The 57671-nt window shown below is 49.0% G+C and carries 55 protein-coding genes, 2 tRNA genes, 2 rRNA genes and 1 pseudogene (2 of these 60 running past the window's edge); 34 read left to right on the forward strand and 26 right to left on the reverse strand.

Features of this window, described 5'->3' with window-relative positions:
• Nucleotides 1-1213: ribosomal RNA gene (locus Q9O24_02580) — 23S ribosomal RNA — on the forward strand; it begins 1693 nt to the left of the window's first position.
• A 130-nt stretch (nt 1214-1343) separates the two neighbouring features.
• Nucleotides 1344-1459, forward strand: a 5S ribosomal RNA gene (gene rrf / locus Q9O24_02585).
• A 77-nt stretch (nt 1460-1536) separates the two neighbouring features.
• On the opposite strand, the gene Q9O24_02590 is transcribed toward rrf, so the two are convergent.
• The gene (locus Q9O24_02590; GenBank protein MDQ7074044.1) at nt 1537-2154 is read right to left on the reverse strand and encodes a transglycosylase SLT domain-containing protein; all 618 of its coding nucleotides are present in this window, start codon (nt 2152-2154) and stop codon (nt 1537-1539) included.
• Nucleotides 2154-2732, reverse strand: a complete 579-nt coding sequence (locus tag Q9O24_02595; GenBank protein MDQ7074045.1) for a nitroreductase — start codon at nt 2730-2732, stop codon at nt 2154-2156. Before Q9O24_02595 ends, Q9O24_02590 begins: the two co-directional genes overlap by 1 nt.
• Nucleotides 2733-2826: 94 nt before the next feature.
• Here Q9O24_02595 and Q9O24_02600 point away from each other — a divergent pair, with 94 nt between their 5' ends.
• From Q9O24_02600 to Q9O24_02615, 4 genes are all read left to right on the forward strand, one after another.
• Nucleotides 2827-3621, forward strand: coding sequence for a biotin--[acetyl-CoA-carboxylase] ligase (locus Q9O24_02600; protein ID MDQ7074046.1), 795 nt, complete (start codon nt 2827-2829; stop codon nt 3619-3621).
• Complete coding sequence (locus Q9O24_02605) at nt 3618-4346, forward strand: type III pantothenate kinase (GenBank protein ID MDQ7074047.1); 729 nt, start codon at nt 3618-3620, stop codon at nt 4344-4346. The genes Q9O24_02600 and Q9O24_02605 overlap by 4 nt, the downstream gene beginning before the upstream one ends.
• A 4-nt stretch (nt 4347-4350) precedes the next feature.
• A complete protein-coding gene (locus Q9O24_02610; GenBank protein ID MDQ7074048.1) occupies nt 4351-5142 on the forward strand; it encodes an SPOR domain-containing protein in 792 nt (263 codons plus the stop codon).
• Between the two features lie 74 nt (nt 5143-5216).
• Nucleotides 5217-5292 (forward strand) — tRNA-Thr (locus Q9O24_02615).
• 117 nt (nt 5293-5409) lie between these two features.
• Here the strand turns inward: Q9O24_02615 and Q9O24_02620 are convergent.
• The 12 genes from Q9O24_02620 to Q9O24_02675 all read right to left on the reverse strand — a co-directional run bounded on the left by Q9O24_02620 (nt 5410) and on the right by Q9O24_02675 (nt 14318).
• On the reverse strand, nt 5410-5814 hold the full coding sequence (locus tag Q9O24_02620; GenBank protein MDQ7074049.1) for a hypothetical protein: 405 nt from the start codon (nt 5812-5814) through the stop codon (nt 5410-5412).
• A 298-nt stretch (nt 5815-6112) separates the two neighbouring features.
• Complete coding sequence (locus tag Q9O24_02625; protein ID MDQ7074050.1) at nt 6113-7633, reverse strand: phage/plasmid primase, P4 family; 1521 nt, start codon at nt 7631-7633, stop codon at nt 6113-6115.
• A 137-nt stretch (nt 7634-7770) separates the two neighbouring features.
• Nucleotides 7771-8844: a toprim domain-containing protein gene (locus Q9O24_02630; GenBank protein MDQ7074051.1), complete on the reverse strand. Its 1074-nt coding sequence runs from the start codon at nt 8842-8844 to the stop codon at nt 7771-7773.
• 2 nt (nt 8845-8846) lie between these two features.
• Nucleotides 8847-9155, reverse strand: a complete 309-nt coding sequence (locus Q9O24_02635; GenBank protein ID MDQ7074052.1) for a hypothetical protein — start codon at nt 9153-9155, stop codon at nt 8847-8849.
• Nucleotides 9152-9556: a hypothetical protein gene (locus Q9O24_02640; protein ID MDQ7074053.1), complete on the reverse strand. Its 405-nt coding sequence runs from the start codon at nt 9554-9556 to the stop codon at nt 9152-9154. Before Q9O24_02640 ends, Q9O24_02635 begins: the two co-directional genes overlap by 4 nt.
• A 2-nt stretch (nt 9557-9558) precedes the next feature.
• Entirely contained in the window at nt 9559-9771 is a 213-nt protein-coding gene (locus Q9O24_02645) for a hypothetical protein (protein MDQ7074054.1), read from the reverse strand.
• Between the two features lie 314 nt (nt 9772-10085).
• A complete protein-coding gene (locus Q9O24_02650) occupies nt 10086-10499 on the reverse strand; it encodes a Mor transcription activator family protein (protein ID MDQ7074055.1) in 414 nt (137 codons plus the stop codon).
• Entirely contained in the window at nt 10490-10708 is a 219-nt protein-coding gene (locus Q9O24_02655; protein MDQ7074056.1) for a helix-turn-helix domain-containing protein, read from the reverse strand. The genes Q9O24_02650 and Q9O24_02655 overlap by 10 nt, the downstream gene beginning before the upstream one ends.
• Nucleotides 10709-11229: 521 nt before the next feature.
• Nucleotides 11230-11745 carry a hypothetical protein gene (locus Q9O24_02660; GenBank protein ID MDQ7074057.1) on the reverse strand — a complete coding sequence of 172 codons (516 nt, stop codon included), beginning with the start codon at nt 11743-11745 and terminating at the stop codon, nt 11230-11232.
• A 24-nt stretch (nt 11746-11769) separates the two neighbouring features.
• Nucleotides 11770-12258, reverse strand: coding sequence for a hypothetical protein (locus Q9O24_02665; GenBank protein ID MDQ7074058.1), 489 nt, complete (start codon nt 12256-12258; stop codon nt 11770-11772).
• Between the two features lie 11 nt (nt 12259-12269).
• On the reverse strand, nt 12270-12398 hold the full coding sequence (locus Q9O24_02670; GenBank protein ID MDQ7074059.1) for a hypothetical protein: 129 nt from the start codon (nt 12396-12398) through the stop codon (nt 12270-12272).
• A gap of 660 nt (nt 12399-13058) precedes the next feature.
• Nucleotides 13059-14318: an integrase family protein gene (locus Q9O24_02675; protein ID MDQ7074060.1), complete on the reverse strand. Its 1260-nt coding sequence runs from the start codon at nt 14316-14318 to the stop codon at nt 13059-13061.
• Between the two features lie 330 nt (nt 14319-14648).
• Between Q9O24_02675 and Q9O24_02680 the strand changes: the two genes are divergently transcribed.
• Nucleotides 14649-15776 (forward strand): MOSC domain-containing protein, encoded by a 1128-nt coding sequence (locus Q9O24_02680; GenBank protein MDQ7074061.1) that lies wholly within the window; start codon nt 14649-14651, stop codon nt 15774-15776.
• A 39-nt stretch (nt 15777-15815) separates the two neighbouring features.
• Nucleotides 15816-16517, forward strand: coding sequence for a hypothetical protein (locus Q9O24_02685; GenBank protein ID MDQ7074062.1), 702 nt, complete (start codon nt 15816-15818; stop codon nt 16515-16517).
• A 16-nt stretch (nt 16518-16533) separates the two neighbouring features.
• Here the strand turns inward: Q9O24_02685 and Q9O24_02690 are convergent, their stop codons facing one another.
• The 3 genes from Q9O24_02690 to Q9O24_02700 all read right to left on the reverse strand — a co-directional run bounded on the left by Q9O24_02690 (nt 16534) and on the right by Q9O24_02700 (nt 21024).
• On the reverse strand, nt 16534-18021 hold the full coding sequence (locus Q9O24_02690) for a Ppx/GppA phosphatase family protein (GenBank protein MDQ7074063.1): 1488 nt from the start codon (nt 18019-18021) through the stop codon (nt 16534-16536).
• 80 nt (nt 18022-18101) lie between these two features.
• A complete protein-coding gene (locus tag Q9O24_02695) occupies nt 18102-19520 on the reverse strand; it encodes a multicopper oxidase domain-containing protein (GenBank protein ID MDQ7074064.1) in 1419 nt (472 codons plus the stop codon).
• A gap of 91 nt (nt 19521-19611) precedes the next feature.
• Nucleotides 19612-21024 carry a multicopper oxidase domain-containing protein gene (locus Q9O24_02700; protein MDQ7074065.1) on the reverse strand — a complete coding sequence of 471 codons (1413 nt, stop codon included), beginning with the start codon at nt 21022-21024 and terminating at the stop codon, nt 19612-19614.
• 203 nt (nt 21025-21227) lie between these two features.
• Between Q9O24_02700 and Q9O24_02705 the strand changes: the two genes are divergently transcribed.
• Nucleotides 21228-21836 carry a TetR/AcrR family transcriptional regulator gene (locus Q9O24_02705; protein ID MDQ7074066.1) on the forward strand — a complete coding sequence of 203 codons (609 nt, stop codon included), beginning with the start codon at nt 21228-21230 and terminating at the stop codon, nt 21834-21836.
• A 58-nt stretch (nt 21837-21894) separates the two neighbouring features.
• Entirely contained in the window at nt 21895-22137 is a 243-nt protein-coding gene (locus Q9O24_02710) for a sulfurtransferase TusA family protein (protein MDQ7074067.1), read from the forward strand.
• A 132-nt stretch (nt 22138-22269) separates the two neighbouring features.
• On the opposite strand, the gene Q9O24_02715 is transcribed toward Q9O24_02710, so the two are convergent.
• From Q9O24_02715 to crp, 8 genes are all read right to left on the reverse strand, one after another.
• Complete coding sequence (locus Q9O24_02715) at nt 22270-24927, reverse strand: multicopper oxidase family protein (protein MDQ7074068.1); 2658 nt, start codon at nt 24925-24927, stop codon at nt 22270-22272.
• A gap of 125 nt (nt 24928-25052) precedes the next feature.
• Complete coding sequence (locus Q9O24_02720) at nt 25053-26903, reverse strand: multiheme c-type cytochrome (protein ID MDQ7074069.1); 1851 nt, start codon at nt 26901-26903, stop codon at nt 25053-25055.
• A 138-nt stretch (nt 26904-27041) separates the two neighbouring features.
• Nucleotides 27042-27932, reverse strand: coding sequence for a hypothetical protein (locus tag Q9O24_02725; protein MDQ7074070.1), 891 nt, complete (start codon nt 27930-27932; stop codon nt 27042-27044).
• Entirely contained in the window at nt 27929-28537 is a 609-nt protein-coding gene (locus Q9O24_02730; GenBank protein ID MDQ7074071.1) for a DUF3106 domain-containing protein, read from the reverse strand. Before Q9O24_02730 ends, Q9O24_02725 begins: the two co-directional genes overlap by 4 nt.
• The gene (locus tag Q9O24_02735; protein MDQ7074072.1) at nt 28527-28733 is read right to left on the reverse strand and encodes a hypothetical protein; all 207 of its coding nucleotides are present in this window, start codon (nt 28731-28733) and stop codon (nt 28527-28529) included. Before Q9O24_02735 ends, Q9O24_02730 begins: the two co-directional genes overlap by 11 nt.
• A 27-nt stretch (nt 28734-28760) precedes the next feature.
• Entirely contained in the window at nt 28761-29108 is a 348-nt protein-coding gene (locus Q9O24_02740; protein MDQ7074073.1) for a hypothetical protein, read from the reverse strand.
• Nucleotides 29092-29628 (reverse strand): sigma-70 family RNA polymerase sigma factor, encoded by a 537-nt coding sequence (locus Q9O24_02745; protein ID MDQ7074074.1) that lies wholly within the window; start codon nt 29626-29628, stop codon nt 29092-29094. The genes Q9O24_02740 and Q9O24_02745 overlap by 17 nt, the downstream gene beginning before the upstream one ends.
• A 136-nt stretch (nt 29629-29764) precedes the next feature.
• Entirely contained in the window at nt 29765-30391 is a 627-nt protein-coding gene (gene crp / locus Q9O24_02750; protein ID MDQ7074075.1) for a cAMP-activated global transcriptional regulator CRP, read from the reverse strand.
• A 114-nt stretch (nt 30392-30505) separates the two neighbouring features.
• Between crp and Q9O24_02755 the strand changes: the two genes are divergently transcribed.
• Genes Q9O24_02755 through Q9O24_02765 form a run of 3 tightly spaced genes read left to right on the forward strand, consistent with a single transcriptional unit; the run spans nt 30506 to nt 33382 of the window.
• Complete coding sequence (locus Q9O24_02755) at nt 30506-30925, forward strand: OsmC family protein (protein ID MDQ7074076.1); 420 nt, start codon at nt 30506-30508, stop codon at nt 30923-30925.
• Nucleotides 30926-30963: 38 nt separating this feature from the next.
• Nucleotides 30964-32613: a DUF885 family protein gene (locus Q9O24_02760; GenBank protein ID MDQ7074077.1), complete on the forward strand. Its 1650-nt coding sequence runs from the start codon at nt 30964-30966 to the stop codon at nt 32611-32613.
• A complete protein-coding gene (locus tag Q9O24_02765) occupies nt 32606-33382 on the forward strand; it encodes an S-adenosylmethionine decarboxylase (protein MDQ7074078.1) in 777 nt (258 codons plus the stop codon). Before Q9O24_02760 ends, Q9O24_02765 begins: the two co-directional genes overlap by 8 nt.
• On the opposite strand, the gene coq7 is transcribed toward Q9O24_02765, so the two are convergent.
• On the reverse strand, nt 33354-33995 hold the full coding sequence (gene coq7, locus Q9O24_02770; protein ID MDQ7074079.1) for a 2-polyprenyl-3-methyl-6-methoxy-1,4-benzoquinone monooxygenase: 642 nt from the start codon (nt 33993-33995) through the stop codon (nt 33354-33356). The genes Q9O24_02765 and coq7 overlap by 29 nt on opposite strands.
• Nucleotides 33996-34321: 326 nt before the next feature.
• On the opposite strand from coq7, the gene rplM reads away from it, so the two are divergent.
• The 21 genes and pseudogenes from rplM to Q9O24_02875 all read left to right on the forward strand — a co-directional run.
• Nucleotides 34322-34750: a 50S ribosomal protein L13 gene (rplM, locus tag Q9O24_02775; GenBank protein ID MDQ7074080.1), complete on the forward strand. Its 429-nt coding sequence runs from the start codon at nt 34322-34324 to the stop codon at nt 34748-34750.
• 45 nt (nt 34751-34795) lie between these two features.
• A complete protein-coding gene (rpsI, locus tag Q9O24_02780) occupies nt 34796-35188 on the forward strand; it encodes a 30S ribosomal protein S9 (GenBank protein MDQ7074081.1) in 393 nt (130 codons plus the stop codon).
• A 76-nt stretch (nt 35189-35264) separates the two neighbouring features.
• A tRNA-Gln gene (locus tag Q9O24_02785) sits at nt 35265-35338 on the forward strand.
• Between the two features lie 122 nt (nt 35339-35460).
• Complete coding sequence (locus tag Q9O24_02790) at nt 35461-35853, forward strand: hypothetical protein (protein ID MDQ7074082.1); 393 nt, start codon at nt 35461-35463, stop codon at nt 35851-35853.
• 55 nt (nt 35854-35908) lie between these two features.
• Nucleotides 35909-36601, forward strand: a complete 693-nt coding sequence (locus Q9O24_02795) for a rhodanese-like domain-containing protein (protein MDQ7074083.1) — start codon at nt 35909-35911, stop codon at nt 36599-36601.
• 307 nt (nt 36602-36908) lie between these two features.
• A complete protein-coding gene (locus Q9O24_02800) occupies nt 36909-37928 on the forward strand; it encodes a porin (protein MDQ7074084.1) in 1020 nt (339 codons plus the stop codon).
• A gap of 146 nt (nt 37929-38074) precedes the next feature.
• Entirely contained in the window at nt 38075-41929 is a 3855-nt protein-coding gene (locus Q9O24_02805; protein ID MDQ7074085.1) for a DUF3683 domain-containing protein, read from the forward strand.
• Between the two features lie 74 nt (nt 41930-42003).
• Entirely contained in the window at nt 42004-43071 is a 1068-nt protein-coding gene (gene nadA / locus Q9O24_02810; GenBank protein MDQ7074086.1) for a quinolinate synthase NadA, read from the forward strand.
• A 68-nt stretch (nt 43072-43139) separates the two neighbouring features.
• Nucleotides 43140-45869 carry a class I SAM-dependent DNA methyltransferase gene (locus Q9O24_02815; GenBank protein ID MDQ7074087.1) on the forward strand — a complete coding sequence of 910 codons (2730 nt, stop codon included), beginning with the start codon at nt 43140-43142 and terminating at the stop codon, nt 45867-45869.
• Nucleotides 45862-46182: a hypothetical protein gene (locus Q9O24_02820; GenBank protein ID MDQ7074088.1), complete on the forward strand. Its 321-nt coding sequence runs from the start codon at nt 45862-45864 to the stop codon at nt 46180-46182. The genes Q9O24_02815 and Q9O24_02820 overlap by 8 nt, the downstream gene beginning before the upstream one ends.
• Nucleotides 46183-46383: 201 nt before the next feature.
• Entirely contained in the window at nt 46384-46746 is a 363-nt protein-coding gene (locus Q9O24_02825; protein MDQ7074089.1) for a hypothetical protein, read from the forward strand.
• Between the two features lie 12 nt (nt 46747-46758).
• The gene (locus Q9O24_02830) at nt 46759-47082 is read left to right on the forward strand and encodes a helix-turn-helix domain-containing protein (protein ID MDQ7074090.1); all 324 of its coding nucleotides are present in this window, start codon (nt 46759-46761) and stop codon (nt 47080-47082) included.
• 701 nt (nt 47083-47783) lie between these two features.
• Entirely contained in the window at nt 47784-48281 is a 498-nt protein-coding gene (locus tag Q9O24_02835; GenBank protein MDQ7074091.1) for a restriction endonuclease subunit S, read from the forward strand.
• 54 nt (nt 48282-48335) lie between these two features.
• The gene (locus tag Q9O24_02840; GenBank protein MDQ7074092.1) at nt 48336-48866 is read left to right on the forward strand and encodes a transposase; all 531 of its coding nucleotides are present in this window, start codon (nt 48336-48338) and stop codon (nt 48864-48866) included.
• 69 nt (nt 48867-48935) lie between these two features.
• Nucleotides 48936-52217 carry an HsdR family type I site-specific deoxyribonuclease gene (locus Q9O24_02845; GenBank protein ID MDQ7074093.1) on the forward strand — a complete coding sequence of 1094 codons (3282 nt, stop codon included), beginning with the start codon at nt 48936-48938 and terminating at the stop codon, nt 52215-52217.
• Complete coding sequence (locus tag Q9O24_02850; protein ID MDQ7074094.1) at nt 52214-52921, forward strand: SprT family zinc-dependent metalloprotease; 708 nt, start codon at nt 52214-52216, stop codon at nt 52919-52921. The genes Q9O24_02845 and Q9O24_02850 overlap by 4 nt, the downstream gene beginning before the upstream one ends.
• Nucleotides 52922-52991: 70 nt before the next feature.
• Nucleotides 52992-53681: a phosphate regulon transcriptional regulator PhoB gene (gene phoB / locus Q9O24_02855; protein ID MDQ7074095.1), complete on the forward strand. Its 690-nt coding sequence runs from the start codon at nt 52992-52994 to the stop codon at nt 53679-53681.
• A complete protein-coding gene (gene phoR, locus Q9O24_02860; protein MDQ7074096.1) occupies nt 53681-54994 on the forward strand; it encodes a phosphate regulon sensor histidine kinase PhoR in 1314 nt (437 codons plus the stop codon). Before phoB ends, phoR begins: the two co-directional genes overlap by 1 nt.
• Nucleotides 54995-55103: 109 nt before the next feature.
• On the forward strand, nt 55104-56072 hold the full coding sequence (locus Q9O24_02865) for a phosphate ABC transporter substrate-binding protein PstS family protein (GenBank protein MDQ7074097.1): 969 nt from the start codon (nt 55104-55106) through the stop codon (nt 56070-56072).
• 24 nt (nt 56073-56096) lie between these two features.
• On the forward strand, nt 56097-57158 hold the full coding sequence (locus Q9O24_02870) for a hypothetical protein (protein ID MDQ7074098.1): 1062 nt from the start codon (nt 56097-56099) through the stop codon (nt 57156-57158).
• Between the two features lie 99 nt (nt 57159-57257).
• Nucleotides 57258-57671: pseudogene (locus tag Q9O24_02875) on the forward strand (ABC transporter permease subunit); it runs 1858 nt beyond the window's last position.

Consider the following 57671-nt stretch of genomic DNA (forward strand, 5'->3'; position numbering starts at 1 on the left):
TCGGGAGAAGGTGCGCCCCAATTAGGTGAAGTGACTTGCTCACGGAGCTGAACGGGGTTGAAGAGACCAGGTGGCTGCAACTGTTTACTAAAAACATAGCACTCTGCAAACTCGAAAGAGGACGTATAGGGTGTGACGCCTGCCCGGTGCCGGAAGGTTAATTGATGAGGTTAGTCTTCGGACGAAGCTTTTGATCGAAGCCCCGGTAAACGGCGGCCGTAACTATAACGGTCCTAAGGTAGCGAAATTCCTTGTCGGGTAAGTTCCGACCTGCACGAATGGCGTAATGACGGCCACACTGTCTCCACCCGAGACTCAGTGAAATTGAATTCGCTGTTAAGATGCAGCGTACCCGCGGCTAGACGGAAAGACCCCGTGAACCTTTACTACAGCTTTGCACTGAACGCTGAACCTACTTGTGTAGGATAGCTGGGAGGCATCGAAGCGGTCACGCCAGTGATCGTGGAGCCAACCTTGAAATACCAGCCTGGTATGTTTGGCGTTCTAACCTCGACCCGTTATCCGGGTTAGGGACAGTGTATGGTGGGTAGTTTGACTGGGGCGGTCTCCTCCTAAAGAGTAACGGAGGAGCGCGACGGTACCCTAAGCACGGTCGGAAATCGTGCGTTTAGTGCAAAGGCATAAGGGTGCTTAACTGCGAGACAGACACGTCGAGCAGGTACGAAAGTAGGTCTTAGTGATCCGGTGGTTCTGAATGGAAGGGCCATCGCTCAACGGATAAAAGGTACTCCGGGGATAACAGGCTGATTCCTCCCAAGAGTCCATATCGACGGAGGAGTTTGGCACCTCGATGTCGGCTCATCACATCCTGGGGCTGTAGCAGGTCCCAAGGGTATGGCTGTTCGCCATTTAAAGTGGTACGCGAGCTGGGTTTAGAACGTCGTGAGACAGTTCGGTCCCTATCTGCCGTGGGCGTTGGAAGTTTGAGGGAAGCTGCTCCTAGTACGAGAGGACCGGAGTGGACGTACCCCTGGTGTTCGGGTTGTCATGCCAATGGCATTGCCCGGTAGCTACGTACGGACGGGATAAGCGCTGAAAGCATCTAAGCGCGAAGCCCCTCCCAAGATGAGACTTCCCAGGAACCTTGAGTTCCCTAAAGGTCCGTTGGAGACTACGACGTTGATAGGCACGGTGTGGAAGCGCAGTAATGCGTGAAGCTAACGTGTACTAATTGACCGTGAGGCTTGACCATATAACACCCAAGCAGTGGGTGTTGATGATTCAACGAGACAACATACCGCGACTATTTGGCTGAAAGGCCACACCTAGACTTCTTTTATTTGTAAATGCGCCCAAAAGGCGTGTTTGCTGAACCTGTTATGCTTGGCGGCCATAGCGAGGTGGTACCACCTGATCCCATCCCGAACTCAGAAGTGAAACACCTTTGCGCCGATGATAGTGTGGGGCTTCCCCATGTGAAAGTAGGTCACTGCCAAGCGCTTATTCTTAGCCCCTCCAAGGTCTCCTTGGGGGGGCCTTTTTATGTCCGTTAGAAAATGGAAATTATGCCTGAAGCTATTTTTTAGTGGTTAAAAAGGCACGGTATTTTTTTAATACTTTTTTAACGTAACCTTGAGTTTCCTTGTAAGGTGGAATACCTTGATACTTTTCCACCGCAGTGGGGCCGGCGTTGTAGGCGGCAATGGCCATTTTGTAGTTGTAGTTAAAACGCCGTTGCAGCTCGGCGTAATAACGTACTCCAGCTTCGATGTTCTGTTTGCCGTTCAATGAGTTGGTTACGCCTAAATATTTGGCCGTTTTGGGCATCAGTTGCATCAGGCCTTGAGCGCCAACACGCGAGTGGGCTTTTTCATCAAAACAAGATTCTACTTCAATAATGGCGCGAATCAGGTGTTTGCTGACCGAGTGTTTTTTTGCCGCGTGTTCGATGATCCGTTGATATTTTTTTGCCCGTTGGTTGAGAATGCTGCGAGTGACTTTGTGGCAAGAGCGGGTGGCGGTGGGACGACCATGGTACTTAACAAACTTGAAGCGCCCCGCTTGGCTTTTTAAGCGATGGTTGGTAATCCACTGTGTGCCATCGCGCTCCTTGTAGATGTAAATCTGTTCTGCTTGGCTGCTGAAGCTGAGAAGGGCGAGGGCGATGGTTATTGTCTTGAGAGGGGTCTTCATTACGATTTAGAACTGGGGTTCCAGTGTTGGATAAAGTCTGTAACGCTCGGACGCTGAGGTGCTGCGATTGTTTCGGTTTCAGTGCCGAGGTAGAGAAAACCGACGATTTGATCGTCAAAACCCAGCTCCAAGCCTTCGTTGATGTTCCAATCAAAAATGCTCTCGCCACTGAGCCAGATGGCACCGTAACCAAGCGCTTGGCTTGCCAATAAAATTTGTTGGCAAGCCGCTCCGGCAGAGAGGATTTGCTCCATTTTATTGACGCTGGGGTTGCTTTGAATTTTAGCTACAACGGTGATGATGAGCGGTGAACGCAGCGGTTTGATGCGCTGGCGTTCCACTTGCTCGGTTGTCGCCTGTGGGTGACGTTTTTGATAACAAGAAGCCATCAAGTCGCCTAATTTCTGTCTTGCCTCCTTTTCAATGATCAAAAATCGCCACGGTTGCAAACCGCCGTGGTCGGGGGCGGCAACCGCTGCGGCTAGAATTTGCTCCAATTCAGCTTTGTTTGGAGCCGGTTCGCCCAGTTGTTTCGCTGCGGTGGAGTGGCGTTGCTGTAAAAAAGTGATGTCATGCATAAAGAGTGTGAATAATCCGCTAATGAAAGAGTGCTGTTGGTTATAATACGGCGCTTGAATTCCTAAGAATAGGTTTAAGTCGTGGTTTTGTTCTATGTCTTCTTTTGATCCCATTAATGAATCCGTGTTGAGACGGAAGCTGGACGAAGCGCAGGTGGCTTGTGAGTCGTTGCAGGTTTTTTCAGAACTGGATTCTACGAATGCCTATTTGATGCGTCAAACAGAGGCGGAAGGCTTTCAGGTTTGCGTTGCTGAAGCTCAAACCCATGGGCGAGGGCGAAGAGGAAAGCCGTGGTTGGCTCCTATGGGCAGCGGCTTGACCTTCTCTTGTGTTCAGCGCCTCTCTTCTACTCAAGGTCGTTTAGCGGGTTTTAGTTTGGCTGTGGGGATTACGTTGGCGGAAAAACTGACCTATTTGGGGTTACCGAGGGTGGCTTTGAAGTGGCCGAATGATCTGTGCGTTGATGGGAAAAAATTAGCTGGTTTGCTGATTGAAGTACAGCCTTCTGTTGTAGGCAAAAGTGCGGTAGTGACGGGTATTGGCCTGAATTACGCCTTGAGTTCAGAGCAGAGCAAAGAGATTGATCAGCCCTGCGTGGGTGTGACTCAATTGGGTCTTGGGCTTTCTCGCAGTGAATTGTTGGCTGAACTGCTGATTGCATTGGCTCAAGCATACGAAGACTATGAAGAGCGTGGTTTTTCTTCATTTTATTCGCGTTGGTCACGTTGGGATCTGCTGCAAGGACGAGAGGTTAATTTGATCTTGCCCAAGCGTATTTTGCAGGGTGTGGCTAAGGGAGTGGATCAAAGCGGCTGTTTGCGTATTTTGGTGGCGGGGCAGCTACGAACCTTCAGCAGCGGCGAAGTGAGTGTGAGGGTGGCGCAGTGAGGTTATTAATCGACTGGGGCAATACGCGCTTAAAGTGGCGTTACATTGACGCTGGAAAACGCTCTGAGGTTGAGGCCATTGCTTGGAAAGATCGGCCATTGGATGATTTATTCGGCGAAGAATGGGGCTCTCTTCAGCCAGAGCGTGTTTTGGTCTGTAGCGTGTTGTCCCTCTCAATTGAGGAGAAATTAACCACTTGGGTAGAACGTGTGTGGGGCTTGCCAGTGGAGTGGTTGCGTTCCTCTGCTGCTCTGTTGGGGGTTCGCAACGGCTACCAAAACCCGCAGCAGTTGGGCAATGATCGCTGGGCGGCACTGTTGGCGGCGCGCCGTTTTTGTCGTTCTGACCTGTGCATGATTTCAGCGGGGAGTGCCTTGACGATGGACTGTTTGACTACCGATGGCCAACATTTGGGCGGGCAGATTTTCCCAGGTTTGCAGGGTTTGCGTCGTGCTTTGATGAATGATGTGGGCTTGCTTACAGAGCAGGGGAAAGCGGTTTGGCTGGCAAAAAATACCGCAGATGGCATTGTGGGTGGGACTTTGCACGGTTTGGCCAGTGTGGTGACGGTTTTTGTTAATCAGTGTGAAATTAATCTGTCAGTTCCGGTTAAGGTGTTGATGACGGGGGGGGATGCGCTGCTTTTGGACAAGGTTTTGGGTTTAGAAGTGGTGCTATTACCTGACCTTATTTTGCAAGGTGTTGAATGTTGGGTGGATCGATAACGTTATGCGTCTGTTTTTGTTTTTATTGCTGTTTTTGAATCTTTCTGGTTTGGCTTGGTACTTTTTTTTAGCGCCTAAAGCAACCATGGCCTACCATCATTTTCCCGTTAGTGTGGATGAATTGAAGCTGGTTATGGAAAGAAGCGCAGATGAGACAGAAAGCTCGTCTGAGCATGTTGCATCAACCCCTTCGGTAGAGGTTTTGATCAAAAACAGTGATGCGAAGAGCAACGTTGCCACGATTTCAGAGCGTGAAATGAGTGCGATTGAAGAGGAGGTTGGCGAGGGTGTTTTGCTGAGTAAAACAGAATCGGATGGGCTGCACGTTACGTTGCCAAAAAGCTGTTTTAGTCTCGGCCCCTTCACTGACTTGGATGCGGTAAAAAGTGCAACTTCGAAATTGGCTGAACAACAGATAGAAGTGACGCAGCGTGAATTAAAGGAGCGTTATCTGAGCTCCTATCAAGTTTATTTGAGTGCTTTGCCCACTTTGGCGAAAGCAAAAAAGGTAACGGAGCAGCTAAAACAGAAGAAAATTCGAGATTATTACATTATTTTAAAACGTGGCGCGCAGCGTTACGCGATTTCCTTGGGTCTGTTTAAGGATAAAAAACACGCTTTGCGCCGCATGATCTTGGTTAAAAAAAGAGGTTTTCAACCTAAAATGTTGAGTCGTTTCCGTACTCGTCAGCTCTATTGGCTCGATTATACTGGCGTTGAAGAGCCGATTGATCTGGCACTCCTACAAGGCAAGGAAGAAAAATCTTTACAGCGGCTAGAAAGAGCGTGTAATTGATTGCTTTACGGGACGCTTTTGCCTACAATCGCCCAGCAGATTGGTAATCACCGATCTGTTGAAAAACTGTTATTGCTGGCGTAGCTCAGTTGGTAGAGCAGCTGATTTGTAATCAGCAGGTCGTAGGTTCGACTCCTATCGCCAGCTCCATATAAAACAATCACTTATAACTACTACCTCTGTTTACTTATTTTTCATGTAGAGGCAATGTAGAGAACTACCCCGACGCACCCCTCTTTCTGGCTGTTTTGTTTCCTTCGCTATTCGCTATTCGCTGGCCACTGGCACCACCGTTGTGAGCCGTTCACCGTACTGGTAGCGTAACCGCTTCTTTGCCTGTTCTAAATTGTTGTTGGGCGCTATCAGGGTAAGCCAATTGCCCCCACCGTCAATCTGGTATCGGTAGACCTTAACCGCTGCTTTGGCCGGTTTGGGCTTAAGAGCTTGCCGACCAAGAGAGGGGGCTAAGTTGGATCGTTGCCGTAGGGCGTTTTTAATCACTGCTTTGTTTTGAGCAACACGGTTAATCACCTCCTTGGTAAGCAGGCTTTTTGCCCCATCAAGCAGCAGAGAGTTACCGTACAACGTCACCCTTAAGCCTGCTTGTTCCAGCTTTGCCAACCACGATAAACCCACCGTAACGCCCCCTCTTAATTTTGACCTCGATGTCATAAAAAAACCATTGACCTAAAAGCAAACTAAATGCTATTCGCACACACACGTAAGTGAGATTTTAGCCTTAATTATCGTCACCCTAGGGGTGTTTTTAGCCTATTTGTTATAAAAATCAAAGAGTTAAGGGGTGACGCAAGGAATAGAAATCGGGTTGATTATCGTCACCAAGCCGATTTTATCGTCACCGCACCCCTTTTTATCGTCACCAACCCAAAGATTTAAATTACTTGCGTCACCCTGTTGGGCGCAAAAATCCCCACGGTGGGCATTAACCCACCTAAAACAACTCAGTTTCTTAGGAAATAATCGCGCTGATTTTGGAGGGGTCGCCGCTTTGGGTGTCGCTTAGGTAGCCCATGATGGGGGTTCTAATAGCGCCGTCGCTGGCTGTTCTCAGGCGCAAACCCATAAGCCCACGGCCTGATTTTTTTCGATCCGCTTTAACGTCCAGTTTGTGCGTTTGGCAAAGGTCAATCACCGCTGCACCAAGCTTTCGCACTGTTACGGGTCTATGGCCTGCTTCTTCGCACCAATTGGCGTAATTGGGGTAGAGCATGGAAGCAATAAGCGCCGGATCTTCTGCGCTGGTGTTGCTGCCATTAAGGGTAAAGGTGTCGGGGGCGTAGATGCAGTTATCCTCTACCCATTGCGCCACTGGATTACTGTCAAGCATGGCCTCCAAGGTGGAATCACTGACCACCTGACAAGGCGCGTTAATGGCTTCGGTCACGGCATCGTCGGACAACTCCAACAACCAGTTAAGCAGGCCGGAAAGCTCGCTTTTCATCACCCCCAACATGCCGCCTTTTTTGCCAGCAAAACGCGCTTTGTCTCTTTCAGTGGGACGGTGGTTGAACTGGAGCGTGATCCTTCGCCGCATCAAGCCGCTGGTGTAGTCTTTGGACTGGATAACCTGATTGGCTGCAATGGCCACCAAACAGGTGGGTTTAAAGGGTTCGCGCTGCTGTTTGCCTTTGGCCTCATAGCGGATCATATCGCCGCCGGTCATGGCTTTCAGGTTGGCCACCTCACCGCCGTAGCTGTCACTGTCTGTGATCAACAAAAGCCGCTTGCCGTAGATAGAAGCCCCTTCAAAGCGGTTTTTTTCCAAGTTGTGCAGGTTGGTGGTAAAGGTGTTTTTTATCCCGACCAACTCAGAAAGCAGGTTTAGAAAGGTGGATTTTCCCGTGCCACCGGCTCCAATCAGCTCTAAATATTTCTGTAGGTCGGTGCGGCCTGTTAACACCGCTTTCATCCAAGAGCGCAGGAAGTGAACCATGCTTTCATCCCCTTGTGTGGCTTCATGCAACCACTGTTTTATGGTGGGACAATCGGCTTTAGGATTGTGGGCAAAGGGCAAACGCCAGTTAAACCACATCCCTGCGGTGTAGGGGGTTAGGGTTTGACGTGTGAGGTCTAAAACGCCGTTATCTAGGGGCAGCAGATGCCGCCCTTCGTTCCATTCATTAACGGCATAATCACCTTGGAAAAACACCATGACGTTGCGAAAAGGATTAAGGCCGAAACCGTCGGGCAGTGCGGCCAATAACACCAGTTTCACCACTCTTTGAGCGCGTTTTTCGGTGCATCTTTGCCACGTTTTGCCGTCACAAAGCACCCAATAACCCCCCACATCATCCCACGCCAACACTTCACAAAGTAGATCCGTAAGCCATTCGCTGGCGGTGCTTTCCGCTGGCATTTTTTCCCACTCTTTTACCGCCAAATCGTCTAACTCTGCCTGACTGCTGCGCCGTTTCCCTTGCCGCAATAAACGCCGTAAAGCTGGGGCGTTTACAGGCTGAAATACCGCCATATCTGTGCTTTTTTCAGGCTTTTTAAAGGGTATTGTTTTATTTTCACCCTCTTTTATTGGCGGTGTGTTTTTATCTCTATTGTTTTTTTTAAGCCGTGGTTTTATCTCTGTGATTGATTTATTAATCTCTTTTTTGCTCACGGGGTTGTTTCCTCTTTTTCGTTCAACACATCCAGCCAGTCCCGTGATTTTTCCCCCTCTTGGATGGGGTGTTCAGGTAGGTGGATGGAGACGGTACGGCCTTCGTTTTCAAGACGGCCAGCCAATTTACAAGCGGCCTGTTCACCCCGACCGGAGCGGTCTAAATCGGCCATAATAAAGACACGCTGCACGCAGTCGGGCAACTGCACCGACTCCAACCCGTAGGCGCTGATGGTTGCCCACGTTGGTTTTCCCGTGGCCAGCCAGACGGCCAAAGCGGTCTCTATGCCTTCGGCCAAACACAGCTCATGGATGGGTTCACAGAGCTGGATTGCTGCGCCGTGACTTGCACCACGCTCAACCGCCGTCATTAACTTTTTGGGTGATTCCACCGCCGCTTTTTGGCCATCGGCTTGTAGGTAGGTGCGGTGCAGTGTTGCCATTTTGCCGTTGGGTGATTGGATCAAGGCCACCATTGCCGGATGGCTGCCCCGCTTAACGGGCTTGCCGGTGGTGGGGTCGGGTTCCCAGTAGTCTAAATTGGGGTGATAGCGCAGGCTGTCAGGCAGGCCAGCCAATACAATCCCACCTAAACCGCGTTCAATCAGGTAAGCGATTAACGGCTTAGCGTCGGGGTGATCCGCTGGCAAGAGTTGCGAATAGACGCGCCGGAGCGCGTCCCGTGCCGCGCTGTTGCGGCTTTTAATCGCGTCCCTTGTGCTTTTTGGGGTGATCGGTTTGATGGGCATGGGGGGTGTGTTTCCACTCTGGCCAGCCAATCCAAGAACGCCAGCCACTTCCCTTAAGGTCTGGCTGTTGTCCCAGCCATTGAGCCAGCCAAGAAGCGCGAACCCGTCCCGAAAAGAGCCGCAAGAGTTACAAACCCCGCCCCCCACTTGGGCGGCATCTTGATAGAGCCGGAACCCATCGGAACCACCATGCACGGGGCATCCCACATGCCGTGGGGTCTTTTCGATGGCTTCCCCTAAGTTCGGAGCCAGTTCCGCCAAAAGGGGCAACCAGTGGCCGGTGGCGTGTTGTTTTACATCGGCAAAGCGCAGCGCGGCCATAATCACGCCCCCGTTGCTGTTTTGGGTAAGTTCAGGCCGACCAAGGAAGGGGCAGGGGTGTTTTTTCGGTAAGCGTCACACAGAGCATCAAAGAGGGTGCTGGTGTGTTCACGGATCTTTTTCAGCTCTTCCAGAATCACAGCTGCGGCGCTGGAAAGGGCTACGGGTCTCACCACGTCCATGCTGTTGTTCATCTCTGCCAATTCACCCAAGCAGTAGACCAGTTCCGTTACCCCTTCGGAGCGCGATAAGGCGCAGTTTATGAGGTCAATTTGTGCCACGCCGTCCACGGATTGGGTGTTGTTATTCATGCTAAACGCCCCTGCATTATGCGGTTAAAGCCCGACAGTTGGAGCTGTTGGACGCTCCATTGGCTCCAGAGCTTGCAAAGCAGTTTCGCAATAATGGCTCCCTGTAGGGCGCTGTCTGGGATGATCTCGACCAACAAAGACAACTCTACTAATGGTGTGGCTTCACCCTTTGACACGCTTAAGGTGGCCAACAAAATGGCGTTGCTTTCTGCGCGTTCGATCAACATCCAAACATCCAAGCCCAAAATGGCCGCCACCGGTTCCAAGCCCACAAAGGGTTTTCCGCCGATGTTAATTAGGCTGAACTCATAGCCGACCATAAACAGGTGGGCGGTGTTTAAGCCGCACTGTAAAGGGGCGTTGCCCCACGTTTGTTGGGGGTTGTTTTCCATTCTTTGCATGATCAAATTCCTTTTTGTGTGCTGGTGGTGTGGTGGTTGTTGGCGCTGCTGCACTCTGTTGGTGTCTGGAAGATCAACAGATTTAAAGCCGCAAACCAAACCATTGACGACCACAAAATCAGGGGGACAAAAGAGAGGAAAAAGTGGGAAGAGATTAAGCGTTCAAGCGGGGTTTCGTTGACGCAGGGCGTAACGGTTTTGGGGTGTTTGGCCATGATAGGCGGTTCCTTTTTTCTTTGTTCAAAAAGAGAAGTAACAAGGGTGTCAGGTGGTTGAACACTGCAAAAAGTAACAGCCGCACGTTTTCCCCGCGAGGGTCTTTTATGTACGCACGCCACCCGACATAACAGGGGAGTTACACGCAGGTTTTTTACCCACGCATAAATAACTTGTAAGCGCCCTTTATTACAGGCACAAAAAAAACCGCTGTCTGACGGGTGCGGGTTCCGCTTTTTTTTTGGGTGTTCAAGCCCAGCGCCAGAAGCATACGGGAAAGCAGGGCTTAGGATCAAGGGGGAATTGTGGGGGTTCATGCCCGATTTTTCCCACGGCGTTGTGCTTGGCGCTGCTTTTCTTTCTTTAAAATATCGTAAATGCTTGGGACAGAAAGCCGGTAACGCCGCGCCAACCCCACCACATTGGAACCGTCAAACTCCTTTAACATGCAATAGTTTCTAATGGCTAAGCGTAACTTTTCATCCCGCGCAATATAGACCTGCTGACCGCCAAAATGGTGGGATAACTCAAGCACTAAACCTTTTGCCTCTTGCCGTGCTTTGGCTTCGGAGAGCGGTCGGATTTTCATCACATGGCGGGTAAACATCTCCACCATATCCCGCATGGTTTCAGGCCATTGGGCGGTGGTGCTGCCTATCGCCTCCCCCATCAATTCGGGCAACCCATCACTGTTAAGGCTTTTGTGCTGTTGCTGCATTATCGACATACAACACCCCCACGGGTCACGGGTTGGCGGTTGGCGCTTAGGTAGTTGTCTAGGTCGGTGGTGTCGTACAAGACACGCCGCCCAATGCGAATAAAGGCGGGTTCTGCGCCTTTCAGTCGCTCCTTTTTAAGTTTGCTTAGAGAGATTCCCAGATACGCCGCCGCGTCTTTTGCGGTTAATCGCTGAGATTGGTTTGATTGTTCGCCCATTGTTGCCTCCTTGTGGTCACTGATGGTCTCGACGGGGCATAAGATGGCACGGTTTGGCGGTTGAGTGAGATTATGGGATCTGAGTGAAAACCCCGATCTTTATTCCTTACTCCGTGTTGCCCGATTGTCACCAACGGTCTCGACGGGATTCAAGTCCCTCACTATAAGATCTAAAACCCACGGATAACTTTTAGGAAGGTTTAAATAGGGTTTAATCGGGGTTTAAATTATTCGCGCTTAAAATCCCACCAAATACCGCCAAATCCCACCAAATACCGCTTAATTTGAACCGCCTAAGAGGGGGTGTTTTCATGTAGGCAAGCACTGAAAATCCCCACCGCCGTTACCGGATGGGATACCACGGGGCATAGAGGGCTTTGTAGGGGCATAGATCTAAGGGTGTGGTGAGAGAGGCCAGCCAATTGAGCGCCGTTTAAATTTTAAACGGTGATCATTTAAACTAAGCGCGTTCAGTTTGGAGAGGCCAGCCAAGTGCAGAGCAGGCCGATCAAAAAGAGGGGTTATAGCTGCTTTGGTGGTGTGTAGTTTGTGGGTATAGGCGGGGCTGTATCAAATATTTCTGCAATATCGGCTAATGTTTTCGTAAGTTCTGAGTGTTTTTTGCTCCAATGGTGGCGAAAGTAAAGCAGCAAAAGCGGAACAGGCAGAACCACCGTGGCGATCATTACGACAACGCCAAACCAACCAATGGAAAAGGTGGGGTTAACTCCGATCATAAACAGCAGTGAGGCAATAACAAAGGCAGCAACAGCGCCGTAACGCTGGCCATACAGCGAAAGCTTATCACTGCCTTGCACGGCTTCCATATTGGCCTTGCGTAACTTTTTCTCAGCGTTGGCAATCACCCTAGGGCTTAGATCTGTGCTGGCTATATCAAGGTTTTCTATAAAGTCTAAGCAGAGTTTGTTATGGGTCTCTTTTCTTGAATTATGCAATTCAGACCAGAGAGAAAAGACCACGTTCATACCAAAAGAAACGCCCAATAGAGGCGAAAAATCAGCCAGTAAAAAAGCCAAAACACTACGCCTTTTTGTTTTTTATCAAGGGGATAAGATTAACGTGTCTTTGCTATCTTTTTGCAAAACATCGAAGAAGTGGTTTAGTTCTTTGGGTCTGTCATCCCTGCCAAAATTGGCCGTTGCTTTTGCGTTGTCCGTGTCTGTTTCGAGCCTGTAGGCATCCTGATCCATCACCGCAAAGTGGTGTCCAAAGCTTTTAATAAACGCATCGGGGTAAGAGAGCTGGCGCAATGAAAATTGCCCTTTAAGTGTTCCCTGCTTCTTCAAAGAGAGAACTCGCTCTATCAGTGGGTGCGCTTCAAGTTTGGCCGCTGGTGGTAAGTCTATGGGGCGCTCAGTGATGATAGACAACTCTACCCCTTCCTCCTGAGTCAGGAAGTTTTCTACTCTATCCAGCAAACCAGTGTCCGCATAGATGGGCAGTTTTTTACCGTTACCCACGGTTTCTATGTCACTTTCACGCTTAAGACTGCCTGATAGGATTCTTACCTTGCTGGTGGCCAGCTCCAAAAACTTACCCACTAAAAAATGGCGTGGCTTGGTTTGCCGTTGCTAATCCATTGATCTCTTGAGAGCAAAGCGCAGCGTTGAATATGTTCAAAATAACGGCGCTGTTCTACAGTCCAGCGATTTTTATCAAATACGCTCATAGTGGTTTTGCCTTCATGTTGCGGCTTGTACCTTGGTTTTTGATTTTCGTATAGCAAGAATTAAGCTAAAGCAGCGAGTATAACGGCAAGTCTTTACATAATACAGATTGGCGTTGTCTCTCATGGTCGCCAGTTGTCGCCGCTCTATTCTCAGCATATTTCTTAAAACCAACCGGCCAACCACGAAAAAGGCCATAAAACACCCCAAAGAATAGCAGGCAAAACAGACACTAAAAACAGCCATAACCGATGATATAAGGCAAGATAACTGCAAAAACAATAGAAGCTATCATGGCTGTTTTTTCCGTTTTATCACGGGTGTCGTTTGCAGGCCAAAGTGGTGACATAAGGAAATAAAAGGCATTTTTTGACCAAAAGGGTGACGCAAGTAATTAAAATCCTTGGCTTGGTGACGATAAAAAAGGGCTTGGTGACGATAATCACGGGCTTGGTGACGATAATCACGGGCTTGGTGACGATAATTATTTTGTTATGTCATTGTTTTTATTAGATAAAGCAAAAAGGGTGACGATAAATGTCTATTTTTTGGAATTTTCTGCACAGTGAATGCACATCCCCCTCAAGGAAAAGAGAAGAGGTTAAACAAGATAACTGTGATTTTTATGCCTTACTTATTGTTTTTTGTTTTTTGGTGCTTTTTTACCGTTTATCTGTTTTTAGTCTCTTGGTCAGGTTAACCACCTCTGCCCCCTGTTTGACTCCACCGGCCTTTAGAATGAAATCGGTTATACGTTGCATCGGTTCCCGTAGCCGCTCCACGTCCATGATGATATAACCGGCTGTCACGTCACCCCCGCTTTTGTGGTTGAGCAGTCGCTTAAGGGCGTAGGCTGGAATGTCCAAGCTTTCAGCAATCGTGATAAACGTCCGTCGTAGATCGTGAATGGTGAAGGGTACGCCGCTCTGCTTTGTCACCTTCTGCAACCACCGCTTGGGTTCCACCAAGTAACCGCCCTTACCGTCACCGGCAAAGACGTAGCGTGAGCCGTTGGCTTGCTCTTTCCTTTGGCTTAAAAGCTGGTGCAGGTAGTCCGATAGGGGCAGCTCATGGGTGTGGCGGTTTTTGGTGTCCCTGATGGTGATCGTCTTACCCTGTAGATCCACGTCACACCACGGCAACCGTGCCGCTTCTTCACGTCGTAAGCCGGTGAGGATCAACAACAGCAGGTAATCACGCACCACATCGGCCTTACTGGTGGGCTGTTCGGGCTTTAGGGTCAAAACAGCCCTGAACCATTGGGGGAGCTGTTCCGGCCTGATAAGCGTCTGTTTGCGTTCGACTCGATACCACGACCGCGTGGCAGACAGTCGCCGCGTGGGGTTGTCGGTAATGATGGGGCTACCGTCTGCCTTCTCATACTTGCCAATGGCAAAGTTAAACAGCGCCCTAAGCACCCTCATGGACTTATTGGCGCTGGTGGGGCTGCTTTCTCCCATCTGGCCGTGGCGTTTCTCCACCATGTTGCGGGTGATTGAGGTAATGGGCTTGCTCTGCCAATCACTGAAAGCCAAGCGCAGCACCTTGGCGTAGTCGTCCACGGTGCGGGGTTTTAGGTCACGGCTTGCCATGTAATCCTGATAGACGGTCGCTAAGGTCACTCTAAGCGCCTTTCTGTTGATCCGTTCCGCTACAACGTCCCGACCGCTGGCAAACTGCCCTATAACCTCTCTTGCCCGTTTACGGGCATCTTTCAGGCTTAAGGCAGGGTGCTTGCCAAGCGTAACCCGCCTTGATCGACCGTTTACCCATGACTCGACGATAAACGCCTTAGAACCGCCTGTAGTGACTCGCAAGGCCAAGCCCTTAAGCATCGTATCCCTTACGAACAGTTGACCCTGTTCAGGCGCTTCTATGGCGTTTACTTGGTGAGCGGTCAGTTCTTTGTGGATGGTTGCCATGTCGTTGCCTAAGTCTCATGTAGAGGCCATGTAGAGGATAATATGCCGATACCCCAAGCGATACAGAGCGAGACAATTCAGGAATATATCAGTTAATCATGGGGTTATGGTTTCTAATGTCCCCCCCTGTATCGCACCATATCACTATTTAAGATGATTTGTAATCAGCAGGTCGTAGGTTCGACTCCTATCGCCAGCTCCATATATTTTCATATTTCAGTCTATTTTTAAGACCTTTATTCTCTTAGTTGTCTCCCTTCCCCTAGAACGTATCGCCAATTGCGAGCGGTGACGTTATAGTGCGCCCTCATTTTTAAGATCTGTGAACTTATGTCTGCACCCGCCCCAGAAAATCCAAAAAGTGGCCAAGATAAAGAGGTCGCCGTCAAGCCTACGGGTTCTTTGCAAGCGTTGCTGCGTTTAGGCACACGTCACATTCGTCGTTTGTTGGTTTTTATTGTTGGCAGTACGGTGTTGCTCATTGGCATTATTATGTTGGTGACTCCAGGACCGGCGGTGGTTGTGATCCCGATTGGGTTGGGCATTTTGGGGATGGAGTTCGCTTGGGCGCGTCGTCTGTTGCAACGTTTTAAAGACGGTGTAAAAAACATGAGTGGTGGCGTAAAAGGCTGGTTTCGACGCAGAAACAAAGGCGAAGTGACCATCTCATCTTTGATAATTTATCCTTGTAAATCCTTACGTGGTATCTCGTTGGATTCGGTGCTGCTGGAGGCGCGTGGTTTGCAAGACGACCGGCGCTGGATGGTGGTGGACAGCAACGGAGAGTTTATTACTCAGCGTCAACAGCCGAGAATGGCGCTGTTGGATGTGCGGCTCACAGATAAGGGCTTGTTGATCTCCTTGGCAGAGGCTGAGCCGGTCTGTGCTTCGCGTGGTGGCGGTGATGTTTCGCAGGTTAAGGTTTGGAACGATTGGCTTGCAGCGGAGTCCTGTGGCAGCGAGGTTGATGCGTGGTTGTCGGGCTTTTTAGCGCAGCCGTGCCGCGTGGTTTATATGCCCGATCATGTGCAGCGCCCCATTGATCCTGTTTACGCGCAGTCGCAGGATCAGGTTAGCTTTGCCGATGGTTTTCCCTTGTTGCTTATTTCAGAAGCCTCTTTAGAGGCTTTGAATGAGAAGCTGGAACAGCCGGTGAGCATGGCGCATTTTCGACCTAATGTGGTGGTGGAGGGCTGTGAGGCCTTTGCCGAGGATCAATGGCGGCAGTTAAAAATAGATGAGGTAGAATTAAGCGTGGTGAAGCCGTGCAGTCGGTGTGTGATCACCACGATTGATCCACAAAGTGCTGAAAAGAGTCCTCAGCAAGAGCCATTGAGAACCTTATTAACCTTTCGTAAACGGGGAAAAGAGGTCTATTTTGGTCAAAATGTGATTCCTGCTGAAACGGGAGAGTTGCGTTTGCGTCAAAAGGTAACCGTGGTTGAGATGGCTCAATAGCAGCCTGTTTTTGAATTGAATTTTGCAGCAGGTGATATTGTGAGAAGTCTGATTTTTGGGGTGATTTTATCCACGTTAGTGGGTTCTGTAAGTGCGACTAATTATGGGCTTTATCCCCCGTTGCCTGGCATGGCCTCGGGAGTTATGCCGCAACCCAATTCACTCTACCCACCGCTTGCCGGTGTTGCGCCCATGATGCCACCTGCCAGCCCTTATCCAACGCCTGCTACGGATTACCCATCGAGCGCTGCGGGTAACAGTTGGCTGCCTCAGACAGGCGATTATTCTAGATCGGCTACGTCGATGCCACAAAATGCCATGGGCGCGATGCCAAATTCACTGTTTCCCCTATTTCAACAGCAACAGATGATGCAGCCTAATCAACCTTTTTCTGCTGGGCAATCTCTGTTTAAGGGAGCTTCATCACCGTTGCTAGACAGTGCGAACGGTTGGCCACAACCACCAGAGCATTCCCCCAACGCTCAAGAAGAGCACTCTTTAGAGGGGTTATGGCAGGGCAGCGGTGGCGAAATGATTGCGATTAAAGACAGCCGTTTTCTCTATTCGGATAAAGGTTCTCAGAAGTTCAGTGGTTATCTTTCCATTGGTCGAGATCGTTTTCAGGCTTCTATTCCAAGCCATAAAACCGTGGCTAATTACCAATATTGGATTAAGGCCGACAAACTGACGGTCAGAGATGAAGCAGGACGTGTACTCTATTTTCAACGGGTTTATCGCTGAGTGGAATGGGGTTTTTTTAGGCCACGGTCAGCTTGATTTGACAGCTTTTGAGCAGTTCGTTTTCTCGTTGCAGTTCGGCGTGGGTAAGGGGGTGTTGAGCCAACCAGTCGTGCGGAAAACCGAGCGTGAGTTCGTTCTGCTCCCATTTCACGATCAGAAAGGGCAGCGCTTGTTGGTTGCGGCCACGATGCAGAAGAATGGCCAAGCGTAAGATGATGCTGAGTCGAGTGACTCTGCTATGCAGTTCATCGGCCAGTGATTCGGTAAAATATTTAAGCGGGAATTTGCCCCGTTGCGCGCGTACGAGCGCGGCCAATTGCTGTTGATCAAAACGGGAAAAACCGGGTAGATCGGCAAAGCTGAGCAAGTAAGCGCCGTGTTTGTGGTGACCCGCGTGGGCGATGGCCAACCCGACCTCATGCAGTTGAGCAGCCCAACTGAGCATGTTTTTCTCCTCTTCTCCTTCCAGTTCCCAGCTTTCTTCCAGCATGGTTAATAGGCTGAGAGCGGTCTCTTCTACCCGCTGCGCTTGTTGAGAGTCCATGTTGTGTCGTCTCAAGAGGGCTTGCACGGTATTTTGGCGTACATCTTCGTGATGGCTTCGGCCAATTAATTCGTACAGCACGCCTTCACGCAGCGCACCGCTGGAGATCTCAATGTGTTGCAGATGCAGTGCCTTAAACAGGGCATAAAGCACGGCAAAACCGCCTGCCAAGACGGGGCGGCGTTTGTCGTTTAGCCCTTTGAGTTTCAGCTTGTCAGGGTGGCCTGCATTGAGTAGGGCGCGGTGCAGTTTTTCCATTGCGCTGCTGGAGATGCCGTTATCGCACCAGCCCATTGCTTGGCAGATGGCGGCGATGGCTTTGATGGTGCCGGAGGCTCCCAAGGTCAACTCGGTTTCCAGTTCACGAAATTGGCGTGCCACCGGTCGGATGATCAACAGAGCATGGGTGATGGCTTTACGCAGGTTGGTTGTATCTATAACACCATCAGGAAAGTGTTGTTGACTCATGACCACGCAGCCCATGGAAAGGCTTTCTCGTTGCACTGGAGTGATGCCTTGACCAACGATCAACTCGGTGCTGCCGCCGCCGATGTCGATGACCAGCTGCTGCCCCTTGGCCGGTGTTTGGCTTTTTGCCACGCCTAAATAGATTAGGCGTGCTTCTTCTCGACCGGAAATGATGTCGATTCGATGCCCCAGTGCGTGGTGTGCTTTGCGTAAAAAAGCGTTGGAATTTTTGGCTCGGCGTAGGGTGTTGGTGCCAACGGCACGCACCTGTTGATATGGCATTTCGCGCAGTCGTTGACTGAAACGTGCGAGGCATTCTAGGGCGATGGCTTCGGCTTCTGGAGTGATGTTGCCTTCTGTGTCTAGGCCGTTACCGAGGCGCACATTCTCCGAGATGCGGTCTTGTAGGTGTAGGTAGCCGTCGTCTTCGCGCGCGACGATCATGTGAAAGCTGTTGGAGCCGAGGTCAATGGCGGCGAAATGGTTGGGCATGGCTGAACTCCTGAGGGCGAGGTAGTTTACCTTAGCGCCATCTCAGGAGGATGAAAATAGAAACTTCGTTAGGGTAAAAACTACACCACGGTAAATTGCCCCATCATGCCACGATCTTCGTGTTCCAAAATATGGCAATGGAACATGTAAGGCGCGCTGGCATCGGTGGTGTAATCGGTCATTTTAATCACCACTTTGACTCGTTCATTGGGGCTTAGACGTACCGTATCTTTGTAGCCTTTTTCATATTCCGCGACGTTATTGGCAGAACCGTTGCGTTCGATGATCTGAAAGTGGGTGGCGTGGGTGTGGAAGTTGTGGGTCATGCCCATCGCGTTGCGAATTTCCCAAATTTCCACCTCGTCCAAGTTCATGCTGTGGTCAATGCGCGCCATGCTCATGGCTTTACCGTTAATGGCAAAACTGCCGTTCATGCCACCGATGCGTTCCAATACAAAAGGACGAGTGCGTACTGCGGTTGCTGGGTCAAGGGACGTTAAGGCGGTGAGTTGAGCTGGAACGGCGGTGATGTTGCCGGCGGTTTTGTTGACGTTCAGAGTCAGTAGAGGGGTGTTGCCGTTATTGGCGTCTTGCAGGGTGAGGGTTTGGCCTTGTAACTGACTTAGATCGACAACGATCTCCGCCCGTTCAGCGGGGCTGAGGGTGATGGAAGTTAAGTTGAGCGGCGTTTCACGAAAGGCGTTGTCGGTGGCAATCTGTTTAAAGCTCGCGCCGTTGCTCAGTTTGAGCCGATAAACGCGCGCATTGGAGGCGTTGAGAATGCGAAAACGCACCTCTTTGTTCGGCAGGTCGAGGTAGGGGTTGACGGTGCCGTTGATCATAAAGGTGTCGCCCAACATGCCGTGCATGGCATCACGCCTGCTGGGAAGGTAGTTAAAACTGCCGTTGGCGTTGAATTTACGGTCTTGAATAATGAGTGGAAAATCGTCTTCGGCCCAGGTCTTGGGCAGATCCAGTGCATCGCTTTCGGTGTCTTCGACGATCATCATGCCCGCTAAACCTCGATAGACTTGCTCGCCGGTTTTGTTGTGGGTGTGAGAGTGATACCAGTTGGTGCAGGCTTTTTGTTTGACGGTAAAACTCGGCTGCCAGAGGCCACCAGATGCAATGGCTTGGTGGGGGCCGCCGTCGGCGCTGCCAGGTACATGCATGCCGTGCCAATGCAGGGTGGCGGTTTCAGCCAAATTATTACGCACATTGAAATTGACCGTGTCGCCGTTACGGACTTTGATTACAGGGCCTAAAAAATCGGCGTTGATGCCAAAAGTGGGGGTGCTGAGACCGGCAATAAATTCACGGCTGCCGTTTTGTAAATTGAGATCAAACTGGGTTCCGGTTAACAATTGAGGCATGCGGAGGGGTTTTAATGCTCCCGTGTTGGCGTTGACAGTGCCGGTGTTGTGATTGCCCATTTTACAGCCCATTAGAGGGAGGCTTACCGCAGCAGCGGAGGCGAATAAAAAATCTCTGCGTTTCATGTTGTTTCCTTGCAAATAGAAAAGAGGCGGTAAATTAAGAGTTGATCTGACTGGATTATTTGAATTCCAGTCAGAGTAAAAATAGAGGGGGTTATGCTACGGTGAACTGCCCCATCATGCCACGATCTTCGTGTTCCAAAATATGGCAATGGAACATGTAAGGGGTGCTGGCATCGGCGGTGTAATCGGTCATTTTGACCACCACTTTGACGCTGTCATTGGGGTTAAGCAAAACGGTGTCTTTGTAGCCTTTTTCATATTCCAATACGTTGGCGGCGGAACCGTTACGTTCGATGATCTGGAAATGAGTCGCATGGGAGTGGAAGTTGTGCGTCATTCCCATGGTGTTGGTGATCTCCCAGATCTCCACTTCGTTTAAGGTCATGGCGTGGTCGATGCGTGTCATGTCCATTGAGACGCCGTTGATGGAAAACAATCCCCGAGTGCGACCTAAGACAAAAGGACGGGTGCGCACAGCAGCCGTTGGGTCAAGGGGCGTTAAGGTGGTGAGTTGAGCTGGGACGCGGGTGATGCTGCTGGCGGCTTTATTGACATTGAGGGTAAGCAGCACGGTGTCGTTGTTATTGGCGTCTTGCAGGGTCAAGGTCTGGCCTTGTAAGTTGCTCAGATCCACCACAATCTCCACTCGTTCAGCGGGGCTGACGGTGATGGAGGTGAGACTGAGCGGTGTTTCACGAAAAGCGTTGTCGGTGGCAATTTGTTTGAAGGCATCACCGTTGCTCAGACGCAGTTGATAGACGCGTGCGTTGGAGGCATTGAGAATGCGAAAACGCACCTCTTTGTTCGGCAGATCCACAATGGGGTCGATGCTGCCATTGATCATAAAGGTGTCACCCATCATGCCCCGCATGGCGTCTTGTTGGGTTGGTAGGTAACTAAAACTGCCATCGGTGTTGAATTTTCGATCTTGAATAATCAGGGGGAAATCGTCTTCGGCCCAGCTTTTGGGCAGGTCAAGTGCGTCACTTTCCGCGTCTTCCACAATCATCATACCGGCCAGACCGCGATAAACCTGCTCGCCGGTTTTGTTGTGGGTGTGAGAGTGAAACCAGTTGGTAGCAGCAGCTTGATTGATGGTGAAGCTCGGTTGCCAGAGACCACCTGGAAGAATCTCTTGATGCGGGCCGCCATCGACGTTGCCAGGTACGTGCATGCCATGCCAGTGCAGGGTGGCAGCCTCGGTTAGAGTGTTGCGGACATTGAAGTTGACGGTATCGCCGTTGCGGACTTTGATTACGGGGCCGAGGTAGTTGCTGTTGATGCCAAAGGTGGGGGTGCTGGTACCGGCGATAAATTCCATACTGCCCGTTTGCAAGTTGAGATCGAACTGGGTGCCGGTGAGCAGTTGTGGCATGCGCAAGGGGGTTTGTGTGCTGGTGTTGCCACCCGTGTTTGTGGTGTTTGTGGTGGAGCTGCTACTACAGCCCATCAGTGGCAAGCTTAGGGCGGCACCGGATGCCAATAAAAATGTTCTGCGGTTCATGTGTTGATCCTTTTGTATTTCGAAGAAATTACGTTTTCATACTGGGAGTGTATGTCGTTATGGGTGGTGAGTAGGTTGACATAAGAAGCATGGGCTTGCTTCTTGATGCTGATAATTGTGATGCTTGTCACAAAAAAGGCGAGTAGAGGGTAGGGGGTGATGCGATCTTGACTTGACCGACTGGTCAACTATAATTCTTAACCATGAGAACTTCTGCTGCTTTTGATACCCGAGACCGCATTTTGCTGGCGGCGCGCGAGCTGTTTCACAGTAGCAGTTATGCTGATATTGGCATTAAACAGATCTGTGATATGGCTCAGGTGAAAAAAGGCAGCTTCTATCATTTTTTCCCTTCCAAACGCGATTTGGCGTTGTCGGTGATCGACAACATGGCCGAAGAGTGGGCTAATGGTTTTATTCGGGAGGCGTTTGACTCTCTTTTGCCACCAATGGAGCGTCTAGATTATTTGGTTGAGGGAGCTTATTACTGGCAAAAAGCCACTAAGGATATTGATGGGCGTATGCCCGGTTGTCTGTTTGGTAATCTGGCCTTGGAAGTGAGTACACGCGATGACGTGTTGCGTACCAGATTGAGCGCGGTGTTTGAAAAAATCCAAAGGAAGTTTGCGCAGACGCTGGTTGAAGCGGTGCAGACTTCGGCCATTGAGCCACTGAATACAGACTTAACCGCGCAAGCGATGTTGGCCTATCTTGAAGGCATTATCTTGTTGGCGAAGTCCCGTAACGACCCTGATGTGATTCAACAGTTGGGAGGGGCAATTAAATCCATTCGTATTGAAAACAGCGATTAAAAATTTGTGTACCAATATTGACTGACCGGTCAACTATTGTTTGTGTAAGGAGGTCATTATGAGTTATGAAGTTAAGCAAACTCTGGATGCCAGAGGTCTGAATTGTCCTTTGCCTATTATGCGTACCAAAACGGCGATGGCCAATCTCAAAAGTAGAGATGTGCTTGAGGTGTTGACTACCGATCCAGGATCGTTGAAGGACATCGAGTCATTTTGTGTGCAGACGGGGCATGAATTGTTGCTTCGAACCCAGTCGCGGGAAGATTTTATTTTTCATATTCGCAAATATAAAGAGGGATGAATACGGCAGAAAAAAGGGTTACGTGGATATGGATGTGAATTTTTTTATTTGATGAAGTAAAAATAGATGGTTTTTTGTGAGAAAAAATAAACCCCAGCAAATCAATTTTCTGGGGTTTATTTGTTTTAGGTGTTACATACCTCCCATGCCACCGCCTTGGTTGCCCATATTACCCATGCCGCCCATACCACCTTGAGCACCACCGGCTTGGTTCGGCATACCGCCACCCATGTTACCCATACCGCCTTGAGTGCCGCCGTTATTGATGGCCGACTCACCGACAGGAACGGTTTCACCGGGAGCGAGGACTTTGAACATGCCCATCATGCCTGCGTCTTCATGTTCTAAAATATGGCAGTGGTACATGTAGTCACCGACGTTGACCGGCTCAAATTGGCCGATAAAGCGCACAGTCTGACCAGGTTGAACCAGTACGGTGTCTTTCCAACCGAGGTCTGCACCACTGGCGGCAACGCCATTGCGATCCAAGATCTGCCATTGAATGGCGTGAGCGTGGAAAGGGTGAGCCATGGGAGACATATTACGAATCTCCCAGATTTCGCTGGCGTTGGCGGTGACGTATTCGTCAATGCGGGTCATATCGAAGCTTTTGCCGTTGATGGTAAAGCTCATGCCGCCCTGATTTCCAGTGCCACCTTGGTTGCCCATGCCGCCGCCTTGACCGCCCATCATGCTCATCACAAAGCTGCGGGTGGTGCTGATGGTGGCTGGATCAATGCGGGTATTGATTTCAGCATTGGCAGGCAGTTGTGCGTAGAGAGTGATGTCATCCACCTCTTGACGAGCGATGTCAAAGCGCATGATGTCCAGAGCTGCGCCATTTTGAATGCCGCCGCCTTGGTTGCCGCCGCCCATACCACCGCCCATTGCTCCCATCATGCCGTTGCTGAAAGGTTTGCTGATTAACATCACTTTGTCGCCAACGGTAAAGCTGGAAAAATCAATGACGATTTCAGCCCGTTCTGCGGCACCGAGAGTGAGGCTGGTCATGGAGACCGGTGCAGGTAACAGACCGCCATCGGTGGCGATTTGCATGAAGCGTGCGCCGTTACTGAGAGCAAATTCGTAGCTGCGAGCGTTAGAAACGTTGTAGAGGCGGAAACGATACTGGCGAGTGGCCACTTCGAATTTTGGCAATTCAACGCCGTTGACTAAGACCACATCGCCGTACATACCGGCTTGGTCTTGAGGTTTATCCATATAGAGCAGATCCCGTTGTCCAGTGCCATTGTCGGCGGCAAAACGACGGTCTTGCACCATCAAAGGAATATCAAAAGCACCGCTGGGCAGTTCTTTATTCGTCTCTAAGCCTAGGCTAATGGCATCTTCAATGATGAACGCTCCGGCCAGACCGTAATAGACTTGATGTGCGGTACGTTTGTGTGGGTGGGGATGGAACCAGAGCGAAGCCGCCGGTTGATCAATAGTGAAATCGTATTGATGGCTGCCACCGGTGAGGATGGGGATGTCAGGGTTGCCGTCTTGAATGGCGGGGATTTTGAAGCCATGCCAGTGAATGGTGCTCTCTTCGGCCAGATTGTTGTTCAGCGTCAGGGTCATTACGTCACCCCGTTGAGCGCGAATCAGCGGTGGCAGAGCGGAGTTGTTGTAACGCATCATTGGTGTGACCCAACTGCCGTTGGGGGTGTCGATGGTGACGTTGACGTTGTTGCTGGCGGTGAAGGTGTAGGTGGCTTTGCCGTCGTTGGCCACGCCGTCTTCATCGGTCATCACCGGCAGGTGTTTGAAGGCAGGTAGAGTGGTGGCGGCCAACAGAACCTGTGTGGTTTGCACTGCATCTTGGTTCTGCTGCTGAGTCTGCTGTTGATTCTGTTGCAAAACAGCGGGGTCAATGCCCATTTGTGAGGCAAGTTGTTCTTGTTCAGCGGCAGAGAGATTGCCGCTGCTGAGACGGCCAATGGTGCTTTGCAGCAGTTGTCCACGGGCTTGACCGTAGTTGGTGCGCTGGTCTTCTTGATCCAGTGCAACCACGGAGTTTTGGGTGTCCGTCGGAGTGATTGCCAGAGGAGTGCCCTGAGCAACACCGTCAAGGCTGCCGTCTTTCAAGTCTTCAGCGCGTTTTTGGATCAGTTCAAAGACCTGTTCTGGTGAAAGGCCGAGGTTGCGGGTTTCATAGGAGAAGGAGATGGCGCGGTTGCGAGCCAAAGCTTCGCTGTTGTTGGCTGGCAGGGCGGTAGTGAGATTGCCGGTACGCAAAATCGTATCGCTGTTGGCCATAATGCCTGTGGGTTCGGTGCCTTGCAGCAATTGGGCTTCGATTAACGTTTTGGCATCATCAATGGCTTGTTGAGGCGTGCTGCCAGCAGCCATTTTGCTGCGGGCTAATTCAGCCAACAGAGTGGTCTCTGGGGTCAGGGTTATGAACTCATTGTTGGCCAAGATGGCCATCAGCTCGGCTTTGCTAAAGACCGCTTGCAGACCTTGTTGCAGGTTTAAGTTGGCGGTTTGGCTGGTGGCTTCATCAGTGTAGCTGCCACCAGAACTTTTAATAAAGATGACATCCGGTAGGGTGTTGAGGCCGGGCATGGTGAAGGTGCCGTTGCTGCTCTGTACGTCAGAAATGACATTTCCTTGTCCGTCCATGAGTTGAATTTGAGCCGCATCAATGGGGCCTTTAAAGACGCTGCCTTGCAGGGTTGTGATGCTGCTGAGTGGGTCGGTGGCGCTCGATGTACTGCCACCACAGGCGGTCAGTAAGGTGGCCCCGGTGCTCAATCCGATGAGCAGTGCTAAGGTTTTTAATTTCATTGTGTCGCTCCTGATGAAATAGTTTGAGATGTCTCTATGTTCCCCCCTTACATCGTGATGAGGGGGGCGAGGGGTTGACATAAAAAGATGCTTTTTTTTGTGCTTGTTAAAAAATGTGACTTATGTCACGCAAGATGGCCGTTGCGTTTTCGGTGCAGCCAAAGATTTGCACTTAAAAAAAGCAGCAATAGGGGGCTGAGTGAACCGCCATTTTGAGTCTTATTACTGGTGCTGGATACGGTTGTCTCCGTATTGGCTGTTGGCGAAGGCGAAGGCGTAGGTGTAGATGTAGATACGATGACATTGATAGGGTCTGCGGCAGTGGGAAGTGTGTTGTTTATTGTTGCATTGAGGGTGGCCAGTGTTTCAGAGCGCAGCGTGGCGGGGTCTTCAAAATAGGCTTGAAAGGTGGCGACTTCGGGCAAGCTGGCGCTGTCAGAAAACATCTCCTGTAGATGCCCATAAGCGAGAGGTTGGTAATTTAGTTCTACGTCAATGGTGGCAGAGGTTGCTTGTTTGAGGTCAATGCGGTAGGTGAGCGTGTCGCTGCCGAGGTTGAAATTGGCATCATCGAAGGCGGCTCCTTTGACGGCAACGTCGTTAGAGACGCTCATTTTATCAAACCCACTTGGGGTTAAGCGGTTGTCTTTGATGTACGCGGCTGCTCGTAACAAGGTGTGGGTCACATTGCCATCGCTGTTTTGCATCACGGGTTCGTAAATTTGCACCTGATCTTCAGAGCTGATGAGGTCGTAGTGAGGTTCGTAGCGGGAAGGGTTGATGTCCATGTCGTTGCCAACAATGCTGCCATTGGGGTTGACACGCCCTGATTCAAATAAGAGCGTTCCTTGTTCGTCTCTGGCGACCAGATGAAGAAACGCACGGCGAGAGGGGTAGGAGGTGGGTAATTTGTGACCGCTGTTGTTGATGACTTTGATGCTTAAATTAAGCTGATTATTGTCGATCTTTGCAGAGATCAATTGCAGTTCTGCTGAAGACTGTAACAGTGTTCGAGCATCGGCGATGGCACGATCAAAACCGATCGCAGTGACGCTGAGGGCACTGCGATTGCGGTCTAAAATATCCAACATGACCGTATTTGCGCCGACAAACGTATGTTGGGAAAAGTTAGGTCGATTGGGCAGGTTGCGTGGGCGATTGGCAATTTTGACACTGCCCTCCACTTGGGGCATGTGGCAGGATTGGCAATTTTCTTCTTTCACTCCCCCCGTGCGGTAAGCGCTGCTTTTCCATTCGCTGTACACCATCTGCTCAGGAAACTCAGACTCTGGGGTGGTGCTGACCATATTGCCTTGCCCATCCACAAAAGGTGTTTTTAGATCGTGGCAACTGGCACAGAGTTCGGAACTGCTGGTGTGGGCGCTGTATTGAGGGGTGAACTGCACATTGTTGCGCATGGGGCCGGTTTGTGGATTGAGGTACTGAGCGTAGATAGGCCGATCCACAGGGTTGGCAGATTCAGGGATGGTGTATTTTCCAGAAACGCCTTCTAGGGTTCCAAGGAGGCCGTTATCGGCAATTTGGTGGCATAAGGTGCAACTGACCCCGTTGAGCGCATGGTCGTAGTAGGGGTTGTTGGGATTCAGAAAGCCGTTGCCGAGTATCTCTGGTGCCACCCCTGCTTTTTTTGCTGCTTCATTGGCCATTGGGGTGTGGCAGCGCGAGCATTTATCGTTGATTTCATCGGATAAGTTGGGGTTTCGGTGCAGTTCGGAGGCGACTTTGGCAAGCCAGTAGGGGTCGCGTGAGGCGTTGGCCATCATGCTGGTGGACCAGTTTTTGACGATGGAAATATCGTTGTTTTGGTTATCGGTTAGGTTGTCATGACAGGTGGCACAATTGCCTGAGCCGCTAAAATGAGGGTCGCTAAATTTATCGTTAGCGGCGGCGGCAGCAGCGTTTGATATGAAAAAGGGCAGTGTGAGAAGGCCAATAACGGCGGTGATTTTATGCATGAGGAGGATCCAATAGAATGACATTGCCCCCCTTATCGTAATGATGATGGAGGGCGTTGACCTATGGGGGCTTATTTTTTTGTGATCGGTTCTTTTATGTGATGACAGTCACGTTTTAGAGTGAACTCTTGAGTTGAATTAAAAACTGAGGCGCAGGGCGAGTGCCGCATTAAGCAGGGTGTTGGCGGTGGTGTTGCTGGGTTGGTAGCGCCCTGTGGTGAGTGAGCCGCTAAGGTGCCACTGTGAGGCAAGAGGGTACTGGGCATCGACGGTGAGCAGTTGATAGGTGTCGTTTAGTTGCTCCTGAGTGTTTGGGTAGCGGTTTTTGAGCCACTGAAGCGAGAGGTTGCCTTGCAGTTTATACCACTGCCATTGGCCGTAACTGAGGCTCAGTTGCTGCTGCTTGCTGTTGTAAAAGGGGGTGGATGCATTGAATTGTTGTAGGGTGATGGCGGCAGCCCAACGGGCGCGGTTGGAGGGCGCGGCGAAATAGTAGACGCTGCTCAGTTGGTAGCGTTGACCCTCATAGCTGCCGCTGGGGTTTTGATTGTAGCGTCGCTGTTGCAGGGCTAGATTAAGATCCAGACCGCTGCCGCTGTCGGCAAAATACCCCCAGGTCTGATCCAGACTCAGGCTCTGGTAGCTGTTGGCGGGTTGTTGCTGGTGGGTGTAATGGTTGGCGTTCAGTTGGGTGCGTGAGAGCCAGTGTGGGCTGAGCGCCAACAGCGTTTGTCCTTGTAGGGTGAGTTGGCGTAGGTCGGCGTTTTTTTTCTCCAGCGCACGGTCTTGATCGGCGTAAAGGCTGGCGCTGAGGCCGCCGTCCTTGTTGAGTTTTTGCCAGTGGCCTGCCAAGGAAAGTTGCACGCCGAGACGTGTTTGATCGGCGCTGTTGGTGAGATTATTTTGTTGTGTGGGCAGAGAATTGTCGTTGAGCGTCAGCCCTGTCTCCAGTTGTAGGTGACTTTGTGCCAATAGGCTTGTTGGGGGAGCTAGGAAGAGCAGTAGGATCGATTGTTTGTAAAGTGTCAAGGCTGGTCTCTTCCCATGTTGGGTCTGTTGGAGGCGTTGCCGTTGCTGCTGGAGCCCATGGGCATGTCGCTGGGTGACATGGTTCCCATTTGCTGTCGCATTTGATCTCGGTTCAGACGGCTTATGCCACCTTCGGGGTGGGGTGGCATGTTTTGATGTGTATCGCTCATACCACCGCCAGGGTGGTGGCTGTTGCGATGTTGGAACTGCTGAAAACGGTGCATCATCTGATGCTGTTGTTGTTCGTTGAGGTTATGAAAACGTTGGTGGCTTTGCAACAGTTTTTGGCGCTCCCTTGTGGGTAGGGTTTTAAAGCGTTGATAGTTTTTCTGCATCAGCTGTTGTTTGGCCATAGGCAGTGACTGCCAACGCTGGTAGCGCTTCCAGAGTGTGGTGCGTTTTTCACTGGGCAAGGAGAGCCATTTTTTGCTTAACCCCATCAGTTGTTGACGGCGGTTTTCGGCTAAATTGGGCCACTGCTGTTCCATGCTTGCCAATAAACGCCGTGATTCTTTGGGCAGCTCATTCCAATCGGTTGCAGCAAACACAGTGGGTGAGGTCAGCAGCAGTAACAACAGTGTGAGGAGACTGTTTTTATTTTTCATTGTCTTCTCCTGTGCTGTTCTCTGCTGCGTTAGGAATCTGTAACAGCGCTTGAATCTGTTCATCGGAGAGCTCCAACAGCATGGGCAGTTGGTTTAAAAATGCTTCGGGCAGAGCATCGGGTGCCGTTTCTGCGCTCCACGCGAGGCTGCTGACGAACAGGCTCAGCAGACAAAGACGGATGATGGGGCGTTTCATAACAGATCCTGTTCATTTTTTTATTCGCTAAGCTTGTGGTATTTCGGGCTGTTTGGCCAGCCATTGATAAAAATCGGGGTTTTCCAGAAGTTCCATTGGTACCTGTTCGTCACTGAGCCATTCGGGCAGTTGCGCGACGATTTGGCTTTCGGACTCGCTGCTGTTTTGTAGACTCAGCCAGCCAACCCCGGCGCTGATAAAGAGCAGTGCCGCTGCGGCATAGGCAGGCGGTGGTAGGAGAAACCGTAATGAATTCAAGAACGGTTTTTTTTCAGCCAACTCCAACGCCTCAAAGGTCATTTGCCGTAGGCGTTGCTGGTGTTTTTCCGCCAGCTTGTGCGCTGATTGGTTGAGTAATTCATTCGCTTTCTTCATTGATCCACTCTCCTAGGGCTTCACGTAAGGCGCTCATGGCGCGAGACAGATGGGTTTTGACACTGCCTTCGCTGCACTCCATTGCAGCAGCGGTCTGTTTGACGCTAAAGCCGTTCCATTGGCGCAGCAGATAAGCCTCTTGTTGGCGGGTGGGCAGAGTTTGTAGGGCGTGTTGGAATTGTTGTTCCAACTCCTCGGCTCGGTATTCCAATTCACCACAATGGTGGTCGGCAATTTCTGGCTTGCTCTGTTCATCATCGTGTCCCAGTTGGCCAAAACTGATGATTTGGATCAGTTTTTGGCGGCGGTACTGTTTTCGGTGCCAATCGGCAATGCGCCGATTAAGGATTTTGTAGAACAGCCCAGACCAAAAGCTTATTTCATGGTTTTTTTTGGCTGAAACAAAATCCATCATGGCCTCTTGCAGCAGATCCAGAGCCGTCTCTTCTTGTTTAAGGCGTAATTGGGCGTATTTGAGCGCGGGGGTGCGAATGTCTTTTAAAAAGGCATTCAGTGCCATGTCACTCAAAAGGATCTGCTCCGTTAATCTGCCGTTACAACGAGGTTATCGTAATGAGAGTGCAATCGGTTGACAGAGGGGATGAAAAAGAGGTGTAAGCCTTTGCAGAGGGTTCTGCAAAGGTGGGGTGAAGGCGTTAGCGGGTGCCAAAGACGACGATGGTTTTGCCGTGGGCAGTGAGCAGTCCGCGCACTTCCAAATCTTTAAGCACTCGCCCTGCCATTTCTCGTGAACAGCCGACAATGCGCGCCAGCTCTTGGCGGGTGATGCGAATCTGCATGCCGTCGGGGTGGGTCATGGCGTCGGGTTCTTTACTCAATTCCATCAGGGTATGAGCAATGCGACCGGAAACGTCCACAAAGGCCAGATCCATCACCTTGGCGCTGGTTTTGCGCAGCCGGTCGGCCAGTTGGGAGGCGAGGGCGAAGATGATGTCCGGTGCTTCTTGGCTCATTTTTCGGAAGTGATCGTAGTTGATCTCCGCCATTTCGCATTGAGTGCGGGCGACTACCCAGGCGCTGCGCTGAGTCTCTTCGTCAAACAGACCCATCTCGCCGAAGAACTCGCCTTTATTGAGATAGGCGAGGACGATTTCACGGCCATCCTCATCTTCGATCACTACGCTCACTGAACCCTCAATGATATAGTAGAGCGTATCTGGGGTATCTCCTTCGTGGATAATGGTCGTTTTGGCTGAATATTGTCGTTTGCGGCTGTGCAGCAGCAGACGTTGTATCCACGGAGTGTCTGGTTTTTGTTTCATTAATTGTGGCATATCCTATCCTACCCGCCTTTGTGGTGATGGGGTCATGTTGGGTGCGATTAATTCGAACCTAACGTTGAATAATAGTAGTTTGACCTTACGAGAGTATGACATATGAAAGCACGCATAAAATGGTTGGATCACATGAGTTTTGTCGGTGAATCTGGTAGTGGTCATTCGGTGGTTATGGATGGCGCACCCGAGGTGGGCGGTCGTAACCTTGGTGTGAGGCCGATGGAAATGGTTTTGATGGGGATGGGCGGCTGCACGGCTTTTGATGTCATGTTGATGCTGAAAAAATCGAGGCAAGCCGTTGATGATTGTGTGGTGGAGTTGCACGCTGAGCGTTCGGAGAGCGTACCAAAAGTGTTCACGCGCATTCATGCACACTACATTATCACAGGTAACAACCTTTCGGAAAAACATGTTAAACGAGCCGTTGCTTTGTCGGCGGAAAAATACTGTTCTGTTTCGTTGATGTTGGCGCACTCGGTGGAGATCAGTCATGATTATGAGCTTCGTTCTGCTGATTGATCGTGTGGTGATGGGGCTGATTTATAGGGATTTTTTTTATGGATAGTGATGCACCTCGACAGAACGCTAATGAGATTTTGGATTATCTGGTGGTGGCTTACTATCATGCTTGGTTCCGTTTTCACCCGCGTCTTGCTATGGATGCAGGTATGCAGGATTACGCTCATCTGTTGCCGTCATTGGATGAAGATCGGTGGGGAGCCTTGTTGGCGCTGAATGAAAAATTGATCAACAGTTTGGATGAACTGGCCGTTGATGAATTAAATAAGCGTCGTCGGCTTAACTACGAATTACTGCGTTCTTCGGCGTATCGTGAGAATCAATCGTTATTAAAAAATGGCTTGAATCGATTGGATCCACAATATTTTTTACCGTTTTGGGCTTTGAAGCAACTGGAAATTTACCCAGTCGAAGAGTTTAAGACGGTGTTGTTGCAGTTATTGGCGGCGATTCCTGAGCATCTGCGCGGAGCCAGGATGTTGTTGCAACGTGACGAGGTGTCTATTCCCCGTCTCTGGCTGGAGGCCTGTTTGCAGGTGTTGCAGCAAGGTATGGCGTATTTGCATGAACTGCCGCATCGTCCGGTGGTGGTGCAAAATATGGTGCAGTCCACAGAGTTAATGGCGTTGTTGGGGCGGGCGCAGCAAGCCGTACGGGATTACGAATGCTTTTTGAAACACACACTGCTGCCGGTTGCGAAAACAGAGGTGGCGGTGGGGCGACAGACTTATCAGCAGATGCTGCTTAGCCAACATCGTTTGCCATTGGAGTTGGACGTTTTGAGCCAAACCTTGCAGCGTCAGCAGGAATGTGTGGTGGCCGAACTGCAAAAACTCTCGATGCAGATGTTTGCCGATGACGATTTTGTCGCCGTGGCTGAGCGTTTACGGGTTGAGGCAGAGCGTGTGGATGATCCGGTTGCTTGTTATCAGCAACATCTGCTCACCGCCAGAGCGTTTGTGCGGGATAACGGCATGTTGGATATGTCTGGGGAATCCATGCCCAAGGTCTCTCTTTTACCTAAGGTGCTCTGTTTTGATGAGCCTTATGGAAGTTACCTCTCCTTGGCTTCTTGGGGAGGAAATCGTACGGGGATTTGTTGGTTGGCGGGCGATGAAGGGGATGCCGCTTTGGCTCATACGGCGGTTCAGGCGGGTTGGCCTGGTCACCACTTGCAGGAAATGTTGGCAAAACAGAACAGCGAGGCGCGCAGCGTGGTACGCCGTACGAATCGGTCGGCGCTGTTTGCTATGGGCTGGGAGTTGTATGCGGAACAACTGATGGTGGAGAAGGGTTTTTTCAAGGGTGTTGAGCACCGTTTTTGGTTGCTGTTGCATCGTCTGTGGGCAGTTAAGCAGGCGCAGTTGGATTTTGCCGTGCATTGCGAGGGTTTGAGTTTAGACGAGGCCGCTGAGCAGCTGCGTCAGGTGGGGCTGTCTGAACGGCAGGTGCAAGCCAAATTACTCTGTTTTACCCGCTCTCCCACGCGACTGTTGGCGGATATTCTGGGTTGGCTTTTGATTAAGGGTATGCGTGATTATTATATGCAGCAAGAGCAGACGTTTGCTGATTTAAGTTCTTTTCATCGCCGTTTGCATGAGGTCGGACCGGTGCCTTTGCCATTGGTGGCGAGTTACGTTTTTGGTGACTCTTTTTGGCACGCTGTGTTTGAACGTACCTTTGAGTGAGCCACTGGAAAAACTGAGTCTGCACGATTTTAATAATCTAAGTAAAACCCTCAGTGTCACTGTGTATGAGTTGGCTTATTGTGTCAGCGAATCGCGGCAACGCGCGTATAAAACGCGGCTTAATGAGCGTTATTCTGCGCAGCGTTTGGGTTTAATGTTGCAACAAATGGCGCAGAAAATGGGTGCCAAGGTGCTCAATTTAGCGCGGCAAGATTATCAGCCTCAGGGTGCCAGCGCGACGCTGTTGCTCTCCGATGCGCTGGTGGCGCATCTGGATAAGAGTCACATTACCATTCACACCTACCCAGAGCAGCACCCTAAAAATGGCTTGTGTAGCTTTCGTGCCGACATTGAGCTTTCAACCTGTGGCCGTATCTCTCCATTGACGATTTTGAACGAGCTGTTGGGATGTTTTGCAGCCGAGATTGTGTTGGTTGATTATCGAGTGCGGGGGTTTACTCGTGATGAAACTGGGCAGAAGCAGTTTATGGATCATGAGATGGTCTCGATTCAGAATTTTCTTTCTGCGCCGCGCCGCGCGCAATATCAATTGCGGGATCGTAATCTGGCGACGGAAAACAGCTTTCATACCAAAATGTTAAAAAAGGCGTTTGTTTTAGCGGATTTTCTCAGTGAGTCTGAACAGGTGCGCTGTTCTGCTGCTGAATTAGAGCAGATTGAACAGAAGGTGCGTCTGGAGCGAGAGGAGCTTTTTTATGGCTGTTTGAGTGACCCGCACGCTACCACTTGTAAGCGGTACGGGTCATGATCTTTGCAGTCAGCCCCATTAGTGTTCGTACTGGCCAAGGCAGTTCGGCTCCGCCAGACTCCAGGGCCAATTGTTCGTGTTGCCTTTCATCCTCTTGCATCTGTTTTAGAATCGCCAGACTGCGCTGATCCTTTTCTGGCAGTGATGTAAAGTGCTCGTCTAGGTGCTTGATGACCTGTTTTTCAGTCTCAGCGACAAACCCTAAGCTCCACTTATCACCAGCCAAACCGGCCAGAGCACCGAGGCTAAAAGAACCGCCGTACCAGAGCGGAGAGAGACGGCTTTTGTGGCTGTTCAGCTCTTGCAGGCGTTGCTCGCACCACTTTAAATGGTCGTTCTCTTCAAGGGCGGCGTGTTCCATCTGTTGACGCACTTCGGGCAGCTTGGCGGTTAGGGCTTGGCCTTGATACAGTCCTTGAGCGGCGACTTCTCCCGCGTGGTTGATGCGCATCAAGCCCGCTGCGTGTTGTTGTTCACTTGCACTTAAGTCATGTGATTGTTGCTCTTCTGCGGGGTAGGGACGGCCTGTTGTACGGGTGTTGCCAAACAGAGTGGTGAGTCCTTTGTCGGCGTTGATTATAAGTTGATCTAATGCGGTGAGGTGGCGTTGCATATTAAATAGGCCTTTAAATTTAAATGAAACAAGAGGGTTAGTTTTGGTGGGCGAAGGGGAGGTGTCAAGTAGATAACTTTATCTTGACAAATATATAACCATATTATAATATAATGATTCGCTTTGAGTCAGAGATGATTCGGCGTTTTTCCTCCACCATCCTCCTTTGATGGTTTTTGGCGCGGTCCCTACTTACCGCGCCTTTTTTTTGCCTGATGATAAATATAGTTGTTTTACTACTTGTCAGATTCGATTTTGTCCTATAAAATCGCGCCCTTTTCCGTCAGTCCATAGCCTGATGGCTTGTATACGTTTTGGAGTATGTAATGAAGACTTTTAGTGCGAAGCCTGCCGAAGTCAAACGCGACTGGTTTGTCGTGGACGCCGCAGGCAAAACCTTAGGCCGTTTGGCATCCGAGGTTGCTTTGCGCTTGCGGGGCAAGCACAAGCCAGAATACACCCCGCATGTGGATACCGGTGACTACATTGTGGTCATCAATGCCTCTCAGATTCGAGTGACGGGCAATAAAATGAAAGACAAAATGTATCACCATCACACGGGGTACATCGGTAGCTTGAAATCCATCAGTTTTGAAAAACTGCTGGCCAAAGCACCTGAGCGCATCATTGAATTTGCCGTTAAGGGCATGTTACCCAAGAACTCCCTTGGGCGTACGATGTATCGTAAGCTTAAAGTGTACGGTGGCAGTGAGCATAACCATGCGGCTCAGCAGCCTCAGGTTCTCGATCTTTAATTAATTGAACAGCGGCGCGTGCAGCGCAGCGGTAGGTAGAAGAAAATGGCTGAAGCACAGTATTATGGCACCGGACGTCGTAAAAGCTCTAGCGCACGCGTCTTTATGCGTTCAGGTAGTGGTGACATCAAAATCAACAAACGCTCTATAGACGACTATTTTGGTCGTGAGACGGCTCGCATGATTGTGCGTCAGCCGTTGGAGAAGCTGGAGATGATGGGGAAATTTGATTTTTACATCACCGTTGAAGGGGGCGGTAACAGCGGTCAAGCAGGTGCCATTCGTCACGGCATCGCGCGTGCTTTGCTCTCCTACGATGAAGAGCTGCGTGTTGATCTGCGTCGTGAGGGTTTCTTGACTCGTGATGCACGTAAAGTTGAGCGTAAGAAAGTGGGTCTGCGCAAAGCACGTCGTGCAACTCAGTACTCCAAGCGTTAAGTTTTTTTGCACTGTTTCTGCTGTTCTGGCAGAGCTGCAATAAAAGTAGCACCGGCTTTTTGCCGGTGTTTACTTTTGGGGGATCGTCTAGTGGTAGGACTGCGGACTCTGACTCCGCCAACCTAGGTTCGAATCCTAGTCCCCCAGCCAATTGAAAAACCGCCATCTTTTAATCAGGGTGGTGGTTTTTTTTGTTTAGCTTTTCCTGTGTCTATCCTACAATCAAAAGGTCGTTTCATATTGTTCACATGATGTGAATTTTGAGGTGTGTTATGAGCAAAAGGAGTGGTTTGCTGGTGGCGATGTGTTTGTTTGCCAGTGAGTCGGTTTGGGCGTCAGGGCTGTTGGAGAGTTTGGAGGCTGAAGGACGATCTGTGGTGCTTGATAAAAGAAGTATGGCCAAACATCAATCAGGGGCGATGGTGGATCAATTTTTGTTGATACCAAAAAGTTCGAGCTGTAGCGAAGCGAACCAATTTGCTAAAGTGATTGTTAAAGGGCTTTCTAGGCGTGATTTTGAAAAAGCTTTAAGGCGTGATCACTGTGCCACTTCGCTGTTTTACAAAAAAATCTCCTATCGTGCTCGGCAACAGGTTTACGATGCCTATCTGTTGGATCCTGATTTGGCGACGTTAAGACAGATGATTTTGTCGAAAATGCAGTAAGTGATGGTGTTTGTTTGTTCGGTTAGAACTGTAAAAGGGAATTAAAGTGATTAAGATGGTTGCTGGGGTGTTGTTGCTGTTGGTGTCAATGGGTGCGGTATTGGCGCTGGAGGTGGCATTAACTGAAGAGGTCGATTTTGTAGAGGTATTTCATCAAGATCAGTTGATTCGAGTGCAGCGTATTCAGGATCAGGGGCACCAACTCTCGGGCAGTTTTAGTAAAACATCGCGTAAATGTCCGCCCTTTTGCATTCAGCCGGAGCTGGCTGCGCCTGGAGTGATTACGTTTTCGGAAATTGAAATTTTCAATTTTATGGCTAACCAAGTTCGCAGCGAGACCGGTTTGCTGGTGGATGCTCGGGTTCCCGCTTGGTTTCAGCAGGGCACCATTCCCAGCTCGATTAACATTCCCTTTACGGTGTTTAGCTTGCCCGCAGATGCGCCTGAGTTGGTGCGAGCGATGCATCGTTTTGGAGTAACGCGCCGAGGCCAAGTGGGTGGGCTGAAGCGGCAACTGGAACGTTGGGGCTTGATGGACGGGGATCGTAAAACCGATCATTGGGATTTTGTTGCTGCCAAAGAGGTGGTGTTTTGGTGTAATGGCCCTTGGTGCAGTCAGTCACCGCGTGCCATTCGAGGTTTGTTGGCGTTGGGTTATCCTGCTGATAAGATTTTTTATTATCGTGGTGGAATGCAGATGTGGCAGATATTGGGGTTAACCACAGTGGTTCCTAAGGTATTTGATTAAGTTTTTGTTGTTTTTTAGTCTACGCTCTGCCTTTCTTAACAGATTTTTACTGGATTTTTAGTCTTTTAATTGCTAATTAAGGTCGTTTAAATGCTAAATTAGTTGTTATAAAGCAACTATTTTGTCCTTTATGTCGTTTTGTTTGAATAAAATCTGAAAAAATTATTGATTTGTTGTTTCTAAGCAAGGTAGACTTGCGGCCACTAGATAGGCTGGAGTAGGACATTAAGATCCTTGCCTAGCAAGGGCTGTATTGGCTCCCGTTTACGTATTTAATCGTTTATAAATAATTTTGAGGAATGTTCAAATGAATAAAAAGCTTCTTGCTGTCGCAATTGCTTTCGCTTTCTCCCCTGCTGTTATGGCGGATATTAAGTTAATTGGTAAGGTTCAAACTGAGCTGGTTAGTGTTTCTGGTGATGGTGCAACTGCCGGAATTTATTTGGCTGACGGTACTGAAGGTCATAAAATAAATAAAGGCAACGCAGGAGCGTTTGGTGTTTCGATCAAACACGATTTGGGTGGTGGTTTGACTGCGTTGGCGAAAGCCAACTTTAGTATCCAAATGGATGCTAACGCGGTTGGTTTGGGTAAGGGGCGTGATGGTTACGTTGGTTTGAAAGGTGGTTTTGGTACCATCAAGGCTGGTAATATCGCTGTACCTTATAAAATCAGTAATAAATGGGATCCCTTTTGGGCGACCTCCTTGCAGGCTCGTGGTGGTGCGGGCATGTCTCAATTACACAATGGTTATAAACCAAATATGTTGTCTTATGACAATAAATTTGGTGCAGTAAAGTTTGCCGTTGCAGTGGGAATTGATGAGACTCCTGATGGCGCGACTCCAGCAAGTACGAAAGCAGAACACCTTACTTCGTTCAGTGTGAAGGCACCCGTTGGTAGTGATTTTGAATTGGCATTAGCTTACTACGATGATGGTGGTACGGACACTACGGCAGTGAAAGTGGGAGCTAAGTTTAAAAGTGGTGCTATTACTGCGTCAGCTCAGTATGAAACCTTTGGAAAGGGTCTTGTTAGTAAGGCTTCTGTTGTGAATGGTACGGCTTTGCCTTCGACGGACAGTGCAGCAATTGTTTACGGTAACGTTATCTTCAAAATGAGCGCAGCGAATAGCATCGCAGCAGCTTTTGGTAGTACTGCCAGTGATGGCAACAGTGATGTGGGTGATGCCACTTACGGTTCTGTGGGCATGTTGCACAGCTTCAACAAAAAAGTGCGTGGTCATGTGGGTTATCGCAGTGTGACCGGTAAAACCGCTACTGATGAGTCAACCACCTTGGTTGCGGGTCTGCGGGTCAAGTTCTAAGATTAAGTTTATCAAGGAATTTTTTTCCTTGACGGAGCCTTTATGGCTCCGTTTTTTTATGCCCGTTATAAAATTCTAAGATGGTGGTTCTACGGTGCTGGGTTTAGAATAGCGCCACTTCTTTATATGTGAACCGACAAATAGCCATGCACAGCGAAACTTCCCGTATCCGTGAAATTCCTTACAACTACACCTCTTTTGCCGACCGTGAAATCGTCATCCGATTTTTGGGCGAATCCATGTGGACGGTGCTGAACACCCTGCGCGGTGAGCGTAAAACAGGGCGTTCGGCGCGCATGTTGTTTGAAGTGCTGGGTGACATGTGGGTGGTGAGTCGTAACCCCTACATTCAAGACGATCTGCTGCACAACAAGAAGCGCCGTAAAATGCTGATTGAGGCGCTGTCTCATCGTTTGAATCAGATTGTGACGCGCGCCAAAGGCAATCAGCAGGCGCTGTCACTGGCAGAAGCCGCGCGCCGAGCGGTGCATGATTTTGAACAAGAATTTGCTCGGAGCCTGTTGTTAAGGCAGCGCATTTCACAGGCACTGAAAGGCGTGACTCGCAGTGGCAACGTCGATTTTGGTGGTTTGGCGCGTGTGTCTCATGTCACAGATGCCACCGATTGGCGGGTGGAATACCCTTTTGTGGTGATCAATCCCGACAGTGAGCAAGAGGTGTTGGCCATTGTCAAAGCCTGCATTGGGTTGGGTTTGACCATTATTCCTCGTGGTGGCGGTACCGGTTACACCGGCGGAGCCATTCCACTGGACGCGCATTCGGTGGTGATCAACACCGAAAAATTGGAGAGCGTCGGCAAAGTTACTCTGAGTGACATTGCTGGAGTGGATAAAAAAGTGGCGACCATTGCGGTGGAAGCGGGGGTTGTAACCCGTCGGGTGGCGGAAGCGGCGGAAGCGGCGGGTTTTGTCTTTGCGGTTGATCCCACTTCACAAGACGCGTCCACCATCGGCGGCAACATCTCAATGAACGCTGGGGGTAAAAAAGCGGTGTTGTGGGGTACGACGTTGGACAACCTACTCTCATGGAAGATGGTCAGCCCCGATGGTGATTGGTTGGAGGTGGAGCGTCTGAACCACAATTTGGGCAAAATCCACGAGCAGAAACAGGTGGAGTTTCGGCTAGCGCGCTACCGTGCCAACACGCATGAATTGATTGAACCGCCGATTGTGTTGCAGTTTGCGGGGAAATCTCTGCGTAAAGAGGGTTTGGGAAAAGACGTTACGGATAAGTTTCTCGGTGGTCTGCCGGGGGTGCAAAAAGAGGGCTGTGATGGTCTGATCACTTCAGCGGTGTTTATTTTGCATAAAATGCCACAGGTGACACGCACCGTTTGTCTTGAGTTTTATGGCAAAGATCTGCGCAAAGCGGTACCGGCGATTGTGGAACTGAAAGAGTATCTGGACGGTTTGCCGGAGGTGTTGCTCTCAGGATTGGAACATCTGGATGACCGTTACATTAAAGCGGTGGGTTACTCCGCCAAAGCAGCGCGGGGCGTGTTGCCAAAAATGCTGCTGGTGGCGGACATTGCTGGCGAAGATGAAGATGCGGTGGCCAAAGCCGCTTCTCATGTGGTGCGTTTGGCCAACGCTCGTGATGCGGAGGGTTTCATTGCCGTCAGTGCGGAAGCGCGCAAACGTTTTTGGGCGGATCGCAGTCGAACGGCGGCCATTGCTGCGCACACCAACGCCTTTAAGCTCAATGAAGATGTGGTGATTCCACTGGCGCGTTTGGCAGAGTACAGCGAAGGCATTGAGCGGATTAATATCGAACAGTCGATCAGCAATAAATTGCAGATTGTGTCGGGGGTGCGGCAGTGGTTCGAACAGCAAGCGGTCAACCGTGAAGCAGAAGCAAAACACCTCAGCGGCAGTGAAGAGACGGAGATTTATCAGCAAAAATGTCAGGCAACCTTTGAGCTGTTGGAAGAGGTTAAACAGCGCTGGGAGCATTTGTTGGAAAACTTAGATGCGCCAGCGGTAGAGCATCAAACGTGTCTGGACGACGAAGCCAAGCAGGCGTTGCAAAAAGGCGATGCGCTGTTGGATCTGTTGCTGCGACGGGATTTTCGTCTCTCGTATCGTCAGCAGGTGGAAAAGCCACTGAAGCTGATTTTTAGTGGTGAGGAGCATAGCGAGGTGCGCGAGAAGCTGGATAAACTGCACGCTCAGTACCGCTCCAGTCGGCTGTTTATTGCTCTGCACATGCACGCCGGTGACGGCAATGTACACACCAATATTCCGGTCAATTCCGATGATTACCTTATGATGCAGACCGCAGAGAAGATGGTGGATCGGGTGATGGCTTTGGCAAAAGAGCTCGATGGAGTGATCTCCGGCGAGCACGGCATTGGCCTGACCAAAATGCAGTATTTGGATCATAAAACCAGCGAAGCGTTTGCCGCGTACAAACATCAGGTTGATCCTAACGGATATTTCAATCGTGGCAAATTGATGCCAGGTTCTGGGTTGCAAAACGCCTATACGCCGTCGTTGCGTCTGCTGCAACAAGAAGCCTTGATTCTTGAAGTCAGTGAGCTGGGAGAGCTAAACAACAGCATCAAAGATTGCCTGCGTTGCGGCAAATGCAAACCGGTTTGCACCACTCATGTGCCGCGCGCCAATCTGCTCTATTCACCACGCAATAAAATTCTTGCCACGGGTCTGTTAATGGAGGCGTTTCTTTACGAGGAGCAGACTCGTCGCGGCATCTCTTTGCATCATTTTGATGAGATGAACGACGTGGCCGATCACTGCACCGTCTGCCATCGCTGTCTGAACCCGTGTCCGGTGAACATCGACTTTGGTGATGTGACGGTACACATGCGTAAAATCCTCAAGGACATGGGGCAGCGCCGTTTCAGCTTGGGTACCAAGGTGGGGCTGAGCTTTTTGAACGCCACCGACCCCTTGGTGATCAAAGCGATGCGCCTCACCATGTTGAAATGGGGTTTTCAAGGCCAGCGCTGGTTGCATTCGGCTTTGAAGTTGATCCCAGGCATTTTCAAACAGAAAAAACGCCCAGCGGCGACGACAAAACAAGCACCCGTGTTGGAGCAGGTGGTGCATTTTGCTAATCGTCGTCTGCCCAATGATTTACCGGCGAAAACCACCCGTGCGTTGCTGGGGGTGGAGGATGCTCGATACATTCCGATTTTGCGTGATGTGAAGAAGGTTAAAGAGGATTCGGAAGCGGTCTTCTATTTCCCCGGTTGCGGTTCGGAGCGGCTTTTCAGTCAAGTGGGTATGGCGACCTTGGCGATGCTCTACGATGCCGGAGTGCAGACGGTGTTGCCGCCGGGGTATCTCTGCTGCGGTTATCCGCAGACCTCCAGCGGCGATGTGGTTAAAGGTCAGCAGATCAGTACCGCCAATCGGGTTTTGTTTCATCGCATGGCCACCACTCTCAATTATATGGACATCAAGACGGTGGTGGTTTCTTGCGGCACCTGTATGGATCAGTTGCTGAAATACCAGTTTGAGGAGATTTTCCCGGGGTGTCGCTTGCTGGACATTCATGAGCTGCTGATGGAAAAGGGTTACAAACTGGAGGGCGTGCCTGGGCAGAAATACCTCTATCACGACCCCTGTCACAGCCCGATGAAAACCTACGACCCGATCAAAGTGACGTCTACTTTGATGGGCAGTGAAGTGACGCTGTCGGATCGCTGCTGCGGTGAGGCGGGTACCTTTGCCACCGCCCGTCCTGATATTGCCACCCAAGTGCGGTTTAGAAAACTGGAAGAGTTGCAGGTGGATCTGCAGGCCGTTGGTCAGGTGGGCAAGGTGCAAAACGGCGAGGTGAAAATGTTGACTTCGTGCCCTGCGTGCCAGCAGGGGCTGTCTCGTTATCAGGATGAGACGGGGTTGGAGACCGACTACATTGTGGTGGAGCTGGCGCAGCAACTGTTTGGCAGTGAGTGGCAGAAACGCTTTTTGCGTGATGTTAATCAAGGCGGAGTGGAACAGGTGCTGTTGTAACGGCTCCTTTTGAGAGCAAGACTGCTTGCTCTCTTCTTGTATAATCCTTCCTATTTCCGTGTCAGGAGTTCACCATGCCGGTACTCAGCCCACAGCCGTCGTTGTACGACGATCTGTATCAATCGTCACCGCGTACCGAAGAAATTCTAAAAGCTCAAACGGCCTTAAGCGAAGAAGCGCAGCAGGCCTTGATTGCCCATATCAAACAACTGCTGAAGGCGCACAATGCCGTGCTGATTTCGCACTACTACACCAGTGCTGAAATTCAGCAATTGACCGAAGAGACCGGCGGTTGCATCTCTGATTCACTGGATATGGCGCGGTTTGGTAACGAACATCCGGCCACCACTTTGGTGGTGGCGGGGGTGCGTTTTATGGGCGAGACAGCCAAAATTCTCAACCCTGAAAAACGAGTTCTGATGCCCACGTTAGAAGCGACTTGTTCGCTGGATGAGGGCTGTCAGGCGGAGGAGTTTGCTCAATTTCGCGCCCAATATCCTGAGCACACCGTGGTGGTTTACGCCAACACCAGCGCGGAGGTCAAAGCGCAGGCCGATTGGGTGGTGACCTCGGGTATCGCTTTAAAGTTGGTCAGTCATCTGGACGATCTGGGGGAAAAAATTCTCTGGGCACCGGATAAACATCTGGGCGGTTATGTGCAAAAGGTGTCGGGTGCCGAGATGGTGATCTGGCCGGGAGCCTGTATTGTTCACGATGAATTTAAAGCGCGGGCGCTGCATCGTCTAAAAGCGCTGCACCCTGAGGCGGCGATTTTAGTCCATCCCGAATCCCCCCAAGAGGTGGTGGCGATGGCGGATGTGGTGGGCTCTACCACCCAGTTGATCGACGCGGTAAAAAGCTTGCCGAATCCGACCTTTATTGTGGCCACCGATAACGGCATTTTTTATAAAATGCAGCAGGCGGCTCCCGGCAAAAAATTGATTGATGCGCCCACGGGTGGGGCGGGTGCAACCTGCCGCAGCTGCGCTCACTGCCCGTGGATGGCGATGAACGATTTGCAAAACTTGGCGCACAGTTTGGAAACGGGCGCGAATGAAATTGTGATTGATGAAGAGGTGCGCCAAGCGGCGCATCGTTCGGTGCAACGGATGGTGGAGTTTGGGCGTTCGGTGCGAAAGTAGAGGTTGAGTTTAAGCGGCAAGCAAGGCGTTGTCTGAAAAAAACAGAACAATAATAGGAATAAAAACAAATGTTCAAATTAACCTTGGCGCGATTAGAGGGTTTATTACTGACTGCCTGTGATGATTTGCGCGGCAGTATGGATGCGTCTGAATACAAAGAGTACATCTTTGGCATGTTGTTTCTCAAACGTGCCAGTGATCTGTTTGATCAGCGCCAAGCAGAGATGAAAATAGAGCTTGCTGCACAGGGCATGTCCGCCGAAGACATTGAAGAGACATTGAGTGACTCGGATAATTATTCAGGCAAGTACTTTTTTGTTCCAGAGCGGGCGCGTTGGAATCACGCTTGGGCTGAAGAGGTCACTGAAAATGGCGCAACAAAAACGCTTCAGCACCTCGCGCTAAAACACGTCAAGGAAAACGTAGGCACGCAGCTGAATAAAGCACTGGAAGCGATAGAAGACGCGAATCCAGATGCGTTGCAAGATGTTTTGAAAGGCATTAATTTCAACAAAAAAATTGGCCAGCGCACACTTGATGATGACACGCTGGCGGATTTTGTTACCAATTTTGAAAACATCCCACTCAGGGATGAAGACTTTGAATTTCCCGATTTATTGGGTGCCGCTTACGAATGGCTGATAAAGTACTTTGCTGATTCTGCTGGTAAAAAAGCCGGTGAGTTTTATACCCCCGCAGAAGTCGTACGTATTTGTGTCGAGATTTGTGATCCACAAGAAGGCATGAGCGTTTATGATCCAACGGTTGGCTCTGGCGGTATGCTGATTCAAATGCACAACTACCTGAGAGAAAATGGCAGGAGTGCCGATGAAATAGCTCTTTTTGGTCAGGAGAAAATCGGCACCACATGGTCAATTTGTAAAATGAATATGTTGCTGCACGGCATTTCTCATGCGGATATTCGTCAGGAAGATACCCTGCGTGATCCGCAGCATTCCGATGAAAATAACGAACTCAAACGCTTTGATCGTGTGTTAGCCAACCCGCCTTTTAGCCAAAACTACATTAAAAAAGATTTAAAGTTTCCAGGGCGTTTCCCCGTGATGATGCCAGAGAAAGGCAAAAAAGCCGATTTGATGTTCGTGCAACACATGTTGGCGGTATTGAAACATGACGGTCGCTTAGCCTCCGTTATGCCCCACGGTGTGTTGTTTCGGGGGGGTGAAGAACGAGCTGCGCGCCAACATTTTATTGAGCAGGGGTATCTGGAAGCCATTATTGGCTTACCCAGTAACCTGTTTTACGGCACCGGCATTCCTGCTTGCATTTTGGTGATGAATAAACAAGGAGCCACGGAACGTGAGCATGTGTTGTTTATCAATGCCGACCGTGAATACCGTGAAGGCAAAGCACAAAACCATTTACGCCCGGAAGACATAGACAAAATAATTCATGCCTATCGTTCCGGTGATGATATTCCCGCTTACGCCCGTCGCGTACCTAAGGCAGAAATTGCCGCTGAGGAATACAACTGTAATATTCGCCGCTATGTGGATAACGCCCCACCACCAGAACCGCATGATGTGCGCGCCCATTTACACGGGGGTGTGCCGATTATTGAAGTGGATAGCCTTGAGCATTTTTGGTCTAATTATCCAGACTTACGAGCAGACTGTTTTGTAGCAAGAGACGAAACCTATCTCGATGTAGCGCCGGTTATCAATGAAAAACGCGACATTGCTGATTTTGTTAGCACGCATCAAGGCGTAACCACTCGCCATGCAGAGCTAATGCAGCAACTTGAAAACTGGTGGCAAAAAAATCTGCCGATTGTTGAAGCCTTAGCGCCCGACCCAGAAAATCAACACGAACAATCCGGTAATGTTTACCACATGCGCAGTAGCTTGCTCACTAGCATTGCCCTAGAGTTGGCTGAGCAACGGTTACTCACCCCGTCACAGGTGCGCGGTGCGTTTGCCAATTACGTTGAACTGTTGAAAGCCGATTTCAAATCCATTGCCGCCAGTGGTTGGGGAGCAGAGTTAATTCCTGATCAAGAGATATTGCAAAGCCAGTTTCCAGCAGTGCTGGCAGAGCTGGAGAAAGCGCAAGCACGTTTAGCCGAACTGCAAGCTTTGTTTGTCGCCGCCAGTGAAGACGATTTTGAAGACACAGAAGAGAGCGGCGTAATGGCCGGTGAAGAAGTAAAAAATAAAAAAGACGATCTTAAAAAAGCCAATACCGAATGGAAAGCACAGCTTAAAACACTAAAAGCGCTTGCTGGTAATTTATTCATAGAAATTAAAGGCGCAGAGTTATTACCTAAAGGCAACAAAAAAGGTAGTTTTTGCACTGAAGGATTCACGCAAAAAGACCCGCAGTTTGAAAATGGTCAACGTATCATTGACTTAGCCACAGAGGTTAATCATCAATCCGAATACGCTAATCAAATTGTAGACGCAATAACCCAAGGACAATTGGCTTTTGGGCGAGCAGAAACGATCAGCAAAAGTTTAGAGCGCCATAAAATGCTTGAAGATGAAATGAAAGCACTCAACGTCACTATCAAAGCCATAGAAGGCAAGCGCGATGAACTGGTCGAAAGTGCGCGTGCCAAAATCAATAACGATGAAGCCAGAACCGTCATTATTGAACGTTTACGGCAAGTGCTGATGAACACCTACCAAGCTTATTTACGCGCAGATCAACGCGCTTGTATTAAAGCGATTGAGAATTTATGGAGCAAATACGCAGTCACCGCCAAGACCATTGAAGCTGAACGTGATGATGCTTCTAAGAAATTACAGGCGTTTATGGTGGAGTTGGGGTATGAGTGAACAATTACCTCTAGGGTGGGAAAAATATCCAATAAAGAATTTTGTAGGCAAAAACTCGCTGTTTTGTGACGGTGACTGGGTTGAAAGTAAAGACCAAGATGAAGAAGGTAATACTCGCTTAATTCAATTGGGAGACATAGGTGATGGAGTCTTTCTAAATAGATCAAATCGATATATGAATAATATTCAATTCAGTAAATTACGATGCACTGAGTTAAAGAAAGAAGATATTCTGATTGCAAGAATGCCTGACCCCATAGGACGAGCTTGTTTATTCCCAAATGAGGATCAGCGCTGTGTAACAGTCAGCTGATGTGTTAAAAGTTGATATCTCTAGAGCCGATAGTCAGTTGGTTAATGTATTTGATATATTACTCTGACCATGTCAGACGTATATAATAGAAGTTAGCTGATCAGTACAGCGGCCACAACCAGTTAAGCAAGTTATAAGCCAAGGATTGCTAGCGAATATAGGCTGATGATACCCTAAAGTATCGTGAGATTCAAAAGAGAATTGCTGAAATTCTTACAAACCATCGACCAAACCATCGAAAAAACCGAAGCCCTGATTGAAAAATACCAGCAAATAAAAGCCGGTTTAATGCACGACCTGTTTACCCGAGGCATCACCGCCGATGGCAAACTCCGCCCACCCAGAGAACAAGCACCCGAGTTGTATCAAGAAACATCGACTGGCTGGATTCCAAAAGATTGGGGCTACGATCTTTTGGATAATCTTACTGAGCGTGGAAGCGGCCATACCCCGAATAAAAATTTTCCTGAGTATTGGAATGGTGGAGTGAAATGGATTTCTTTGTCTGATTCAAGGCGGCTGGATAATCTCTATATATTAATTGTTGCATATATTCTCGCGTGATATAATTACCTGATGAATAAATCAGAAATACGCAGTCAAAAAAGAAAAGATGTGGTAGAGGCTATCATTATTCGCAATGAATCCATTCATGTGGTTTCTCGGATTTACAATTTACCGAAACGAACCCTGTTTGATTGGTTGTCTCGCTATCGTAGCGGTGGCTGGGATGCTCTTAAAGAAGGCAAAAGAAGTGGTAGAAAAAGGAAAGTGTCAGCTGATGACATGAAATGGCTGTATGACGCCATTACAATGGGAAACCCTCTCAACTACAAATTTGAGTTTTGTTTATGGACGCTCAATATTATTCGAGAATTACTTTTTCTGAAAGAGGTGTGACACTGAGCAAAAGCTCGGTTAGCCGCTTGCTGGGGCACCTTGGCTTGAGTCCACAACGTCCTATTTATAAATCATACAAGCAGGATCCAAAAAGATAGAGCATTATCTTGAGTGTACTTTTCCCGATGTTGTACAAGATGCTAAAAAACGCAATGCGATCATTTACTTTGTAGATGAGGCCTCCATTCGAAGTGATTCACATCGAGGACTCACTTGGGGGAAGATAGGAGAAACACCGGTTGTCAAAGACAGTGGAGGTCGTTTTGGTCTCAATGTGATTAGTGGTATCACACCGCGAGGAGACATGAAATTCAGCTTCATTGAAAAACGAATGAATTCCGCACGATTCACCCAGTTTCTAACGCAACTTCGAGGCGATTCAGGACGTTCCATTGTTGTTATTGTCGATAACGCAAAATATCACCATAGCAAAGAGACACAAGCCTTTGTAGCGAGTCAAAAGGGGTCACCCAAAGGAGAGATTACGATGGCTTTTTACCGGCATATTCTCCGGAATTAAACCCAGATGAACAGGTCTGGAATCATGCTAAGTCTCGTTTATCCAAGTTGCCAATCACCAGCAAAGAGGCAATGAAGAAAAGCTTTCGATCTATCTTGTGTTCTATACAAAAATCCAGATCGTTAATCAAAAGTTTTTTCAAACTGAAAAACACGCTATATATTGGAAAGGCATTAAATTAATGGATAAAATATATTATGCGAAAACTTATGCAACGATTAATAATATAGGCATTCAAAATTCATCTGCTGTTATATACCAAAAAGGTATGGTGGTCATGACCAGAGACGCAGGTGTAGGTAAAAGTGCCATTACGACGGAAACAATGGCGGTTAGTCAGCATTTTATGGCTTGGCGTTGTGGTGCCAAAATGGACAACCATTTTCTTTATTATTGGCTCCAATTTAAAAAACGTATGTTTGAAAATATTGCTATGGGAAGCACTATTGTTACTATTGGTCTTCCATATTTTAAAAGGTTGAAAATTTCAGCACCAATTGACTTAGGCGAACAAGTAGTTATAGGCGGAAAACTAAAATCTATAGATACATATATTTTCGGGTTAAAAGATAATTATCAAAAATTAACATATCAAAAATCTGGCCTAATGCACGATCTCCTCACCGGTAAAGTTCCTGTAACCATAGATGATGGAGTGACTAATGACTATCAAGAGTGAAGGTTTGTCCTCGTTCCCACGCTCCCGCGTGGGAATGCATACGGAGCTTAACTAATGGGTAGAAGTCGATACAAAATAACCGATCCTGAACAGCCTCACTTTATCACCCTAACGGTATTACATTGGATTCCTGTTTTTACACGATCTGAAACCGTCAGTATTTTATTGGAAGCATTAAAATTCTTATCTAAAGAGGGCTTGAAAGTGTATGCCTATGTTGTGTTAGAAAACCATTGCCATTTTATTGTGCAAAGCAAGGCATTGGATCGTGACATTGCCCGCTATAAATCCTATACGGCAAAGAAAATAATTCAATATCTTTCTGAAAACAATGTAAAACAAATTTTAGAGCAGTTAGCTTTTTATAAAAAAGCCCACAAAATTGACCGTGCTTATCAGTTTTGGCAAGAAGGTGTACATCCTGAACTGATTCAAAACGATGAGATGATGAGGCAGAAAATAGATTATATTCATCATAACCCGGTAAAACGGGGTTATGTAGATAAAGCCGAGCATTGGCGCTATTCCAGTGCCAGAGATTATTCGGGGCAGCAGGGATTACTGGAGGTTTGCAGGCAATGGTAAGTACGGTATGCATTCCCACGCGGGAGCGTGGGAACGAGACAGAGCGTTTACAACAAGTTAGTATATAACATGTCTGAATACACTGAAGTCGAACAGCCCTTTCTACAGCAATTAAAATCACTGGGTTGGATCAGTGTTGATCAAGGCCAGGACATTCCGCAAGACCCCAGCAAAAGCTTACGTAAAAACTTCCGTCAATGGTTGTTGCCGGATGTATTTGAAAAGGCCGTTTCAGCGATTAACACCACCAATACAGGTGAAGAGTGGCTTACCAAAAAACAGCTGCATGATTTGCACGATCAAATTTTACGCCAGCCTAACCGTACGTTATTAGAAGCCAATGAAGCCATTCAAAAACTGCTGTTTAAATCTCAGGTAGATGTTAATGAGGTGACCGGGGAGCAAGACCCCGTTGTTAAACTGATTGATTTTGATCAGCCTGAAAAAAATACCTTCCATGTGATCAATCAATTCCGACTTGATACGCCCAGTTGTGTCAAGCAGTTCATCATTCCTGATATTGTCTTGTTTGTAAATGGTTTGCCGCTGATTGTGGTGGAGTGCAAAAAAGGCGGTACAACCTGCGCCAACCCCATGCGAGAAGCCTTTGAGCAACTTCAGCGGTATATGAATCAGCGCAAGGCGACACAACAGCAAGGCTTGAAAGAAGGTGAACCCAGACTTTTTCATAGCGTGATGCTGCTGATTAGAAGTTGTGGCCTAGAGGCGGACTATGGAACGATTACATCGGGTGTTGAGCATTTCTTTTCCTGGAAAACGCAGTGGCCGCTGCCCGAGATAAAGTCAGGTGATGCGAGTGTGGCAGGCATGAATCAACAGCAACAACTGATTTGTGGCATGTTGAATAAAACCAACCTGCTTAATATATTACGGACCTCAACCGTATTTATGGACACAGGCGCTGGGCCGCGCATTAAAGTCGTGTGTCGTTACCCACAATTTCGTGCGGCGAATAAAATCATTGAGCGCTTACGCAAGGGTCAAAACGCGCTAGAAAAAAGCGGTGTGGTCTGGCATACCCAAGGCTCAGGTAAAAGTTTAACCATGGTATTTGTTGCGCGAATGCTTCGAGTTTCAAGAGATTTAAAGGATTACAAAATAATATTAATTAATGACCGTGTGAATTTAGAAAATCAACTGGCCGCAACAGCCACGCTTATTGGTGGGCGTGTCAACATCATCAACAGCAAAAAAAGCCTGCGCGAAGACCTATCGACTGACCGTTCAGACATTAATATGGTGATGATGCACAAGTTTCAGTTGCGTGATGAAAATTTACCGCTCAAAGTCGCTGAGGCGTTGGGTACTTACCAGGCTATGCCTAACAATAAAACCTTTGGCGTGGTGAATGAGTCATCGCGTATTGTGTTGATGATAGATGAAGCTCACCGCACGCAAAGCTCGGATTTGGGTGATAACATTTTTGAAGCCTTTCCCAATGCGGCACGCATTGCCTTTACCGGAACGCCTTTAATCACTAAACGGCACGGTGAAAAGAAAACTAAAAAACGTTTTGGCGATTACATTGATACTTATCGTTTGATGGATGCGGTTAATGATGGTGCAACCTTGCAGATATTATACGAAGGGCGCACGGCAGATTCTGCCCTAAATGATAAAGCGGGCTTTGAAGCAGAGTTTGAAAATCTGTTTAAAGATCGAAGTGATGAAGAGCTGTTGGCGATTAAAAAGAAATACGGCGCGACTGGCGATATTTTAGAGGCGGAACAACGCATAAATGCAATTGCCAAAGATATGGTTAATCACTATATCGAGCAGATATTACCAAATGGTTTTAAGGCGCAAGTAGTCTGTCATTCAAAGCTGGCGGCGGTTCGTTATCAAGCTGCAATAGCCAAAGAACTTGAAGCGCGTGTAAACGTTTTAAAGTTAGAGTCTGAACCCAATGAAGAGCTGATTAAAAAGGTATCTTTTCTCAAAGCTGCCGTTGTTATCTCAGGTGATGGAACCAATGAGGCGGCGTATATTACCGCAGCAAGAAAACAGGCAAAGGCATGGAATGCGGTTGATAATTTTTGTCGTTCTTTTGCGATAGATGATCCAGACAAATCGTACACAGGGATAGCCTTTCTTATTGTTTGCGACATGTTAATGACTGGCTTTGATGCGCCAATAGAACAAGTGATGTACATAGATAAAAAAATTCGAGAACATACCTTGCTGCAAGCCATTGCGCGTACCAATCGAGTCAAAAAAGGTAAAGATAGGGGTTATGTGGTTGATTATATTGGCTTAACAGAAAACTTAACGACGGCATTGAGCTTGTATTCTGAGACCGATGAGCTGCAAGAATTGGCGCAAGGTTTAAAAAATATCAGTTCCGAAATGCCCGTACTAGAAGAGCGTTATCAGCGGTTGCTGCAATTATTTAGCAAAAACAAAATTGCACAAGTTGAGGCTTACGTACAAGGTAAGTTGTTAACGATTGAATTAGATGCGGCAGTCGTACATGAAGCAGTAAAACTATTAAAAAATGAAAGAATTCGTGCTGACTTCGACGTGTATTTGAAAAAGTTCTTAATGAGTATGGATATTGTTCTTCCGCATCAATCAGCCCAGCCTTATCGTATACCGGCAAAGCGTTTTGCTTACATATTGCGTGTTGCAAAAGAACGCTACAAAGATACCAGCCTGAGTCTTGGCGATGCAGGTGAAAAGGTTAAAAACTTAATTAATGAGCATTTAATCAGTTTAGGTATTGATCCAAAAGTGGCTCCTATTGAGTTGCTGGCCGATAATTTTATAGAAAACCTAAATAGACATGCGCAAGGTAATGCAGCTGCTAAAGCCAGTGAGATGGAACACGCGATTCGGAAACACTGTACGGTTCATAATGACGAAGACCCTGAGTTTTATAAAAGTTTAGCGGAGAAGGTGGAGAACCTAATTGATCAACACCAAGAAGATTGGGTGAAATTAGCCGAAGCACTGGAAAAGTTGCGCACTGTGGCTCTTGAAGGTCGTAAAGCGGGTGAAGAAGGTATGAGCAAAGAAGCGACGACCTTCTATGAACATATTGCGAATGAAACCTTTGAGAATGGTGAAGTACCAGACAATGCTAAATCTAAAATGAAGGGGCTGATGGAGGCCATTGTTGAAATAGTGCAAAACAGCATTGGCAGTATTGATTTTTGGCGTAATGCGGATAAACAAAAGAAAACCCGCAGTGACATTAAAACCGCGTTAATGCTAACGAATATTGATGAGCTTAAGAAAAACCGTGAGCGTGTGGCGATTGAGATTATGAAGCTGGCAAAGAACCGTCATGATGAACTTGTTCGGGGGATGTCTGAGGCTAAGCCCGTATGAAGGTAAGGCGAATAAGAGACATTGATTATCAGTTGTTAGCCGGTCGTGATCGAAAAACAACGGATATTGTGATTGAACGTAATGGCTCTGTTGTGGTGCGCCCGCCGTTGGACTACAGCCCTGAACAAGTGGATGCCGTCGTTGACAGTAAACGCCTCTGGATTTACAAAAACCTTGCTGCATGGCGAGAACTAAATGCAACCGCAGTTATGCGTGAATGGGTCAATGGTGAGACCTTTTTATACCTTGGGCGATTGTATCGTTTGTCCTTGGTGAGTGAGCAGGAGAGTAGCCTAAAACTAAAAGCAGGGCGTTTTTGTTTGCGGCGCGACCTTATAGAAAAAGGGGGGGCTGCTGCTGCTAAAAATGCTTTTAAAGACTACTATGTTGACAAAGGCTTGGTGCGTATCAGGCAGCGGGTGGCATCCCTTGCGGCTAAGGTGGGGGTTGAACCGGCTACGGTTAAGATAAAAGAGATGAATTATCGTTGGGCCAGTTGCAGTAGAAATAATGCGCTGCTTTTTCATTGGAAGTGCATGATGGCCCCGCCGAAAATAATAGATTATATCGTTGTACATGAGCTTTGCCACATACATCAACGCAATCATACGGATGCTTTTTGGAATGAAGTGGATAAGGTGATGCCTGATTACCGTGAACGAAAAAGTTGGTTAAAAACAAACGGCGCTTACATGGATCTTTAGTGGCCTGTCATAAAAGCGTCATACTTTTCGGTTTTAATGGTTTTTTTACGATTGTTTGAGAATGACCGTCATGCTGACCCATTTACTTGTGGTTGAAGATGAAACCGCTGTTCAGGAGATGCTGAGCTTTACTCTGAACCGTGCGGGGTTTGATGTTGCGCTGGCGGACAGCGCTCAGAGTCTGTTTGCCAGTGTTGCTCATCGGGTGCCGGATCTGATTTTAATGGATTGGATGCTGTCCGATGTGAGTGGCATTGAGCTGGTAAGGCGGCTTAAAAAAGAGCCGTTGAGTGCTGAGATCCCCATTATTATGTTGACCGCAAGGGTGCAGGAGGACGACAAAGTTCATGGTCTGAACGCCGGTGCAGACGATTATGTTACTAAGCCCTTTTCTCCCAAAGAGCTGGTGGCGCGCATTCACGCGTTGTTGCGGCGCAGCACGGGGCAATCGGATGACGGCGTGTTGCGGGTTGGACGCTTGAGTTTGGATCGGCGTTCTCATCGTGTGTTGGTGGAGGATAAGCCGGTTTCACTGGGACCGATTGAATTTAAATTACTGCGCTTTTTTATGTCTCATAGGGAACGGGTTTACAGTCGCAGCCAACTGTTGGATCAGGTCTGGGGACAGAGTACCTACGTAGAAGAGCGCACCGTCGATGTTCATGTCTTACGTTTGCGTAAAGTGCTTTCGCCTTTTGATTTGGATGGTCTGATTCAGACGGTTCGAGGCGCAGGTTATCGTTTTTCGAAACAGACGTAATGAATGTCTCTGTTTGGCGAGCTGAGTTGCAAAAGCAGCTGCTGTGGTTGATGTTGTTGTGGCTGTTTTTGCTGTGGTTATTGGGTGACGGTGTTTGGGCTTTGAATCTGGCGTTGTTGTTTTATATCGCTTGGAATCTACGTCAGTTGTATAAAGTGAATCGTTGGTTGGTTGAGGGAGGAAAGTTAAAACAAACCCCTGAATCTAAAGGGTTGTGGGAACATCTGATTCAGCAGATGTATCAAACCCAGCAGAAAAATCGGCTGCGTAAGCAGCGCTTGGCAAAAGTGTTGAAACGCTTTCATCGTTCTTTGGAGGCGATTCCCGATGCCACTATTGTGTTGCACAACCACGGTGAAATTGAGTGGGCCAATCAGGCTGCTGCACACTTGTTAAACATTCAAAACCCTCATGATCACGGTCAACGCATTGATAATTTGATTCGTGATCCGGCCTTTCATGATTACATTCATCGGGGGGATTTCAGTCACAGTTTGGATATCCCTTCTCCTGTTATGAATCAAGTGGAGCTTAACATTCGTATTGTGCCTTTTGATGAAGGGCATCTGTTGACGGTGCGTGATGTTAGTGATTTTCAGCGTTTGCAGAGCGTTCGGCGTGAGTTTGTGGCTAATGTCTCCCATGAATTGAGAACGCCGTTGACGGTGATTCGAGGTTACGTTGAAGCGCTGAATGACGATCCCTTGCCCGCTGAAAGTCAACAGGGCGTGAGAGCGATTCAGCGTCAAACCCTGCGTATGCAGGAGATCGTGGATGATTTGTTGACGCTTTCCCGTTTGGAAATGGAGCCTTTGGATTTACAGGAAGAGTGGTTGGATGTGCCGGTGCTGTTGGAGTCTCTCTGTGAAGACGCACGTCGTTTAAGCGCTCAGCGTCAGCATGTGATTCAGCTCTCTTGCCAACCGCTGCGGTTGTTGGGCAATCGGGCGGAGCTGAACAGTCTGTTTTCCAATTTGATCTATAACGCCGTTCAGCATACTCCTGAGGGGTGCCGTATTTTTGTGAAGTGGTGCGCTGAAGGTGAGGCTGCGCGGTTTTCTGTGCGGGATAAGGGCGTGGGTATTGAAGCGCAGAATCTATCCCGTTTGACGGAACGTTTTTATCGTGTGGATGCCGGTCGTTCACGCGATAAAGGCGGCACGGGGTTGGGTCTTTCCATTGTGAAGCACATTTTGGCGCGCCACGGCTCTTATCTGGAAGTGGAGAGTCAGCGCAGTAAGGGCAGTACGTTTGCGTGTTCTTTTTCTGCTGAGCGGGTTTCTGCACTTGCAGCGCTGGGTGGTCGTGCATAATCAGATCGCCGTTCGGTGTTCTGTCACAATTTGTTCACATAATATTTATCGTGTTGTCATCTGTGTGGCGCACACTTTTGCAGACTCATTAAACAAGAAGGTGTTCTCAATGTTCATGAAAACGGTGTGTGCGGCGCTCGGTGCCAGTTTTTGTTTGGCAACCCCCGTGTTGGCGGGGGTTAAGGTGGATCCGGCTTTGCCGGATTACAGCATCAGTCGCGGTGTTTCTGGCAGCATTTCCAGTGTGGGGTCAGATACCTTGGCGAACTTGATGACCCTGTGGGCCGAAGGCTTTAAGCGTTATTATCCCAATGTGAACATTCAAATTCAGGCGGCGGGTTCTTCCACTGCGCCTCCGGCTTTGACAGAGGCGACCTCCAATTTAGGGCCGATGAGTCGCAAGATGAAGCACAAAGAGCTGGCGTCCTTTGAAAAGCGCTACGGTTATAAACCCACCGCCATTCCGGTGGCCATTGATGCCTTGGCGGTTTATGTTCATAAAGACAACCCCATCAAGGGCATGAGCATTGCTGATGTGGATGCTATTTTTTCCAGCACTCGCAAATGCGGTGCGGCGAAAGAGGTTAAAAAATGGGGGGATGTGGGTTTGAGTGGCTCATGGCGGCAACGCCGAGTGCAAATTTACGGCCGTAACTCGGTTTCCGGTACCTACGGTTATTTTAAGAAAAAAGCCCTCTGTAAAGGCGATTATAAAAATGGGGTCAATGAGCAGCCCGGTTCGGCTTCAGTGGTTCAATCGGTCTCCTCGTCTTTGAATGGCATCGGTTATTCGGGTATCGGCTATAAAACATCCGGTGTGCGCGCAGTGCCTTTGGCTAAAAAAGTAGGCGGTGAGTTTATTGTGGCCAGTCCAGAAAATGCGATCAATAAGCGTTATCCATTGGCGCGCTTCCTTTACGTTTACGTTAATAAACACCCCAACAAACCCCTGCCACCTCTGGAGCGCGAATTTATTAAAATGGTGCTTTCTAAGGAGGGTCAAGGCGTGGTATTGAAAGACGGTTACATTCCTCTGCCTGCCAAAGTGGTGCAGAAAATTTTGCATAAATTACACTAATTCAGTGCGGATGGAGATGAAAACATGGCTAAAAAAATGATGAAAAACAGTGTGTCTGTGCTGAGTGCCTTGGTGTTAGTCGTGGCATCAGCAACCTCGATGGCAGGTGGTGTTGATGTGGCGAACAGTGATAATGGGCGCTTAAAATTGAGCAGCAAGCTCTTTTTGGGGCTCGCTCAGCAACGTGCGGAAAAAAACGGCGTTACCAGTAAAGAGGCAATAGGGGTTTCGTTGGATCGAGCGTATTTTGCTTTAAAGTATAAAATTGATCCGGTGTGGAGTTTGGGCTTCACCAGTGATGCGACGGTGGATACCAATTTGAGCAGCAAGCAGACGCGCCTTTATGTTAAAAAAGCCTATCTGAAAGGCAAACTTGCCAGAGAAGCTCAGCTTCGTTTGGGTGTGATTGCTACACCTTGGGTTGGGTATGAGGATAAATTATTTAAACACCGTTACGTTTCCAAAAGTTACGTTGATCGGAAAAAATTTGACAGTTCTGCCGATGCCGGTGTGGCCTTGGCGGGTAAGTTGGGTGCGGGTTTTCTCTCCTACGATGTGGCAATGGTGAACGGTGCGGGGTACAGCAAAATTTCACCGTCACAGACAATGGATCTCAATATGCGGGTCGGAATTTATCCTGTGAAAGGGTTGACGCTGGATGCCAATTACCGCGATGGTTATTTGGGGCATAAAAAATTAGGCGTGCTGGATGCACCGAAGCAAACCACGCTGCAAACCTTGGCCACCTTTGGCGGTGCTGCGTATCGCATTGGTGTTGGGTATGTGAATCACGAAAAGGTGGCGGGTTCCGTTACCAGCACGGATATTGGGGTGATTGCCTGGGGGTGGTTGAAGCTTAATAAATGGGGCGCGTTTGCCCGTTTTGAACAGACCGACACCGATCAGAGCGGCGTGAGTGTGACCGAGCAAGAGAGTCGTTATGTGGTGGGGGCTGAGTATGCTTACAACAAGCAGGTGCGGTTTTCTCTGGCTGTGGATCACGCCAATACAGATCAAGCGGGGTTTGTTACGGGGGAAACAGAAACAAAAGATCGCGTGGGTTTGTACAGCGTAGTTAAATTTTAATAGGCTATTAACTCCTCTTTGCCCTCACTTGTGAGGGCTTTTTTTTGCTCATTTTTGACACGTCATTAAACTGTTACACAACGTTTGTATTCTGCTCACATGAGCGAACTACTGTCATCTAAAACAAACTCCTTATTCAGTGAGCGCAGTAAACAGCGCCGTAAACTGAGGTCTTTCAAAGAGCATTTGGCGCGTTATTTGGTCGCTGTCGGTGGCATTGGCGTGATTGCGGCTATTGTGCTGATTTTTGTCTATTTGCTGTACGTGGTGTTTCCGATTTTTTTGCCTGCCAGCATGGAGCCATTGCAGCGTTACAGTTTAGAAACGCAAGGCAAAGGGATTTATCTCGCACTGGAAGAGCAAAATGAGGTGGCGCTGCGCATTGATGAGCAGGGCAACGTGCTCTTTTTTGCAACGCACAGCGGTAAAACGGTGCATAAAGAGCGCCTGCCTCTGCCCGCTGGCACGCAGATCAGCAGCATGGTGGAGGTGGATGCCAATCAAGGCCTGTTG

This window comes from Gammaproteobacteria bacterium (assembly GCA_030949385.1).
Taxonomy (GTDB): domain Bacteria; phylum Pseudomonadota; class Gammaproteobacteria; order JAUZRS01; family JAUZRS01; genus JAUZRS01.

Excerpts from the sequence above, each read along its gene's own strand:
- Q9O24_02845 (MDQ7074093.1), top strand. The coding sequence starts at position 48,936 with ATGTCTGAATACACTGAAGTCGAACAGCCCTTTCTACAGCAATTAAAA.
- Q9O24_02790 (MDQ7074082.1), top strand. The coding sequence starts at position 35,461 with ATGAGCAAAAGGAGTGGTTTGCTGGTGGCGATGTGTTTGTTTGCCAGT.
- Q9O24_02830 (MDQ7074090.1), top strand. The coding sequence starts at position 46,759 with ATGAATAAATCAGAAATACGCAGTCAAAAAAGAAAAGATGTGGTAGAG.
- Q9O24_02730 (MDQ7074071.1), bottom strand. The coding sequence starts at position 28,537 with ATGAAAAATAAAAACAGTCTCCTCACACTGTTGTTACTGCTGCTGACC.
- Q9O24_02630 (MDQ7074051.1), bottom strand. The coding sequence starts at position 8,844 with ATGGCCGCGCTGCGCTTTGCCGATGTAAAACAACACGCCACCGGCCAC.
- Q9O24_02870 (MDQ7074098.1), top strand. The coding sequence starts at position 56,097 with ATGGCTAAAAAAATGATGAAAAACAGTGTGTCTGTGCTGAGTGCCTTG.
- Q9O24_02760 (MDQ7074077.1), top strand. The coding sequence starts at position 30,964 with ATGGATAGTGATGCACCTCGACAGAACGCTAATGAGATTTTGGATTAT.
- Q9O24_02640 (MDQ7074053.1), bottom strand. The coding sequence starts at position 9,556 with ATGCAAAGAATGGAAAACAACCCCCAACAAACGTGGGGCAACGCCCCT.
- Q9O24_02820 (MDQ7074088.1), top strand. The coding sequence starts at position 45,862 with ATGAGTGAACAATTACCTCTAGGGTGGGAAAAATATCCAATAAAGAAT.
- Q9O24_02680 (MDQ7074061.1), top strand. The coding sequence starts at position 14,649 with ATGTCTGCACCCGCCCCAGAAAATCCAAAAAGTGGCCAAGATAAAGAG.
- nadA (MDQ7074086.1), top strand. The coding sequence starts at position 42,004 with ATGCCGGTACTCAGCCCACAGCCGTCGTTGTACGACGATCTGTATCAA.
- Q9O24_02635 (MDQ7074052.1), bottom strand. The coding sequence starts at position 9,155 with ATGAATAACAACACCCAATCCGTGGACGGCGTGGCACAAATTGACCTC.
- Q9O24_02695 (MDQ7074064.1), bottom strand. The coding sequence starts at position 19,520 with ATGAAACGCAGAGATTTTTTATTCGCCTCCGCTGCTGCGGTAAGCCTC.
- Q9O24_02625 (MDQ7074050.1), bottom strand. The coding sequence starts at position 7,633 with ATGGCGGTATTTCAGCCTGTAAACGCCCCAGCTTTACGGCGTTTATTG.
- Q9O24_02850 (MDQ7074094.1), top strand. The coding sequence starts at position 52,214 with ATGAAGGTAAGGCGAATAAGAGACATTGATTATCAGTTGTTAGCCGGT.
- phoB (MDQ7074095.1), top strand. The coding sequence starts at position 52,992 with ATGCTGACCCATTTACTTGTGGTTGAAGATGAAACCGCTGTTCAGGAG.
- Q9O24_02755 (MDQ7074076.1), top strand. The coding sequence starts at position 30,506 with ATGAAAGCACGCATAAAATGGTTGGATCACATGAGTTTTGTCGGTGAA.
- rplM (MDQ7074080.1), top strand. The coding sequence starts at position 34,322 with ATGAAGACTTTTAGTGCGAAGCCTGCCGAAGTCAAACGCGACTGGTTT.
- Q9O24_02595 (MDQ7074045.1), bottom strand. The coding sequence starts at position 2,732 with ATGCATGACATCACTTTTTTACAGCAACGCCACTCCACCGCAGCGAAA.
- rpsI (MDQ7074081.1), top strand. The coding sequence starts at position 34,796 with ATGGCTGAAGCACAGTATTATGGCACCGGACGTCGTAAAAGCTCTAGC.
- Q9O24_02690 (MDQ7074063.1), bottom strand. The coding sequence starts at position 18,021 with ATGCCCAACCATTTCGCCGCCATTGACCTCGGCTCCAACAGCTTTCAC.
- Q9O24_02715 (MDQ7074068.1), bottom strand. The coding sequence starts at position 24,927 with ATGAAATTAAAAACCTTAGCACTGCTCATCGGATTGAGCACCGGGGCC.
- Q9O24_02705 (MDQ7074066.1), top strand. The coding sequence starts at position 21,228 with ATGAGAACTTCTGCTGCTTTTGATACCCGAGACCGCATTTTGCTGGCG.
- Q9O24_02590 (MDQ7074044.1), bottom strand. The coding sequence starts at position 2,154 with ATGAAGACCCCTCTCAAGACAATAACCATCGCCCTCGCCCTTCTCAGC.
- Q9O24_02600 (MDQ7074046.1), top strand. The coding sequence starts at position 2,827 with ATGTCTTCTTTTGATCCCATTAATGAATCCGTGTTGAGACGGAAGCTG.
- Q9O24_02835 (MDQ7074091.1), top strand. The coding sequence starts at position 47,784 with ATGGATAAAATATATTATGCGAAAACTTATGCAACGATTAATAATATA.
- coq7 (MDQ7074079.1), bottom strand. The coding sequence starts at position 33,995 with ATGCAACGCCACCTCACCGCATTAGATCAACTTATAATCAACGCCGAC.
- phoR (MDQ7074096.1), top strand. The coding sequence starts at position 53,681 with ATGAATGTCTCTGTTTGGCGAGCTGAGTTGCAAAAGCAGCTGCTGTGG.
- crp (MDQ7074075.1), bottom strand. The coding sequence starts at position 30,391 with ATGAAACAAAAACCAGACACTCCGTGGATACAACGTCTGCTGCTGCAC.
- Q9O24_02700 (MDQ7074065.1), bottom strand. The coding sequence starts at position 21,024 with ATGAACCGCAGAACATTTTTATTGGCATCCGGTGCCGCCCTAAGCTTG.
- Q9O24_02710 (MDQ7074067.1), top strand. The coding sequence starts at position 21,895 with ATGAGTTATGAAGTTAAGCAAACTCTGGATGCCAGAGGTCTGAATTGT.
- Q9O24_02840 (MDQ7074092.1), top strand. The coding sequence starts at position 48,336 with ATGGGTAGAAGTCGATACAAAATAACCGATCCTGAACAGCCTCACTTT.
- Q9O24_02800 (MDQ7074084.1), top strand. The coding sequence starts at position 36,909 with ATGAATAAAAAGCTTCTTGCTGTCGCAATTGCTTTCGCTTTCTCCCCT.
- Q9O24_02735 (MDQ7074072.1), bottom strand. The coding sequence starts at position 28,733 with ATGAAACGCCCCATCATCCGTCTTTGTCTGCTGAGCCTGTTCGTCAGC.
- Q9O24_02610 (MDQ7074048.1), top strand. The coding sequence starts at position 4,351 with ATGCGTCTGTTTTTGTTTTTATTGCTGTTTTTGAATCTTTCTGGTTTG.
- Q9O24_02675 (MDQ7074060.1), bottom strand. The coding sequence starts at position 14,318 with ATGGCAACCATCCACAAAGAACTGACCGCTCACCAAGTAAACGCCATA.
- Q9O24_02655 (MDQ7074056.1), bottom strand. The coding sequence starts at position 10,708 with ATGGGCGAACAATCAAACCAATCTCAGCGATTAACCGCAAAAGACGCG.
- Q9O24_02740 (MDQ7074073.1), bottom strand. The coding sequence starts at position 29,108 with ATGAAGAAAGCGAATGAATTACTCAACCAATCAGCGCACAAGCTGGCG.
- Q9O24_02620 (MDQ7074049.1), bottom strand. The coding sequence starts at position 5,814 with ATGACATCGAGGTCAAAATTAAGAGGGGGCGTTACGGTGGGTTTATCG.
- Q9O24_02795 (MDQ7074083.1), top strand. The coding sequence starts at position 35,909 with ATGGTTGCTGGGGTGTTGTTGCTGTTGGTGTCAATGGGTGCGGTATTG.
- Q9O24_02815 (MDQ7074087.1), top strand. The coding sequence starts at position 43,140 with ATGTTCAAATTAACCTTGGCGCGATTAGAGGGTTTATTACTGACTGCC.
- Q9O24_02720 (MDQ7074069.1), bottom strand. The coding sequence starts at position 26,903 with ATGCATAAAATCACCGCCGTTATTGGCCTTCTCACACTGCCCTTTTTC.
- Q9O24_02650 (MDQ7074055.1), bottom strand. The coding sequence starts at position 10,499 with ATGTCGATAATGCAGCAACAGCACAAAAGCCTTAACAGTGATGGGTTG.
- Q9O24_02670 (MDQ7074059.1), bottom strand. The coding sequence starts at position 12,398 with ATGAGCGTATTTGATAAAAATCGCTGGACTGTAGAACAGCGCCGTTAT.
- Q9O24_02745 (MDQ7074074.1), bottom strand. The coding sequence starts at position 29,628 with ATGGCACTGAATGCCTTTTTAAAAGACATTCGCACCCCCGCGCTCAAA.
- Q9O24_02805 (MDQ7074085.1), top strand. The coding sequence starts at position 38,075 with ATGCACAGCGAAACTTCCCGTATCCGTGAAATTCCTTACAACTACACC.
- Q9O24_02645 (MDQ7074054.1), bottom strand. The coding sequence starts at position 9,771 with ATGGCCAAACACCCCAAAACCGTTACGCCCTGCGTCAACGAAACCCCG.
- Q9O24_02865 (MDQ7074097.1), top strand. The coding sequence starts at position 55,104 with ATGTTCATGAAAACGGTGTGTGCGGCGCTCGGTGCCAGTTTTTGTTTG.